The organism is Bradyrhizobium sp. CFUWI, from assembly GCF_056429085.1.
Window position 1 is genome coordinate 1 of sequence record NZ_JBWJZE010000004.1, and the last position, 57,501, is coordinate 57,501.

Here is a 57,501-nt window from a genome sequence, read left to right on the forward strand (position 1 = left end):
CCCACCCCCAGCTCGCCGTCAGTGCCGCGATTTTCCGCGACGGCAAGGTGCTGCTGACCCGCCGCGCCCGCTCGCCGGCGAAAGGGTTCTATTCGCTGCCAGGAGGCCGGGTCGAGTTCGGCGAATCGCTGCACCAGGCCCTGAGCCGCGAGGTCGACGAGGAAACTGGGCTCCGAATCGAGATCGTCGGCCTTGCCGGCTGGCGCGAGGTGCTGCCCGCCGCGCCCGGCGCCGGCCATTACCTCATCATGTCCTTTGCGGCCCGCTGGGTGGCCAGGGAGCCTGTCCTGAACGACGAGCTCGACGATCACCGCTGGATCGCCCCGGACGCCCTGGCGAGCCTGGGCGGCCTCAAGCTGACCGGGGGGCTGGACGAGGTGATCCAGTCCGCCGCGCGGCTGATCGGGGCCTGACCTAGCGGCGAGCTCGCTGCAACCTCTCCCGCTTGCGGGAGAGGTCGCGCCGGAGGCGCGGGTGAGGGCTTCCTCGTCTAGGGGAATTGTCCCGTTGTGGAGACAACCCTCTCCCCAACCCTCCCCCGCAGGCGGGGGAGGGAGCGCACTGCCGATGCAGCAGCTACCGTACCTTGCTTCTCCAGATGGGAGGGGGCATACACCCCGCCGATGTCCACGCGATTTCTGGCCATTTTTGTCCTGATTCTCGCCTGCGCCTGCGGCCCCACGCGGGCTCAGGACGTGGCGGCGCCGTTCGACGCCGATTTGCAGCGGCTCGCCGAGATCCTCGGCGGCCTGCACTATCTGCGCGGCATCTGCGGGTCCAACGAGGGCAACAAATGGCGCAACGAGATGCAGGCGCTGATCGATGCCGAAACCCCCTCCGGGGAGCGCCGCACCCGCATGATCGCCGGCTTCAACCGCGGCTATAACGGCTTTCAGCAGACCTATCGTAGCTGCACGCCGGCCGCGACGGTGGCGATCCGCCGCTATATCGAGGAAGGCTCGAAGATCTCGCGGGATCTGACGGCGCGCTACGCGAACTGATTCTCTCTCTCCGTCATTCCGGGGCGCGACGAAGTCGCGAGCCCGGAATCCATTCATCCATCATCTCTGTGGCGCGATGGATTCCGGGCTCGCGCTGCGCGCGCCCCGGAATGACGAGACAGGATCGGCGCGGCGGCGCGGCGGGAACGCTGTCATCGACTTTGTTCACAGCCGTTAACCGTTCTTAAAGATGTGGCCTAGCGGTCGTTAACGACCGTGCTAAACCTCTCGCACAGCGCATCGCCGTGGATCGCGCCCCAGCCCTGATCGAGTTTCATGAGCCAGCCGATTTCCTACGCCCCCGCCCGCGCACCGCTGCCCGATCACGAGCAGAAGCAGGCCGCACTGAGCTATCTCAACGAGGCCTGGGCCGAGGCGCGCCATGACGGCGTCGACGGCGACTGCCTGGCACAGGCGAGCTTGTTTGCAGCCTTTGCCGAGCTGGTCGGCACCTATGGCGAGGACGCGGTCGCCAAGTTCGTCGAGGGCTTTCCGGGCCGCATCCGCAACGGCGAGTTCTCGGTCGACATCTGCAGGCAGTAGGTCCTGCCGAAAATGACCCCGCCACGCGGGCGGGGCCAGTCAACGGATGAATGACTTGGCGAACAGCTTCGCGAAGTCTGCAGGCATTGTCGCACGGAAGCCGTTTCCCCCCGACAAGCATTAGTCTCGCAAGGGCCGGGAGATGTTCCTGCCGGAGTCGGGAAGGCGCTCCCTCCTTCGAAATCGCCGCTCCCGAGTTTTCTCGTCTCGGGAGAGTTAATCCGTCTCGATCGGCAGCGCCGGGTCCCGCGCCCATTCGCCCATCGAGGCGTCGTAGAGCGTCAGTCTGTCGTAGCCGAGCTGCGTCAGCAGAAACAGATCGATCGTCGCCGAGATGCCGCCGCCGCAATAGACAATCACGTTCTTGTCGGGCGTGACGCCCGCAGCAGTGAATTTGGCTTCGGCATCGGCAGGCGTCGTCAAGGTCTTGTCGGCATTGACGAGCGTCGCAGCGGATACGTTGACGCTGCCGGGAACACGGCCCGGCCGGCCGTAGCGGCTCGGCTCGAGGCCGCGATGAAACTGCGGCCCGAGCGCGTTGACGATCACCGTCGCGGGATCGCCGATCCGCGCCTTCACCACTTCCTTGTCGACGAAGAAGCCGGCACGCGGCGCGGCCTTGAAGGTCGTCGCGGGATAGCCTTTCGGTGCGCCCGTCTCGATCGGCCGTCCCTCTTCCTTCCATTTGTCGAAGCCGCCGTCGAGCACCAGCGCATCGACGCCGAGCGAGCGCAGCATCCACCAGAACCGCGTCGCCCACATCATGGTGCCGATGCTGTAGAGCACGACGGTCTTGTCCGCATCGAGGCCGTGGCGGCCGAAGGCGGCCTCCAGCTGGGCCACACCAGGCATCATGAAGAAGTGTTGCGACGAGGTGTCGGAGAACTCGCCCTGCAGGTCGAGGAAATCGGCACCCGGAATGTGCCCGGCCGCGAAGGTCTCGTCGCCGGGCACCGCGCGGTAAGGCACGTCGCTGCCGGCGGGCACAGGTTCGTTGTAGGTCGTGCAGTCGTAGAGGCGGAGATTGGGATCGCCGAGGATGGCGGCGAGCTGCTCGGTGGTGATGAGGGGTGATGGTTGGGACATCGGACTGCACTTCCGTTCGAGAGGAAATCTAGACCCATCCCCTTGTCATTGCGAGCGCAGCGAAGCAATCCAGGCTGCCGCCGCGGATGGATTCTGGATTGCTTCGCTGCGCTCGCAATGACGGGTGGGGAAGCAGTCTGCATCCCCCACATCAACCTACGGCTTCAGCGTCTCCAGAAACCGCACCGCTTCGCCCTGCGCGGGCGTCACCAGCTCGCCCTGCCACATCACGCGGCGGCCGCGGATGAAGGTGCCGACGGGCCAGCCGGTGACGCGCAGTCCGTCATAAGGCGTCCAGCCGGCCTTGGACGCGACCCATTGATTGGTGATGGTCTCGCTGCGCTTGAGGTCGACGATGGTGAAGTCGGCGTCGTAGCCGGCGGCGATGCGGCCCTTGCAGGCCATGTTGTAGAGGCGCGCGGGACCGGCGCTGGTGAGGTCGACGAAGCGCGCCAGCGAGAGCCGGCCCGCGTTGACGTGGTCGAGCATCAGCGGCACCAGCGTCTGCACGCCGGTCATGCCGGAGGGCGAGGCCGGATAGGTCTTCTGCTTCTCCTCCAGCGTATGCGGGGCATGGTCGGAGCCGAGCACGTCGATGATGCCCTGCTCGATGCCGCGCCAGATGCCGGCGCGGTGATCGGCGCCGCGCACCGGCGGGTTCATCTGCGCCAGCGTGCCGAGGCGCTCGTAGCATTCGGGAGCGGCCAGCGTCAGATGGTGCGGCGTCGCCTCGCAGGACGCGACGTCCTTGTGGTCGCGCAGGAACTCGATCTCTTCCTTGGTGGAGATGTGCAGCACATGAATGCGCCTGCCGGTCTCGTGCGCGAGCTTGACCAGGCGCTGCGTCGCCATCAGCGCCGCGGTTTCGTCACGCCACACCGGATGCGAGCGGGCATCGCCCTCGATGCGCAGCGATTTGCGGTCGTTGAGGCGGTACTCGTCCTCGGCATGGAAGGCGGCGCGGCGGCGGATCACCTGGAAGATGCGGCGCAGGCTTTCGTCGTCCTCCACCAGCAGCGCGCCGGTCGAGGAGCCGATGAACACCTTGACGCCGGCGCAGCCGGGCGCGCGCTCCAGCACCGGCAGGTCCTGCACGTTCTCGCGGGTGCCGCCGATGAAGAAGGCGAAATCGCAATGCATGCGGTGATAAGCGCGCTTCACCTTGTCGGTGAATTCGGTCTCTGTCACCGTCAGCGGCGCGGTGTTCGGCATCTCGAACACGGCGGTAACGCCGCCCATCACGGCGCTGCGCGAACCGGTCTCGAGGTCTTCCTTGTGCGTCAGGCCGGGCTCGCGGAAATGCACCTGCGTGTCCATCACGCCGGGCAGGATGTGCAGGCCCTTGCAGTCGATCACCTCGGCGGCACTGCCTTGCGACAAAGGACCCAGCTCGGCAATACGGCCACCGGTGATGCCGATGTCGCGAACACCCTCGCCGTCCTGGTTGACGACGGTGCCATTCTTGAGGATCACATCGAAGCGCTGGGTCATGGCTGAAGGCCTCTCTCGTCCCCAAGCGCAGGGCTCGAGGTCTTGTCGTTTATGCCTCGCGGGCTTACGTTCCGGAGCAACATGTCGCAAGAGATTTTCGCATGAAATCAGCGTTTCTTCCCGACCGGGGCGTGGTCAAGGTCGCGGGCGAGGATGCGCGCAACTTCCTCAACGGCCTGGTCACGACCGACGTCGACAGGCTGAAGCCGGGCCTGGGGCGATTCGGCGCGTTGCTGACGCCGCAGGGCAAGATCATCGTCGATTTCCTGATCACCGAGGTGCCCGCGGGCCATGGCGGCGGGTTCCTGATCGACTGCCCGAAAGCGCTGGCAGATAACCTCGCCACCAAGCTGAAATTCTACAAGCTGCGCGCCAAGGTCACGGTGGAAACTCTCGATCTCGGCGTGCTCGCGGCCTGGGACGGCCAGCCCGCGGCGCAGCCGGATCTTGCCTTCACTGATCCGCGCAACGATGCGCTCGGCTATCGCATCCTGGTCCCCGAGGATCTCAAGCAGAAGCTGTCCGACCTGATCGGGGCCGAACTGGTCGATGCCGCCGAATACGAGGCGCACCGCATCGCGCTCGGCGTGCCGCGCGGCGGGCTCGATTTCATGTACGGCGACGCCTTCCCGCACGAGACCAACATGGATCGTCTCGCCGGCGTCGATTTCGACAAGGGCTGCTATGTCGGCCAGGAGGTCGTCTCGCGCATGCAGCACCGCGGCACCGCGCGCACCCGCAGCGTGAAGGTGCTGCTCGACGGCGCCTCGCCCGAAGCCGGCGCGACCATCCTCGCCGGCGACAAGCCGGTCGGCACCATCGGCTCGACGTCCGGCGGCAAGGGCATTGCCCTGGTGCGCATCGACCGTGTCGCAGACGCGCTCGATGCCGGCCAGCCCCTCACCGCGGGCGGGCTCGCCTTGAAACTTGCCGACCCCGACGTCGTGCGCATTCCAACCAAGCCCTCCATCGCATGAGCCGCGCTCCCCGCCTGCATCCCGACGGCCTGACACGTTGCCCCTGGCCGGGCGATGATCCGCTCTATGTCGCCTATCACGACACCGAATGGGGCGTGCCGGAATATGACGACCGCGCGCTGTACGAGAAGCTGATGCTCGACGGTTTTCAGGCCGGCCTGTCCTGGATCACGATCCTGCGCAAGCGCGACAATTTCCGCAAAGCCTTCGACGATTTCCAGCCGGAGAAGATCGCGCGCTACACGCCCAAGAAGGTGCATGCGCTGATGAACGATGCCGGTATCGTTCGCAACAAGGCCAAGATCGACGGCGCGATCCTCAGCGCCAAGTCGTATCTCGACATCATGGAGAAGGGTCCGGGCTTCTCGAAGCTGCTGTGGGACTTCATGGACGGCAAACCCAAGGTCAACCATTTCAAGACCACGGGAAGCGTGCCCGCCTCGACGCCGCTGTCGGTGCAAATCTCGAAGGAGCTGTCCTCGCGCGGCTTCAAGTTCGTCGGCCCGACCATCGTCTATGCCTTCATGCAGGCGACAGGCATGGTCAACGACCATCTCGTCGACTGCCATTGCCACGCGACCTGCGGCAAGACGCAGCGCAAGCCGCGCCTCAGGGCCAAATGACCGCGAAGAAGACCGCGAGCGAAGCGCCGTCCCGCGCCTGGCAGCGCATGCTGTCGGGCCGGCGGCTCGATCTGCTCGATCCCTCCCCGCTCGACATCGAGATCGCCGACATCGCGCACGGGCTGGCGCGCGTCGCGCGCTGGAACGGGCAGACCACCGGCGCGCATATCTTCTCGGTCGCGCAGCATACGCTGCTGGTGGAGGCCGTGCTGCGGCACGAGATGCCGCGCGTCGATCAGCGCATGCGGCTCGCAGCCCTGCTGCACGATGCGCCGGAATATGTGATCGGCGACATGATCTCGCCGTTCAAGGCGGTGCTCGACGGCCACTATAAGGCCGTGGAAAAACGCCTGCTCGGCGCCATCCATATCCGCTTCGGGCTGCCACCGGTACTGCCGGAAGAGACCACGCAGGCCATCAAGGCCGCCGATCGCGGCGCGGCCTATCTGGAAGCGACCGAGCTTGCCGGCTTCAGCGAAAGCGAGGCAAGGCGGCTGTTCGGCAAGGATCCCGGCCTCACCGACAGCGTCCGGCGCGACTACCTGACGCCCTGGACCGCGGCGCGGGCCGAGAAGCAGTTTCTGGAGCGGTTCGGCGCGGTGTTTGCGTAGCTTCATCCCTTGGTAGGGTGGGCAAAGCGAAGCGTGCCCACGAGACCAGGCGGGATGCGCGCAATTGCGAGACGGTGGGCACGGCGCTTTGCGCCTTTGCCCACCCTACGAGCGCTTGTTATAGTCGCGGCAAAAAGGTCCGCCATGATCCACGTCTGCTCCCTCGCCGCGCTTCCCGAAACCGTCCGTCTCACCGGGGCCAGCCATGTGCTGACCGTGATGGCCAATGTCGAGCAGGTGGCGCGGCCGGTCTCCGTGCTGCCGGCCAATCATCTCAAGGTGTCGATGGACGACATCACCGAGGAGCTGGACGGATTCGTCGCACCGTCCGAGGCGCATATCGATCAGGTGCTGAGTTTCGTGCGCGGCTGGGACCGCAGCGCACCGCTGGTGGTGCATTGCTATGCCGGCATCAGCCGCTCCACCGCGAGCGCGTTTGCGGCGGTCTGTGCGCTCAATCCAAACCGCGACGAACTCGAGATCGCCAGGAAGATCCGCGCGGCCTCGCCGATCGCCTCGCCGAACCGGCGCATCGTCGGCCTTGCCGACCGAGCCCTCGGCCGCAACGGCCGCATGCTGCGCGCGCTCGACGAGATCGGCCCGGGCGCGATGATGGTCGAGGGCCGCCCCTTCGTGATCGAGCTCGAATGACAGCTGGGCGCTACATCGCAGGTGCGCTCGTGCCCGGATGTCTCCGCATCGTCATAGCCGGGCTCGTCCCGGCCATCCACGACCTTTGTCGCTGCACCAAGAACGTGGATGCCCGGGACGAGCCCGGGCATGACGGGTTTGTGGCAACATCTGCGATCATCGTCGCATGAGCGAGGCGCTCCTGACGCCGATCGAGATCGGCCTGACCGCGGCGATCGTCGCGATCGAGGGCCATGAGCCGCTGATCCTCACCGCGCTCGGCAGTGACGGGCTGGCCGGCCTGCCGTTCGGCCCGTTCGACGCACTCGCGCACCGCACCTTCGAGATCGGCCTGCGCGCCTGGGTCGAGGAACAGGCGGGCTTGCGGCTCGGCTATGTCGAGCAGCTCTACACCTTCGGCGATCGCGGCCGTCATGCCGAGGCCGGCGACACCGGGGCGCATATGGTGTCGATCGGCTATCTCGCGCTGACGCGTGCGGTGGATGGCGAGCTCGCAGCCAACGCGGCGAGCTTCGCGCCATGGTATCGCTTCTTCCCCTGGGAAGACTGGCGCGAGGAGCCGCCGGCGATCATCGCCCGCGACATCATCCCCGCGCTGACCGAGTGGGCCGCGGAGGAGACGCCGGAGACGATTCGCGCGCTGCCGCGCAAGGATCGCGTGCGGTTCTGCTTCGGCCTCGACGGGGCGGCCTGGGACGAAGAGCGCGTGCTCGACCGCTACGAGCTGATGTACGAGGCCGGGCTGGTCGAGGAGGCGCGGCGCGACGGCCGCCCTGCGGCATTAGCGCGCAAGACGCTGCCTCCGCTCGGGACCTCGATGCGGTTCGACCACCGCCGGATTCTCGCCACGGCGATCGCGCGGCTGCGTGCAAAACTGAAGTATCGTCCTGTCGTGTTTGAACTTTTGCCGCCCGAATTCACACTTACCGAACTGCAGCATACGGTGGAGGCGATCTCCGGCCGGCATCTGCACAAGCAGAATTTCCGCCGCCTGGTCGAAATGGAAGCCCTGGTCGAACCGACCGGGGTGATGTCGACACAGACGGGCGGACGGCCGGCGGCGCTCTACCGCTTCCGCCGCGACGTGCTCCAGGAGCGGCCCGCACCGGGCTTGCGCGTACGCTCCCGGCGCTAGATCCTGGGATTTGCGCGATCGGCCCCTGCCCGCCGGTCGCCTGGAGGCTTCATGTTCGACGGCCCGTTTGACGTCTTTGCGCTGATCATCGCGATCGTCGCCTTCCTGATCGCAATCAAGGCCTCCAGCCAGGCGGCCGAGCTGCGCCGGCGACTGAACGGGCTCGAAGAGAGATTCTACGCGCAACGGCCGGTCCAGCCGCCGCCGCTCATGCCGGTGCAGGAGCAGGCGCCCGCCTCCGCGACGATGGCCGCCGAGCCGCCGCCGCTTGCGCCTGAGTCCGAGCCGGCGCCGCCTCCGCCCGTCACCGAACAGGCGTCCCCTCCGCCGCTCGCAGCGAGCGTCTCCGCCGATGCACCGCCTCCCCTGCCTGCGGCCGCGCCTGATATTCGAGAACCCGGCTTCGAGGAGCAGCTCGGCACGCGCTGGGTGGTGTGGATCGGCGGCCTTGCGCTCGCGCTCGGCGGCTTCTTCATGGTGCGCTATTCGATCGAGGCCGGCCTGCTCGGCCCCGGCGTGCGCGTGTTCCTGGGCGGCCTGTTCGCAGCCGCGCTGCTGGGCGCCGGCGAATGGACCCGGCGCAAGGAGAGCATCTCCAACATCGCGGCGCTGCCGATCGCCAACATCCCCGCGATCCTCACCGCGGCCGGTACGGCGGTGGCGTTCGCCACCATCTATGCCGCCTACGCGCTCTACGGCTTCCTCGTGCCCGCCACCGCCTTCGTGCTGCTCGGCATCGTGGCGATGTGCACGCTCGCTGCCGCGCTGCTGCACGGCCCGGCGCTCGCCGGCCTCGGCTTGGTCGGCGCCTTCGTGACGCCGGTGCTCGTCTCCAGCGGCAAGCCGGACTATTGGGCGCTCTACGTCTATCTCGCCGTCGTCACCGCCGCGAGCTTCGGCCTCGCCCGCATCCGGCTGTGGCGCTGGCTTGCGGTCACCACGATCGCCTTCGCCGTGCTCTGGCTCTTCCCCGGCCTCGACGCCGAGCAGGTCCAGGTCGCGCCGCACGCCTTCCATGTCATCGCGGGCTTCGTGCTGGCCGCGCTGCTCGTCGTCTGCGGCTTCATGTTCGGACCTGCCATCGAGGACGGCGAGATCGAGCCGATCTCGTCGGGCTCGCTCGGTGCCTATCTGTTCGGCGCGATGCTGATCGTGCTGTCGAGCGCGCATGCCGACCTGGCGCTGATCGCCTTTGCGCTGCTGGTCGGCGGCACGCTGCTCGTCGCCTGGCGCGCGCCGGCGGCGACCGGCGCGCTCGGCGCGGCCGCAGCGGCGGTCTTCATCGTGTTCGCCGAATGGGCGGTGCGCGCCAATCCTGACATGCTGGTGCTGCCGGGCGGTGCGATGTCCGGCGTCGGGCCCAGCGCAACCGACAGCTCGGTGACGCTGCATCTGGTGACGGCCGCGATTTTCGCCGCCGGCTTCGGCATTGCCGGCTTCCTCGCGCAGGGCCGCTCGAATTCGGCGATCATCCCAGTGGTGTGGTCGGCTGCTGCGGTCGCAACACCGATCGCGATCCTCGTTGCGCTCTACGCGCGTATCGCCCATCTCGACCGCTCGATCCCGTTTGCGATCCTCGCGGTGCTGCTCGCCGCGGCCTTCGGCGCGGCGACCGAGGCGCTCACGCGCCGCGAGACCCGGCCGGGCAGCATGATCGCCACCGCCTTGTTCGCAACCGGCACGCTCGGCGCGCTGGCGCTGGCGCTGACCTTCGCGCTGGAGAAGGGCTGGCTGACGATCGCGCTGGCGCTGATGTCGCTCGGCACCGCCTGGATCTCGCTGCAGCGGCCGATCCCGTTCCTGCGCTGGCTCGCCGCCATTTTCGCCGGGCTCGTCACCGCGCGCATCGCCTACGACCCACGCATCGTCGGCGACGCCGTCGGCACCACGCCGATCTTCAATTGGCTGCTCTGGGGCTACGGCCTGCCGGCGGCCTCGTTCTGGGGCGCGAGCGTCTTCCTGCGCCGCCGCGCCGACGATCCGCCGCTGCGCATGGTCGAGGCGGCCGCGATCCTGTTCACCGCGCTGCTTGCCTTCATGGAGATCCGGCACTTTGCGACCAATGGCCGGATGACCTCGCCGCCGTCACTGCTCGAATTCGCGCTGCAGGTCTGCGTCACGCTCGCAATGGCGATCGGGCTGGAGCGTTTGCGACTGAGGAGCCACAGCATCGTGCACAATGTCGGGGCGGTCGTGCTCACGGCGATTGCCGGGTTCATCAGCGTGTTCGGTCTCTTGATCCTGGAGAACCCGATGCTGCTCTCCAGCGTCAATGTCGGCGGCCTCGTCTTCAACCTACTGCTGCTCGGCTACGCGCTGCCGGCGGTGCTGATGCTGCTGCTGTCCTATGCGGTGGCGGGCCATCGCTCCGTCGCCTACGCCAACACGATCGCTGGCGGCGCGCTGGTGTTCGCGCTGAGCTATGTGACGCTGGAGATCCGCCGCTTCTATCACGGCCCGGTGCTGCTCTACGGCGGCACCACGAGCGCCGAGCAATACACCTATTCGATCGGCTGGCTGGCGTTCGGCGTGGTCCTGCTCGGCGTGGGAGTCCTGGTCAATTCGGAGCGTGCGCGGCTGGCCTCTGCCGCCGTCATCGCGCTGACCATCCTCAAGGCCTTCGCCGTCGACGTATGGACGCTGACAGGCGTCTACCGCGCGCTGTCCTTCATGTGCCTCGGCGTCGTGCTGGTGGCGATCGGCTGGCTGTACCAGCGCATCCTGTTCCGGCGGCAGGTCGTTCCGCCGCCGGCTCCGCAGCCGAACGTGTAAAAATCAGGCCGCGCGGACCGATTGCAGGAACTGCGCGACCTCGACCTTCAGGCGGGTGCTGTCGGTCGCCAGCGACTTCGCTGCCGAAAGCACTTCACCCGAGGCCGAGCCGGTGTCGATCGCACCGCGCTGGACGTCGGTGATGTTGGACGAGACCTCCTGGGTGCCGAGGGCGGCCTGCTGGACGTTGCGCGAAATCTCCTGCGTCGCGGCGCCCTGCTCCTCGACAGCGGCGGCGATGGCCGAGGCCACCTCGGACAACCGCTCGATGGTACCGCCGATCTCCTGGATGGCGCCGACGGATTCCTGCGTCGCGGCCTGAATCCCCGCGACCTGCGCCCCGATCTCGCCGGTCGCCTTCGCGGTCTGCTCGGCCAGCGCCTTGACCTCGGATGCGACGACGGCAAATCCGCGGCCGGCTTCGCCGGCGCGCGCCGCCTCGATGGTCGCATTCAGCGCCAGGAGGTTGGTCTGGCCCGCGATGGTGTTGATCAGCTCGACGACGTCGCCGATGCGGGAGGCCGCCTGCGACAGCGCGTTGACGCGGTCGTTGGTCCGCGCCGCCTGCTCGACGGCTTCCGCGGCCATCCGCGCCGAATCCTGCACGCGGCGGCTGATCTCGGTGATGGACGACGACAGCTCCTCCGAGGCGGACGCCACGGCCTGGACGTTGGTGGAGGCTTCCTCGGACGCAGCCGCAACGACGGTTGCGAGCTGCTGGCCGCGCTGCGCCGTACCGCTCAGCGTAGCCGCGGAGGCCTCGAGCTCGGTCGAGGCCGACGACACCGTCTCGACGACCTCGCCGATCATGGCCTCGAAATTGCGCGTGATGGCATCGACGCGGCGGCCGCGTTCGATCTTGGCCTCGGCGTCGCGCGCGGCCGCCTCGTCGGCGGCCTTCTTGGCGATCAGCGCCTCCTTGAATATCTGCAGCGCATCCGCCATCGAGCCGATCTCGGTCTTCTCGCCGCGATGCGGCACCTCGGCGGAGAGGTCTCCCTCGCCGAGCGACTGCATCGGCTTGATGATCGAGGCAATGCCGCGAGAGACGTCACGCACGAGATAATAGGCGGCGCCGATCGCGATCACGACGGAGAGGACGATGATGCCGACCAGCACGCGGAAGATCAACGCGTAGCTGTCGGCCGCCTGCTTCGTCTCCAGCTCGGCGCCCCGATTATTGAGCTCGATGCCCTTCTGCAGCAGCGGATCGGCGGCCTGGGCCATCTTCGCGACCTTGGTCTGCAACATCTCGTTGGCATCGGTCGGGAAACGGCCGACGCTCTTGCGCGACAGTGCCATCGTCTCCTGTACGCCGTTCAGATACTCGGCCCACGCCTTGCTCCATTGCTCGTAGAGTGCGCGCTCTTCCGCGACCGTGATCAGCGGCTCGTAGACCTTGCGCGTCTTCTCGATGCGCTCGCGCAGCGGCGCCATGCGTTTCTCGGCGGCGTCCTTGCCTTCGATGCTCTCCTGCATCAGGTGAAGCCGCAGGACGACGCGCAGCTCGTTGATGTCGGCGCGCATGGAGCCGAGCGCACGCACGCTCGGCAGCCAGCTCTGCGCGATCTCGACCGTGTGGGCGTTGATGTTCTGCATGGTGCCGATCGCCATCACGCCGACACCGGCGAGCGAAAGAACGAGGACCGACAACACGGTCAAGAGCTTGAAGACGATCGACAGTTTCGACATCACACGAATCCTAACGATGCTGGCAACGCGCACGTCACCCTCGCCACAAGCGTCCCGATGGACGACCGAGCGGAGGTCAGTTCAACAATGCTGGCTGGTTCTCATCCCGTAAGATTGGACCCATAATTGCAAACAGGCGTTAACAGGAAGCTACGTTGAATTACGGAATTCGGCAGCGCCGCCATCATATGTTCGGCAACCATCTGTTGCAGGACGGCAGCGATCGCGCGGCGCCATTACCGCGGCACCGCCTTGGGTATCTCGAACAAGGATGGCTGGCGACTCAGGCCGCCCGCACCGCCTGAAGGACGCGCGCGACCTGCCGAGGGAATATCGCCGTCAGGCGGCACGCACGGTGTCGAGAAACTTGCCGACCTCGAGCTTGAGGCGGTTGCTGTCGCCGGACAGCATCTGGGCGGCGGACAGCACCTGCGAGGAGGCCGAACCGGTCTCGCTCGCGCCGCGCTGCACGTCCATGATGTTGGACGACACCTGGTGCGTGCCTGCCGCCGCCTGCTGCACGTTGCGGGAAATCTCCTGCGTCGCCGCGCCCTGCTCCTCGACGGCAGCCGCGATCGTCGAGGAGATCTCCGACAGCTTCTCGATGGTGTGACTGATGTCCTTGATCGCACCGACGGAATGCTCGGTGGCAGTCTGGATGCTCGCGATCTGCTGGCCGATCTCGCCGGTCGCCTTCGCGGTCTGTTCAGCCAGCGCCTTGACCTCGGAGGCGACGACGGCAAAGCCGCGGCCCGCCTCGCCGGCGCGCGCGGCCTCGATGGTTGCGTTGAGCGCCAGGAGATTGGTCTGACCGGCGATGGTGTTGATCAGCTCGACCACGTCGCCGATCCGCGCCGCAGCGGCGGAGAGCTCCCCGACGCGGTCGGTCGTGGTGCGGGCCTGGCTCACCGCCTCGCCCGCGACGCGGGCGGATTCCTGCACCTGGCGGCTGATCTCGGTGATCGACGACGACAGCTCTTCGGTCGCCGAGGCCACCGACTGCACATTGGTGGACGCTTCCTCGGAGGCGGAAGCAACCATGGTGGTGAGCTCCTGTCCGCGCGACGCGGTTGATGTGAGCGTCGACGCCGAGGCTTCCAGTTCGGTCGAGGCCGAGGACACGGTATCGACGATCTCACCGATCGCGGCCTCGAAGCTGTCCGCGAGCTTGTGCATCTCGGCCTTGCGCTGCGCAGCCGCGATCTGGTCCTGCCTGATCTTGGCCTCGGCCTCTTCGCGCGCCTTCTGTTCTGACACGATCTTGAATTTCTCGACGGCCGCAGCGACGCCGCCGACCTCGTCCTTGCGGCCGAGCCCGGGCAGCACCACGGAGAAATCGCCGCCGGCGAGCTTGTCCATGGCCACGGTGAGCGACCGGATGGGCCGGGCGATGGTCAGGAACGACATCAGCCAGGAGCCGACGAGGACGAGCATGGCGAATGCGCCGACCAGCATCGCAAGCTGCTCGCTCGATCTCATTTGGTCAGCGGCCGCGGCATTCTTCTCTTCGGACCTAAGGTTCGCGTAATCGGCGATCTGGCTGATCAGCCCGTCCAGTTGGGCTGCGATCGGCAGCGTGAGCTCGCGCGCCATGCGAATGGCATCTTCATTGAGCTTCGCGGCGCGCGGCGCGGCGTCTGCACCGCTCGCGTCCAAGGCTTCGCCACGGACAGCGGCGATCTGCTGCGCAGCCTTTCCGTAGTCCGCGGCCAATGATCTCAGTTTCTCCATCCGGGCGCGGTTCTCGGCCTCGTGAGAAAGTCTCAGCATGGCATCGACCAGCAAGCCCATCGAGGTCTGCTGATTGCCCAGAGCCTGGATGGCCTTCTGAAGATCTGCCGCGTTGTTGGCGAGACGAAGGTCCCGCACGGCGAGTTGCATGCCGCGAACCGCAACTTCGGCCCTGATTGCGTCGCGGGCGATTTCCCGCTGCGCAAGTGCGCTCTGGCTGGTCTCGCGGACGCTGGCATTGCCGAGCATCTGGCTTGCGATCATGGCTGCAACCAGGAACACCCCGAGCGCTGAAGCAATCGCCAGCTTGGTCCCGATCCTCAAATTCTGAGCAAGGCTCAACATGGGTCTCTTCCCCCGAAGGAAATGCGCGCAGCCGAGTCGTTGTCGGCTTCCCTTGGCGTTGATCGCGCCCTTGCCCAAAAATTGAGCGCCTCACATTCCGATTTGGTTAACGAGGTCCCTCGCAGAAATACTGATTTTTACCACAAACGATTGAACTCGAAGAGAATTTCTCTCGCCTTGGTTGTAAATTGCAGCTGGAGGTCGGGTTCAGGAAGCCTTGCATCCGGCGCTCTCGCCGACGAGGCTGATGCGAAAGACCGGCTTCTTGTTCTCGTCGAGCAGCTCCATGCACCACTCGGCGTTCGGCTTCAGGCTGCGCGCGATGCCGCCGAGCAAGTTGGCGCAGACCTCCGTCATCTCGTTCCAGGCGGCCGCGCGATCCTCGAACTCGTACGGCTGGTCGGCGGCGCCGGAATAGCGACCGGTACTGATGCGGAAGAAGTACAGCGACATCGTTGAACCCTTTTATCGGGCCGCGCCCCCCGGCCGTACGCAAACTGAAGCGCGAACAACTACCAACGCATGAAAGCCGCCGTCCGTATGACTACGGCGCGGCGGCTTCGTGTTCGATGGAGGTCTCTATCGACAAAGTGTTGCGGGCCGCCCCGCAGGGCCGTCTCACTGGGTCGAGCGGCGCAGCTCCAGCGGAGCCTCGTTCTTGGCGGGCTCGGACCTGACTTCGGCCTTCACCGGCTCGAGCCGGCTGCTCTCGACGCGCGGCGTCTCCACGCGCGCGGCGACCTCGGTGTTGGCCGGGCTGACCGACCCGGTGTGCTCCGGCCTGCGCAGCGAGCGCGGCCGCGCCGCAGCGCGCGCCATCAGCATCTGGTTGCCACCCTGATGATGGAAGTCGCAATAGGCGAAGCCCATGCCCGACACGGAGCCGCGGAAGCTGCGATCGTCGGTCTTTTCCAGGTTGAAACAGGGCTCGAACGGAATCCCCTTGATCGAGGCGCAGACGTTCTGGCCGCGGATCTGGAGCGTATTGCCGGGCAGGCGGAGATGCTTGACCGGGCCTGCGCCCGAGAACTGCACCGCACCGGCTGCGCCGAGATCGTCGAGGATGCGGCCTGCACCGCGGGTGCCGTCGAAACAGGTGAAGGCAAACACTTTGCCGGCGACGAAGCGACGGGCCTCGTCGGCGTTCATGCTTCCGGCAATGGCCGGCGCAAACGTTGCTGCCGCCGTGACAGCCCCCAACACAATACGCGCAAGCATGCTCAACTCCGAACCGACCCCCGCAGCGGGCGATGCCTTATCTCTTTACCCGCTGCTTACCATACCAACCATGGCGACATTGAAGCAGCTTGGTTGGTAAAGTCTGAACGCCGTTAGACAATTTTTACCACGATGCGGCCGCGCACCTCACCGGCCAGGATCTTCGCGCCCCAATCCGAAACCTCGGCCAGCGAAATTTCCTTAGTAATTTCAGCAAGTTTTGCCCGATCCAGATCGGATGCGAGGCGCTGCCAGGCGGCCCTTCTGGGCTCGATCGGACACATCACGGAATCGATGCCGAGAAGGCACACTCCGCGCAAAATAAACGGGGCCACGGAGGACGGCAGGTCCATGCCCGCCGCCAGGCCGCAAGCCGCGATCGCTCCGCCATATCGCGTCATCGAGAGCAGATTGGCGAGGGTGGTCGAGCCGACGCTGTCGACGCCACCGGCCCAGCGCTCCTTGGCGAGAGGTTTGGCCGGCGCCGACAGGTCGTTGCGGTCGATGATTTCGGCAGCTCCCAGGTGCTTCAGATAGTCGGCCTCCGAGGCCCGGCCGGTCGAGGCGATGACGTGATAGCCGAGCTTCGAGAGCACGGCGATCGCGACCGAGCCGACGCCGCCGGCGGCACCGGTCACCACCACCGGGCCGCTCTTCGGCGACAGGCCGTGCTTCTCCAGCGCCAGCACCGAGAGCATCGCCGTGAAGCCGGCGGTGCCGATCGCCATGGCATCGCGCGCCGAGAGCCCTTGCGGCAACGCGACCAGCCAGTCGCCCTTCACCCGCGCCTTCTCGGCATAGGCGCCGAGATGGGTCTCGCCCATGCCCCATCCGGTGCAGACCACCTTGTCGCCCGTCTTCCACTGCGGATGCGAGGAGGCTTCGACCGTGCCGGCGAAGTCGATGCCGGCGATCATCGGGAAGCGGCGCACCACCGGCGCCTTGCCGGTGAGCGCAAGGCCGTCCTTGTAGTTCAGCGTCGACCATTCCACGCGGACGGTGACGTCGCCGTCCATCAGCTCGGCTTCGTCGAACTGCGTGAGCGCGGCGGTGGTGCCCTTGTCCGCCTTGTCGATCCGGATCGCCTTGAATGTGGCCACGACTGAACTCCCTGACTTGTTTGTCGTGGATGTTTAGCCGATCAGGCCGGCTGCGCAACCGCCCGAGCCACCGGTTTCTCCACGATCGGAAGATTGATCAGCGCGGAGAGCACACCGAACAGGATCGAGAGCCACCAGATCGGCGTATAGGAACCGAATTTCTCGAACACGATGCCCCCTAGCCAGACACCGAGGAAACCGCCGACCTGATGGCTGACGAAGGCGAAGCCATAGAGCGTGGCAAGCCAGCGCGTGCCGAACATCAGCGCCACCAGCGCCGAGGTCGGCGGCACCGTCGAGAGCCAGGTCAGGCCGGAGATCGCACCGAACGCGATCGCCGAGAACGGCGTGATCGGGAACGAGATGAAGGCGAGCGTCGCCAGCGCGCGCGTGAAGTAGATGGTCGAGAGGATGTAGCGCTTGGGCACCGAGTTCTGGAGATAGCCGACGCTCAAGGAGCCAATGATGTTGAACAAGCCGATTGCCGCGATCACCCAGCCGCCGGTTTGCGCGGAGATGCCGCGATCGACCAGGAAGGCCGGCAGATGCACGGTGATGAAGGCAAGCTGAAATCCGCAGGTGAAGAAGCCGAGCACCAGCAGCACATAGGAGCGGTGGCCGAACGCTTCCGCAAGCGCCCTGGTGAAGCTCTGCTCATCCGCGGGCGCGGCGTTCGCCGAATGTGCCACCGGCGGCGTCGAGAGTGCCAGCGACAGCGGGATGATCAGCAGCATCAGGAAGCCGAACACGGAGAGCGCCTGCTGCCAGCCGAAATTGTCGATCAGCGCGACGCCGATCGGGGCGAACAGGAATTGGCCAAACGAGCCCGCGGCGGTGCCGGCACCGAGCGCAAGACCGCGCTTCTCGGCCGGCAGGAGCTTGCTGAATGCCGACAGCACCAGGTTGAAGGAGCAGCCGGCAAGACCGAAGCCCACCATGACGCCGGCACCAATGTTGAGCGAGAGCGGCGTCGACGAGTAACGCATCAGGATCAGGCCGCCGGCATAGAGCAGCGCGCCAACGCACATCACTCGGAACAGGCCGAAGCGATCGGCCACGGCTCCAGCGAAAGGCTGGCCCAAACCCCACAGCAGGTTCTGCACCGCGATCGCGAGCCCGAACACGTCGCGGCCCCAGGAGAATTCGTGGCTCATCGGCTGCACGAAGAAGCCGAGCGCCGAGCGCGGACCGAAGCCGAGCATGCCGATCGCACAACCGCACAGAATGATGACGGCCGGGGTGCGCCAGTTGGAGGAACGCTGGGCCGGAGCAAGTTCGCTCGCTGATGTCGACATGGTGCTCCTCGTCTGTCATTGGCGGAGTCGCAAAGCCGCCGCCGCGAGCGTGCCATTTAATGCACTTGCATGAAAATCCCAAGCTAAAAACGGTTGCATTCCACGAGGAGCTGTCGCCGGAGCATTGCATTTCGATGTGGCCTCGAGGCATCGGCCCGGCCTGACGGAAATGTGTGCGGCCGGATCTGGCGATCCCCGGCAGAGCATGCTATGTTGATTTGCTCAGACTGAGTATATTAAACCCGATCAAGTCCGCGCTGGCCACTCGGCCGGCATTTTCGGGCCTTATATATACTCAAACTGAGCATAATAAATCTACAAGGGAGGCTTCGATGCCGATCGCTGGAATTTACGGCCCCGACGACTTTGCCAACCGGCCCCAGGGCCAAGTCACCGCCTCCCCCCGTGCCGCACCGGCACGAACGGGAGCCGCGCTGCCGACGCCCTCACTGGCATGGACGCCGGAGGTCGCACGCGCCACCGCGCCGCTCTATGAGCGCGTGAAGCATGTGATCCCGCCGATCGAGTGGCCGCTGATGGCGCCGACGATCCTGGCGATCAACGAGCTGAAGCGCGCCCGCGGCGCGGTGATCCTCGCGCACAATTACCAATCCCCCGAGATCTTCCACTGCGTCGCAGATATCGGCGGCGACTCGCTCCAGCTCGCCGTCGAAGCCACCAAGGTGAAGGCCGGCATCATCGTCCAGTGCGGCGTGCATTTCATGGCGGAGACCTCGAAACTGCTCAATCCGGACAAGATGGTGCTGATCCCCGACGCACGCGCCGGCTGCTCGCTTGCCGCCAGCATCACCGGCGCCGACGTGCGGCTGCTCCGCGAGCGCTTCCCCGGCGTTCCTGTCGTCGCTTACGTCAACACCTCGGCCGAGGTGAAGGCCGAGGTCGACATCTGCTGCACCTCGTCGAACGCGGTGCAGGTGGTCGAGAGCCTTGGCGCTCGAAGCGTGATCTTCCTGCCCGATCGCTATCTCGCAACTTACGTGGCCTCGAAGACCGACGTGAGGATCATCGCCTGGAAGGGCGCCTGCGAAGTGCACGAGCGCTTCAAGGGCGAAGAGCTGCGTGCTTTCCGCGAGGCCGATCCCTCGGTGCAGATCATCGCGCATCCCGAATGTCCGCCGGACGTGCTGGCGGAAGCCGACTTCACCGGCTCGACCGCGCACATGATCAACTGGGTGCGTGAGCGGCGGCCGCGGCGGCTGGTGATGATCACGGAATGCTCGATGGCCGACAATGTGCGCGCCGAGCTGCCCGATGTCGAGATGCTGCGCCCCTGCAATCTCTGCCCGCATATGAAGCGCATCACGCTCGCCAACATCCTGGACAGCCTGCTGACGCTCCGTGAGGAGGTGACGATCGATCCCGCGCTCGCGGAGAGGGCAAGGCGATCGGTCGAGCGGATGATCAATCTGAAGAATTGAGTGCGAAGAGCAGCAGCACACACAGCTGTCGTCCCGGACAAGCGCAGCGCAGATCCGGGACGGCGGAGTGAACGGAGAGAATTATGACCAACAACATCCACAACCTGACCCGCACCGACGACGTCGTCATCGTCGGCGGCGGTCTTGCCGGATTGTTCTGCGCGCTGAAGCTTGCGCCGCGGCCGGTGACCTTGATCTCGGCCGCACCGCTCGGACAGGGCGCCTCATCCGCATGGGCGCAAGGCGGCATCGCGGCGGCGGTGGCCGAGGGCGACACGCCGGAGGCGCATGCTGCCGACACCGTCGCGGTTGGTGGCGGTCTCGTCGATGAAGCAGTTGCGCTTGGAATTGCACGCGAGGCCATACCTCGCATTCACGATCTCCTGTCCTATGGCGTGCCGTTCGATCGCGATCTCGAAGGAAAGCTCGCAGTCGGGCGGGAAGCTGCGCACTCGGCCCGGCGCATCGTGCATGTGCGCGGCGACGGGGCGGGCGCCGCGATCATCGCAACCTTGAGCGAAGCGGTGCGCCGGACGCCGTCGATCCGCGTCATCGAAGGATTAGTCGCCGAAGCCCTCTTGACCGGGGATGGCGCCGTCACCGGGCTTCAATTGCGCGACGCCGGCAATCCCGCGGCACGGCCGCTCCTGCTCGCCGCGCGCGCAGTGGTGCTTGCCACCGGCGGCATCGGACATCTCTATGCCGTCACCACCAACCCGATCGAGGCCAGCGGCTCGGGCCTTGCCATCGCGGCCCGCGCCGCCGCCGTGATCGCCGACCCCGAATTCGTCCAGTTCCACCCGACCGCCATCATGACCGGAGCCGATCCGGCGCCGCTCGCCACCGAAGCCCTGCGCGGCGAAGGCGCAACGCTGATCAACGGCAACGGCGAGCGCTTCATGGCGGCGCGCCATCCGCTCGCGGAGCTCGCGCCACGCGACATCGTGGCCCGCGGCGTGTTCGCCGAGATCGCGGCCGGGCGCGGCGTCTTCCTCGATGCACGGGCGGCGCTGGGCGCGCGCTTCGCCGACAGGTTCCCGACCGTGCATGCGAGCTGCATCGCCGCCGGCATCGATCCGGCGAGGCAAGCCATCCCGATCGCGCCCGCCGCGCACTACCATATGGGCGGCATCGCGGTAGACGTGCGCGGCCGCAGCTCGATCGACGGGCTCTGGGCCGGCGGCGAGGTGTCGTCGACCGGCGCGCACGGCGCCAACCGGCTGGCCTCGAATTCGCTGCTCGAGGCCGTGGTCTATGCCGCGCGTATCGCGGACGACATTGCCGGCCATGTGCTCCCCTCGCCTGCCCGCCTTCCCGATGCACCGATCGCCTCAGGCGGCGGCGCGCCGGATGCCGGGGCCGTGCGGCGGCTGCGGGCGATGATGAGCGCTCATGTCGGCGTGATCCGCGACGATCACGGTCTTATGGAAGCCGTGCGCCACTTCGCCACGCTCGAACGCGAGGCGACGAGCATTGCGCTGCGCAACATGGCGACGTCCGCCCTGCTTGTCGCAGCCTCGGCGTGGAGCCGGCGCGAAAGCCGCGGCGCGCATTTCCGCATCGACCACCCGACGGATGATCCCGCGCTGGCGCAGCGAACGATGACCACGCTCGCTGCGGCGCGTGAGGTCGCCGAAAGCCTGAGCGTGCGGCCATTGCCGCGCAGCGCCCAGCCCCTGATCGCCTGAAGGAAGCCCCGATGACCCCGACCTCACTGCTCTATCCCGACGCCTTCCTCTCGCCGCTCGCAATCGACGCGGCCGTGCAGCGCGCGCTCGACGAAGACCTCGGCCGCGCCGGCGACATCACCTCGCTTGCGACGATCCCGGAAGCGACCAGGGCCCAGGCGGTCCTGGTCGCGCGCCAGTCCGGCGTGATCGCCGGCTTGCCGCTCGCGCTCGCGACGCTGCAAAAGCTCTCGGCCGACATCGAGGTACGCGCCCATGTCCGTGACGCCGCACGCGTCGCACGCGGACAGCAGGTGCTGACGATCTCGGGCCCCGCGCGCGCCATTCTCACCGCGGAGCGGTGTGCGCTGAACTTCGTCGGCCGCCTGTCGGGCGTCGCAACGTTAACGGCGGATTATGTCGCGCGCACCGAAGGCACGAAGATGCGCATCTGCTGCACGCGCAAGACCACGCCGGGTCTCAGGGCGCTGGAAAAATACGCGGTGCGCTGCGGCGGCGGCTTCAACCACCGCTTCGGCCTCGACGATGCGATCCTGATCAAGGACAACCACATCGCGGTCGCCGGCGGCATTCGGCCGGTGCTTGAGCGCGCCCGCGCTCACGCCGGCCATCTCGTCAAGGTCGAGATCGAGGTCGACACGTTGTCGCAATTGCGCGAGGTGCTCGACACCGGGCTCGCCGACGCCGTGCTGCTGGACAACATGGACCTTGCGACGCTGCGGGAGGCCGTCAGGCTCAACGAGGGCCGCCTCAAGCTCGAGGCGTCCGGCGGGGTCACGCTCGATTCGATCGCCGCCATCGCCGCGACCGGCGTCGATTACGCGTCGGCCGGCGCCCTGACGCATTCAGCGCCGAATTTCGACTGCGCGCTGGATATCGAGGCGTGATTGGCACTCTAACGCCTCCACAACGTCATGGCCGGGCTTGTCCCGGCCATCCACGCCTTGCCACACTGCACGGAGAACGTGGATGCCCGGGCCTTCGCCGCGCCGAAGCGGCTACGGCCGCGCAGGCGGGACAAGCCCGGGCATGACGACCTCTTTTTGAACGGCTACCTCCGCTCGCTCGCACCCAACTCCGCGGAGCTCTTGGCTTGCTGGGCGAGCTCGGCGGAGAGCGCGGCGGTCTGGGCCGGCGTGCCCCAGCTCGGCTCTTCGCTGCCGTCGCCCCAGGCGCGCGGGCGGTAGAAGGTGTGCACGCCGGTCTTGTACATCTTCTTCATCTCGGCGACCCAGGACGGGCGCACCCAATAAGCGTGATAGTGCGTGGACTTGCCGACCTCGGGCAGCCAGATCTGACCGTCGAGCATGGCCTTGGCGATCTTCTTGGCGCGCTCCCACATCTCGGGCTCGCGGATCACGTCGGTATTGTTGTCGCAGGCAAAGGTGAACTGGCAGGCGAGATGACGATGCTTGTTCTGATAGACCGCGCCGCACACGGTGTCCGGATATTTGCCCGAGAACACGCGGTTCATCACGACTTGCGCGACGGCCATCTGGCCGCGGACGGCCTCGCCGCGGGACTCGAAATAGACGGCCTCGGCGAGGCACTTCTCGGACTTGGCGCGCGACTTGTCGTCGAGCGCGAGCCGTTCCGCCGGCGATCTCGTGCGCTGGTTGTCGGCATTGACCTCGCCCTTCGGCGCAACGCTCTCGCCGCTCTCGACGTCCTTGGCAATCTCCACTGTGGGCGGCGTCAGCGCGGCCGTCGCCTTCATGTCGGGATCGGGCATCACGATCAGCGGCTCGGCGCCGGGTTGCCAGCTCTCGATGCTCTCCAGATTGCCGCCGAGCGAGGAGCTGCCGAAGAACAGGTTCGAGGTCTTGACGCTGAAGGGATCGCGCGACGGCGCGGGCGCCGGTGCAGACCGCTTGAACGCCTCGAGCGGCGCGGTCGCGAGCGCGCGCGCGGCGTCGCTGGCCTGCGGCGCGTTGGTGTATTGCGGCAGCGGCGGCGCGCGCAGCGCTTCCTGAAGCTCGGGGTCGAGCGCAGCCGCTGATTCCGGCGACATCGGCCGTGGCAGGGCGGCGGTCTTGGCGCCGAACACCGAGCTGTTCGACGTCGCGGGATCTTCCTGCGCCGGTGCCGCAGCGGGCGCGGCCGTCTCCGGAGCCTCGCCCGGTGTAACAATTGCGAGGCGATCGCCCTTCATGGAGCGATCGACCTTGGGAAAATCGGACGCCTGATAGCGCGGCGCGGTCTGCAGCGCCGGATTGCGGCCGATCGCGCCGGTGACGTCGCGGCCATCGAGGCTCGCGAGGCGCACCATCGCGCTCTGCGGAACCGAGGTGCCGATGGGGCGCGAAAAACTGTAGGTCGCGAGCTGGATCGAGGACGCCGCGGAGAACACCTGCTTCTGCCAACGCTCGGCGACGCCGGGTTGACGCGCCAGCAAAGAAGCAATGTCCTGATAGCCGGTCTCTCTCGGCATCAATGCGAAGATGCAGAGACCGATGCCGAAGGACGCGAACCGCGCGCCCTTCGGATGGTTACGCAACACTGACATCAACACGCTCACGCTACGCTTACGCTCGTCTGATCGAACTCAGTACATCCGTGCAATTCGATCCTTATCGTAAGTATCTAATTTAGGTTGCCGGGGCGTTAATCCGCGTGGCGCATACGGCACACTCAAGCGAACACAGGGGTTTTCACGGGGCGATGTCGCGCATTGGTAAATGCGGCCTCATGTGAAGCGGTAAACGTCCGGTCAACGCGTATGGTGAAGGAACTCTTGCGCATGCGTATCGTTACGGGACGCGTGGTGAGTTCCCGGTGCTAGCATTTGCACACAGCGCTTCCACGCCACAGCTGTCATGCTCCGCGAAAGCGGGGCATACAGTACGCCGCGGCTTCTCGATTCAATCAGTGCTGCCTCGGCGTACTGGATCGCCCGGTCGAGCCGGGCGATGACAGCGAGTGTGTGGCGAGCGCGTCCCACGATCTCCGTCATTGCGAGCGCAGCGAAGCAATCCAGAGTCTTTCCGCAGAAGCAGTCTGGATTGCTTCGTCGCAAGGGCTCCTCGCAATGACGAGAGGAGAGACCGTCGCTCAAAATGAAAGAGGCGGGGTTTTGGCCCCGCCTCTTTTGCATTCACATCTGCGCTCGACTTACGCCTGGCTTGCGATCTCCTTGCCGAGCGCGGCTTGTGCGGCGGCAAGGCGGGCGATCGGCACGCGGTAGGGCGAGCAGGAGACGTAGTCGAGACCGATATGGTGGCAGAAGGCGACCGAGGCCGGATCGCCGCCGTGCTCGCCGCAGATGCCGACCTTGAGCTTCGGACGCGTCTTGCGGCCGCGCGCGACGCCGATCTTGACCAGCTCACCGACGCCCTCCTGGTCGAGCGCGATGAAGGGATCGACCGAGAGGATGCCTTTGGACACGTAGGTCCCGAGGAAGCTCGCCGCGTCGTCGCGGCTGATGCCGAAGGTGGTCTGCGTGAGGTCGTTGGTGCCGAACGAGAAGAACTCGGCCGACTGCGCGATCTCGCCCGCGAGCAGACAGGCGCGCGGCAGCTCGATCATGGTGCCGACCTGATAGGCCAGCTTGGTGTTGGTCTCGCGCATCACGGCCTGTGCGGTGGCATCGATCCGCGCCTTGACGAGATCGAGCTCGGCCTTGGTCGCGATCAGCGGCACCATCACCTCGAGGCCGACGGCCTTGCCGGTGCGCTTCTCGGCCTCGACCGCCGCCTCGAAGATCGCACGCGCCTGCATCTCGGCGATCTCCGGATAGGCGATCGCGATGCGGCAGCCGCGGAAGCCGAGCATCGGATTGAACTCTGAGAGCTCGCGCGCGCGGTCGGCGAGGCGCCGCGGGTCGGTGTTCATGGCGCGCGCCACTTCCTCGACCTCGGCGTGGGTGTGCGGCAGGAACTCGTGCAGCGGCGGGTCGAGCAGGCGGATCGTGACGGGCAGGCCCTTCATGATCTCGAACAGCTCGACGAAGTCGGCGCGCTGCATCGGCAGCAGCTTGGCGAGCGCGGCGCGGCGGGACTGCTCGTCCTCGGAGAGGATCATCTCGCGTACCGTGCGGATGCGGGTCTCTTCGAAGAACATGTGCTCGGTGCGGCAGAGGCCGATGCCTTCCGCGCCGAACTTGATCGCGGTGCGGGCGTCGTCCGGCGTGTCGCCGTTGACGCGGACGCCGATCTTGCGGACCTGATCGGCCCAGTTCATCAGCGTGCCGAACTCGCCGGACAGCTCCGGCTCGATCATCGGCATGCGGCCGGCGAGCACCTGGCCGAGCGAGCCGTCGATGGTGATGACGTCGCCGGTCTTGAAGGTGCGCGAGCCGATGCTCATGGTGCCGCGGCCGTAATCGACGCGGATGGTGCCGCAGCCGGAGACGCAGGGCTTGCCCATGCCGCGGGCGACGACCGCCGCGTGCGAGGTCATGCCGCCGCGCGTGGTCAAGATGCCTTCGGCGGCGTGCATGCCGTGGATGTCTTCCGGGCTGGTCTCGATGCGGACCAGGATCACCTTGCGCCCATCGGCCTGAAGCTTGGCCGCTTCATCCGAGGAGAACACGATCTCACCGGAGGCCGCGCCGGGCGAGGCCGGCAGGCCGGTCGCGATCACGTCGCGCTTGGCGTTGGGATCGATGGTCGGATGCAAGAGCTGATCGAGCGACGACGGATCGATCCGCGTCACCGCTTCCTTCTTCGAGATCAGGCCTTCATTGGCGAGCTCGACCGCAATGCGCAGCGCGGCTTTCGCGGTGCGCTTGCCGCCGCGGGTCTGCAGCATCCACAGCTTGCCCTGCTCGACCGTGAACTCCATGTCCTGCATGTCGCGGTAGTGCTTTTCGAGCAGCGTGTAGATCCGCGTCAGCTCCTTGAAGGCCTCCGGCATCGCCGATTCCATCGACGCCTTGTCGGAACCCGATTCCTTCCGCGCTTCCTCGGTGATGTCCTGCGGCGTGCGGATGCCCGCCACCACGTCCTCGCCCTGCGCGTTGATCAGGAACTCGCCGTAGAGCTTGCTCTCGCCGGTCGAGGGGTTGCGGGTGAAGGCAACACCGGTCGCCGAGGTCTCGCCCATGTTGCCGAACACCATGGCCTGTACGTTGACCGCGGTGCCCCAGGATTCCGGAATTTCGTGCAGTTTGCGGTAGGTTACCGCGCGCGCATTCATCCAGGATGAGAACACCGCACCGATCGCGCCCCAGAGCTGGTCGTGCGGATCCTGCGGGAAGTCCTTGCCGGTCTCGCGCGCGACCGCGTCCTTGTACTTGCCGACCAGATCGACCCAGTCGTCGGCGGACAGATCGGTGTCGAGCGTATAGCCCTGGCTGTCCTTGAAGGTGTCGAGGATCTCCTCGAAGTGATGATGCTCGAAGCCGAGCACCACGTCCGAGTACATGGTGATGAAGCGGCGATAGCTGTCATAGGCGAAGCGGCGGTCGCCCGACAATTCGGCCAGCGCTTCCACGGTCTGGTCGTTGAGGCCGAGGTTGAGCACGGTGTCCATCATGCCCGGCATCGAGGCGCGCGCGCCGGAGCGCACCGAGACGAGCAGCGGGTTCCTGGTGTCGCCGAAGATCTTGCCGGTCAGCTTGCCGACATGGTCGAGCGCCTTCTCAACCTGCGCCTGCAGCTCCTTCGGATAGGTCTTGCCGTGGGCGTAGAAGTAGGTGCAGACCGAGGTCGGGATGGTGAAGCCCGGAGGCACCGGCAGGCCGAGATTGGCCATCTCGGCGAGGTTGGCGCCCTTGCCGCCGAGCAGGTCGCGCATCTCCGTCCGGCCTTCGGCCTTGCCGTCGCCGAACGTGTAAACCCATTTGCCGGCCTTGGCCGCGGCTGGCGCCGCCTTCGCGGGCGCAGCCTTCTTCGGAGCGGGCCTGGCAGCGACCTTCGGCAGAGCCGCCTTGGTCACAGCCTTTGCCGCCGGCTTTGCTGCGGGCTTGGCAACAGCTTTGGCGACCGGCTTCGGCGCGCTCTTGGCCAGCGCCTTGCGGGCCGGCGGCGCGGCCTTCGCGGCGGCGGAGGACTTTGATTTCGCTGGCATTTTCGCTGGGATTTTCTTGGGCTTCGAGGCGGCTTTGGCCATAGCTTGCACACAACCTGCGAGAGGAATGGGAAATCGCGGGCCTTACACCACTTTGGGCGGGCCCGCGCAAGTCGGACAGTTCCGAAAAGTGAACGCCTAGAAGCGGAGCCACTTCAGGAGCCCAAGCCCGATCGCGCCGTTCACGATGAGGAAGATCGCGACGATCAGGTTCAGAAGCCGCGGCATGATCAGGATGAGCACACCCGCAATCAACGACAGGATCGGCGAAATGTGGGCGACGGTGATGTGCATGAACTATCTTTCTGTGGAGGGGGGCGAATCGCGGGCGGATCATATCCCTCCCGGTTCCGCGAGTAGAGACGCGCAACGGGTGATGCAGGTTCCGGCGCCCACGAAAACTGCCTGAAATTGCCGCGAATGCGGCAGGGCTTTTCCCGGAACATTGCCAACACGCATGCATTGGCAACCGGTCGCGCCACTTGCGCGTCCGAACCATCACCTCGAAGGAGTTGTCCATGCGGAACAGGATTCTTGCTCTTGCAGCGCTCGCGGCCGCGATCGGCTCGCCTCTGGCGGCGCAGGCGCAAACCAGTGTCACCGTCGGACGCGCGCCCGCCGTGGTCGACAGCGGCCCAACCATCGCAGTCGAGCAGCGGCCGGCTTTCCGCGATTACGTCGTCGAACAGCGTGTGCCGGCCTTCAGCATTCCCGATCGTGTCGTCGTCGGCACCACCTTACCCGAGGCGGGCGTCACCTATTATGACGTTCCGCAACGTTTCGGCGCCACCACCTATCGCTACACCGTCGTGAACGGCGAGACCGTGCTGGTCGAGCCGCGCTCGCGCCGCATCGTCGAGGTGCTGGACTGAGACCGACCAAGTGAGTTCGACTAGATGTCCGGCGCGTCACATCAGGCTGGCGCGAGCAATTCAATCGGACATCAGGCCCCGCCCGGTCTTCCCCCCGCCGGGCGGGGCACTTTTGTGCGCGGTTGTCATTCCGGGGCGCGCGAAGCGCGAGCTATGGTGCGCACTTGCGCACCTGAGAATCCATCGTGCCACACGTGTGAGGAAAAATGGATTCCGGGCTCGCGCCAAGTGGCGCGCCCCGGAATGACGGTTGTGCTTGTTGCGCTGCCGCGCCTCAATCCTGGATCTTCGAGAAATCCGCGACCGCGCGCGTGGCGCTGCGGATCTCGTTCAGCAGCTTCAGCCGGTTCTCGCGCACCTTGGAATCGTCGTCGTTGACGCGAACCTTGTCAAAGAACGCATCGACCGGCGGACGCAGTTTTGCCATCGCGCTCATCGCGGCGGCAAAGTCCTCCTTGGCGACGGCGGCGCCGGCTTCCGCCGTCACTTCGTCGATCGCCTTGGCCAGCGCTTTCTCCTCGGCGAGGCCGTAGAGCGCGGCATCGGGTGCGCCGTCGAACAAGCGCTTATCCTTCTTCTCCTCGATCGCAAGGATGTTGCTGGCGCGCTTGGTGCCGGCGAGCAGGTTCCTGCCGTCGTCAGTGTCGAGGAATTTGCCGAGTGCTTCGACGCGGCGGACGATCATCAGCAGGTCGTCCTGGCCGCCGAGCGCGAACACGGCATCGACGAGATCGTGCCGCGCCCCCTGCTCGCGAAGCTGAACCTTGAGGCGGTCGGCGAAGAAGGCGAGGAGATTGTCCAGCACAGCAGCAGTCTTACGGTCCGATCGACCGAAGTCATTTGACGATCTTGCTCTCTCGGCTTCCAACAATTCATCGACGCGAGAATCTCCTCCCAACGCATCATCGAGCGTCTGGGCTGCCTCGAATTCGCGATCCAATTCTGGATCTCTCAAGTGATCGCCAACCGTCTGCGCGGCGCAAGTCAGAAGGGGCTTCAGATTCAACCGCAGTCCATTCTCGATGATGAGCCGGATTACGCTGAGCGCTGCCCTGCGCAAAGCGTACGGGTCTTTACTTCCGGTTGGCTTTTCGTCAATCGCCCAAAAGCCAATCAATGTATCGAGCTTGTCTGCAAGAGCGACAGCCACACTCACTGGATCAGCCGGAACTCGGTCACTCGGTCCTTGCGGCTTGTAGTGCTCTTCGCAGGCGGCGGCGACCGATGGATCCTCTCCTGACGCAAGCGCGTAATACTTGCCCATCAGACCCTGCACTTCCGGAAACTCACCAACGACTTCGGTCAACAAGTCGGCCTTCGCCAATATTGCAGCGCGCTTGACCTTCTCAACGTTCGCCTCAATGAGCGGAGCAATCTCGGCTGCTAGCTCTGTAATGCGTTCGATCCTCTCCGCCTGGGTGCCGAGCTTCTCGTGGAACACGATCTGCTCGAATTTCGGCAGACGCTCCTCGAGCTTCGTCTTCAGGTCGGTCTCGTAGAAGAACTTCGCATCCGACAGCCGAGCGCGAATGACGCGCTCGTTGCCGGCGATGATGGTCGCACCACCATCGCTCGCCTCGATATTGGCGACCAGGATGAACTTGTTGGCGAGCTTGCCCGTTTTGGGATCGCTGACCACGAAGCATTTCTGGTTGTTGCGGATGGTGGCGCGGATCACTTCGCCCGGCGTCGCCAGGAATTCCGGCTCGAACGAGCCCATCAGCACCACCGGCCATTCGACCAGGCCGGCGACCTCGTCGAGCAGGTTCTGGTCTTCGACCAGCTCGAAGCCTTGCGCGAACGCGAGCTGCTTGGCGTCGGTGAGGATTGCGTCCTTGCGGCGCTCGGGGTCGAGCACGACCTTGGCGTTGAGCAATTTTGCTTCGTAGTCCTCGAAGCGGCGCACCTGAATCGGCGCCGGCGCGAGGAAGCGATGGCCGTACGTGGTCTGGCCGGTCTCGATGCCGTCGACCGAGAACTTCACGACGTCAGGCTCTTCGGTCTCGAGCCCGAACGTCGCGGTGATCGCGTGCAGCGGACGCACCCAGTTGAGCGAGCCGGGCTTGCCCGAGCGCGCGCCCCAGCGCATCGATTTCGGCCAGGGGAAGGTGCGGATGATGACGGGCAGGATTTCGGCGAGCACGTCGATCGCATCGCGGCCGGGCTTCTCGATCAAGCCGATGTAGAAATCGCCCTTGGGATCGCGCTGGATTTTTGCCTCGTCCAACGACTTCAATCCCGTCGCCTTCAGAAAGCCCTGCACGGCCGCATCGGGCGCGCCGAGTTTCGGGCCGCGTCGCTCGGTCTTCAGATCGGGCTGGCGCGCCGGGATGCCGTGCACGGTGAGCGCGAGGCGGCGCGGCGTCGCGAACGCCTTCGCGCCCTCGTAAACGAGGCCTTCGGCGACGAGCTTGTCGGTGACCAGGCGGCGCAGATCGTCCGCCGCCTTGGCTTGCATGCGCGCGGGAATCTCTTCGGAGAACAGTTCAAGCAAAAGATCGGGCATCAGGCCGCTCCGCCCGCTTCAGTATGGATCCAGGCCTCGCCGCAGGCTTTTGCCAGCTCGCGCACGCGAAGAATGTAGCTCTGCCGCTCGGTCACCGAGATCACGCCGCGCGCGTCGAGCAGGTTGAAGACGTGGCTCGCCTTGATGCACTGGTCGTAGGCCGGCAGCGCCATCAGGTGCTGCTTCCGGTTGCCGCCTTCGCGCCAGCCGGCGTCGAGATATTTCTTGCAGGCCGCTTCCGCCATCTTGAACTGCTCGAACAGCATCGCGGTGTCGGCATACTCAAAATTATGCCGCGAATATTCCTGCTCGGCCTGCAGGAAGACGTCGCCATACGTGACCTTCTGATCGCCATCGCGGCCGTTGAAATTGAGGTCGTAGACGCGGTCGACGCCCTGCACATACATCGCGAGGCGCTCGAGCCCGTAGGTGAGCTCGCCCGCGACCGGCGCGCATTCGAAGCCGGCGACCTGCTGGAAATAGGTGAACTGGCTCACCTCCATACCGTCGCACCAGCACTCCCAACCAAGGCCCCAGGCGCCCAGCGTCGGGCTCTCCCAATCGTCCTCGACGAAGCGGATGTCGTGCACGGCGCTATCGATGCCGATCGCGGCGAGCGACTTCAGGTACAGCTCCTGAAGGTTCGGCGGCGACGGCTTCATGATCACCTGGAACTGGTAGTAATGCTGCATCCGGTTCGGATTCTCGCCGTAGCGGCCGTCCTTGGGCCGGCGCGAGGGCTGCACATAGGCGGCGTTCCAGGGCTTCGGCCCGAGCGCGCGCAGCGTGGTCGCCGGATGGAAGGTGCCCGCGCCCATCTCCATGTCGTAGGGCTGCAGGATCACGCAGCCCTGCTCGGCCCAGAACCGCTGGAGCGCGAGGATGAAGCCCTGGAACGAGCGTTCCGGGCGCATATGGGCGGGCAAGGAGGCGTCCATCGTCAGATCAGGCTCTCGCGGGGGTTTTGAATCGCGCGGGACCGTATCGACGGCGGGGGTGGGAATCAAGGCAAAGGGGGCGGATTCGGCCGTCATTCCGGGGTGCCCGCAGGGCGAGCCCGGAATCCATTGCGCCGCTCGCTCCGTGGTTCGATGGATTCCGGGTTCTCGCTTCGCGAGCCCCGGAATGACGATTGAGCGGAGTGCCCCTAACCCGGCCGATACGCTCCGGTCACGGGGTCACGTTTCAGCGTCTGGATATCCCCCGCGTGGGCGGTCTCGGCGACGCGCGACAGGCGCATCTCCTCCAGCTCCTGGTTGATTTTGACGGCGGTCTTGTAGGCCCAGCGGACCACGGCAAGCCCACCCAGCACGCCCGCGAAAGCGACGAACGGCGGCATCGGTCGATCCTTGTCTAGTGCTCAGCCCCCGTGAGCATTCTCGCGCAGTCCGGGCCGCGCCGCAATTGGCATGGCGAGGGGCGAAATGGCGCGGGACGGCGCCGGCTAGAACCCGAATTTCGCCCAGATCGCCCGCGTCTCGACCGCCGAGATCAGATCGTCCGGCAGCCCGGCCATCGTTTCCAGCGCCGAAAGCTGCCCGGCGCCGGGCGATTTCCGTCCCAGGAGACCGGACAGCAGCCCGGTCGGCTGCGCGATCACGGGGGTGAGAACCTTCTCGCCATAGCGGGCACGAAGAGTTGAGCGCAGATCGCCGATGCTGTCGGCAAGTCCCAGCGCGACCGAACTGTCGCCGGCCCAGTATTCGCCCGTGAACAGCGTATCGTCAGAGCCGTTGAGGCGCGCACCCCGGCTCTCCTTCACCAGCGAAATGAAGATCTGGTGGATCTCGCGCTGGATCGCCTTCAGCTTGGCGACGTCGTCCGGATTTTCGGGCAGGAACGGGTCGAGCATCGCTTTGTGCTCGCCTGATGTGTAGAGGCGCCGCTCGATGCCGAGCCGCTTGATCGCCTCCTGGAAGCCGAAGCTGCCGCCGACCACGCCGATCGAGCCGAGGATCGATGAGGGATCGCAGATGATCTCGTCGCCGGCGCAGGCGATCATGTAGCCGCCGGAGGCCGCAACGTCCTCGACGAACACCAGCACCGGCAGCTTCTTCTCCGCCGCGAGCTGCTTGATGCGCAGATAGATCTGGCGCGACTGCACCGGCGAGCCGCCGGGCGAATTGATCACCAGCGCCACCGCCTTGGCGTGACGATACGAGAACGCGCGCTCCAGCACCCTGGCGATTCCCGCAAGCGTCAGACCCGGGCGCAGCGGCGTCACCGCGCCGATCACACCGGAGAGCCGCACCACCGGCACCACCGTGGTGCCGGGGCGGAAGCGCGCCGGCAGATATTGCATGAGCTTGTCGGCCAGGCCGGAACTCTCACGATCGCTCAATTGTTCGGCCATGCCATTACCTCTGATTAACCATTTCTTATCACGCGAGTGTCATTGAAAGTGCCTGGAACGTGTTTTGCAGAATACCCGTTGGGAAGCTGCAATAGACGGCGGAGGAAACGCCATGAAGATCTATCTGCTGTTGCTGCTGATCGGTGCGCTTTTCACGGCGATTCGCTTCACATCTGCGCCAGAGCAGCAGACGGAATCGCTGCCGCAGTAAGCCATCACGGTTCCAGCGGCAACGCCGCCCGTCCCTCCAGAATAGCTTTCACCTCATTCCTTGGCACATTTGATTCGTCGTTGAGCATGAGGCCCGGCAGCAATCGCGTCGGGGCCCGGCCACCTTTGACCGCACGCACCAGCACGCGGATCGCGGGCCGCCCCGCTTCGCCGTGAACCGGCAGGATCGAGAGGCTGCCGAAGCCGCGCGACAATGCCGCCAGGACATCGGCGATGCCATCCGCACGCCAGATCAATGTCAGCACGCCGTTCGATCGGAGGATGCGGCGCGCTGCATGCACCCACGCATGCAGAGTCTCCTCCGTCGCCACATGCGCGATGTGACGCGCCTGATCGGGCGAGCCGCGATGCCGGGCCGGATCGTTGAAGGGCGGATTCATCAGCACCACGTCGACGCTGTCGGGCGACAGTTCATTCGACGCAAAGGCCTCGGCACCGGCCGTGACGTCGAGCACGATCGTCTCGGCGGCAATCGCATTTGCCGCCGCGTTGCCGCGCGCGAGCTCGGCCAGCTCCGGATCGATCTCGACCAGGCTGAGGGCGACACCGGGGACGCGGCGGGCCAGCGCCAGCCCGGCCGTACCGACGCCGGCTCCGAAATCGACCACACGGTCTCCGGGGCGGGCCTCGGTTGCCGCCGCGAGCAGGATGGCATCATGCCCGGCGCGATGGCCGGACCGCTTCTGCTTGAGGCGCAACTGCCCGCCGAGAAAGGCGTCCTCGGTAATATCTGCCGCCTCACTCATCGCCGCGCAGTTCGTGGCTGAGGCCGGCTTGGGTGAGGAGTTCCCTCGCCTCCTGGGCATCGTCCTCATGGACGAGGATCCGCCGCGGCAAGATACCGAGCGAGCCCTCGATGATGCTCATGTTCTGGTCGAGCACCAGATGATGGATATTGGCGCCATCGAGCAGCGCGCCGATCGCCGACACCAGCACCATGTCGTTGGTCCGCACCAGTTCACGCAAATCGCAGGTCTCCTGCCTGAAAACGCGGCAGCGGCAAATGTCAATGGTTCCGCAGCACTTGCCGCATCCGCCGCCAGTTTCTATTGTCTTTCCGTCAGAATAGCCCTTCCGGGGCAAATATTGGAGACCGGCGTGGCCGTCATCGTACCTTTCGAAACTCCCGGCGCGTCGATCGAACAGCTCGTTGCCCTTGTCGCCCCTGACATGGAGCGCGTCAACGCCACGATCCTGTCGCGGACCGGTTCCGACGTGACCATGATCCCGGAAGTCGCCAACCATCTGATCTCCTCCGGGGGCAAGCGGCTGCGGCCGATGCTGACGCTCGCCATGGCCAACCTCGCCGGCTACACCGGCGACGGCCACATCAAGCTCGCTGCCTCCGTCGAGTTCATGCATACCGCCACGCTCCTGCACGACGACGTCGTGGACGAGAGCGAGATGCGCCGCGGCAAGCTGTCGGCGCGCATGCTCTGGGGCAACGAGGCGAGCGTCTTGGTCGGCGACTTCCTGCTCGGCCAGGCCTTCCGCATGATGGTCGAGGTCGGCTCGCTCCGCGCGCTCGACATCCTCTCCGCGGCGGCAGCCACCATCGCCGAGGGCGAGGTGATGCAGCTTGCCGCCGCCAAGAACACCGCGACCACCGAGGACGAATATCTCGCCGTGATCCGCGGCAAGACCGCCGAGCTGTTCGCCGCCGCCTGCGAGGTCGGCCCCGTCATCGCCAACCGCCCGAAGGCCGAGCAGACCGCCTGCCGCTCGGTCGGCATGAATCTCGGCATCGCCTTCCAGCTCGTCGACGACGTGCTCGACTATGGCGGCAAGAGCGCCAAGCTCGGCAAGAACACCGGCGACGATTTCCGCGAGGGCAAGATCACGCTGCCCGTCGTGCTCGCCTTCCGCCGCGGCAACGACACCGAGCGCGCCTTCTGGATCCGGGCGCTGGAGCGCGGCGAGATCGGCGACAGCGATCTCGATCACGCCCTCGGATTGATGAACAAGCACCGCGCGCTGGAGGATACGTTGAGCCGCGCCCAGCACTACGGCGCCATGGCCGTCGACGCGCTGGCGCTGTTCCCCTCCTCGCCGATGAAGAGCGCGCTGGAGCAGGTGGTGGCGTTCTGTCTGGCGCGCTCGCACTGAGCGCGGCGCTTCGGCCGCATGCGCAATCCGCTCTTGCTCTGTAATTAGCCCCGTCATCCTGAGGCGCGACGCCTGTGACGCAACGCGTCCGAGGCGGAGCCTCGACGGATGCACGACCGAGGCTGCAGCCAGGTCGTCGCCCTTCGCGGGCCGCTGAAGCAGCGGCCGCCTCAGGGTGACGGTGATCGACTGGAGCGCGCGGCGACGCTTCGGCGGGATGAATGCCAGCGTGATCTTCCGCCGCATGGATTAAACGAGGGGGCCTTCGAACCTGAAGACTTGCAATCGCGGTCCGCTGCGCTACGAAAACAGGATGATCGAAACCAATATATGGCTGTTCCTGGCCGCAGCCTGTCTCATCGCCGCCGTTCCCGGCCCCGGCATCTTCTACGTCGCGGCACGAACCTTGTCCGAGGGCCGCGCCAGCGGCTTTGCCTCGACCGCGGGCACGGCACTGGGCGGGCTGGTTCATGTGGTGGCGGGCAGCCTCGGCATCTCCGCAATCATCCTCGCCAGCGCCGAGCTGTTCGCCGCCGTCAAATTCGTCGGCGCGCTCTATCTGGTCTGGCTCGGCATCAAGACGTTTCGGAGCGCGGGCCAAGCGCTGTCGCTCGAGAGTGAGCCTGTCGGCGACGAGCGCGCGTTCCGCGACGGCGTGCTGGTCGAGGCGCTGAACCCGAAGACCGCTGCGTTCTTCCTCGCCTTCATTCCGCAATTTCTCGATCCCGCGGGATCGAGCCCCACGCTGCAATTCATCATGTTGGGTGCGATCTCGGTGGCGTTGAACACGCTCGCCGATGTCGTCGTGGTGCTGATGGCCTCCGCAACCCGCACGCAGCTGATCGGACGGCCGCATCTGATGCGGCGGCTCGCCCAGGGCTCCGGCGTCTTCATCACGGGCCTCGGCCTGTCGCTTGCATTGGCGCGGCGGCCGGCCAATGGCTAGCACCCCGCAGAGCCGCTTCTATGAATCGCACGGCCTGCGGCTGCATTACGCCGATTGGGGCAATGAGAGCGCGCCGCCCCTCATCCTGGTTCACGGCGGCCGCGATCATTGCCGGAGCTGGGACGTCATCGCTCGGTCGTTGCAGCGGCATTTCCACGTGATCGCACCGGACCTGCGCGGCCACGGCGATTCGGACTGGACCAAAGGCGGCAGCTACGCCCTGACCGAATATGTCTACGATCTCACCCAGCTCCTCCGCGTCATCGCAGCGCCTCAGGTCACCCTGATCGGCCATTCGATGGGCGGCATGGTGAGTCTGATCTTTTCAGGATCATTCCCTGAACAGGTCTCGAAGCTGGTGGTGCTCGACGGCGTGACCATGCTGCCGGACACGCCGAAGCCGCCGGCGCATGAGCGCATCGGCAAATGGGTCGGCCAGCTCGACAGGCTGCACGACCGCACGCCCCGCCGCTACGCGACCCTCGAAGACGCTGCGGCGCAGATGGTGCTTCACAACAAGCGGCTCGCCCGCGACCTCGCCCTGCATCTCGCCACCCACGGCGCACGACAGAATGAGGACGGCAGCTACAGCTGGAAGTTCGATCCGTACCAGCGCGCATCGGCGCCGCACCGGCTCTGGCCGGACGATCACGTCGCGCTGTGGTCACGCATCGCCTGCCCGACCTTGCTGCTCAATGCCGGCGAAAGCTTTCTCGCCGGCGCCAGGGCCGCAGGCCTGGAGCGTTATTTCCGAGAGGCGCGCGTCGAGACCATCGCCGGTGCGGGCCATTGGCTGCAGCACGACAAGCCGCGGGAGGTGCTGGGCGAGATCAGGCGGTTTCTGGGACTGGCTGAGGACAACGGCTAGCTCAACTGCCGTAGGGTTGGCAAAGCGAAGCGTGCCCACCACTCTCATCGCGCATCTTGGATGGACGTGGGCACGGCGCTGTGCGCCTTTGCCCACCCTACGGCACTACGCAGCGTCGCTACTAGCTCAACGTTCCCGCATGCACCCACCAGCCGGGGTGATCGCGACGAATCCTTTCCGCGGCGGCATGCGCTTCGTTTGCTCCGCCATAGATCGCAAAGCAGGTCGCGCCCGAGCCGGACATGCGGGCGAGCTTGACGCCGGCGGAGTCGCGCAAGGCCTCCAGCACCTCGCCGATCACGGGCTGGATGCGCAGCGCAGGCGCTTCGAGATCGTTGGGAACGCGTTCGAGCACTGCGACCCAATCGGCGATCGATCCGCCCTCTTCCGGCCAGGCTGGAGCGCGGATGACGTCGGTGACGCCGACCAGCAATTCACCGTTGCGCAGCCCCAGTGCCTGGAACACGTCCTTGGTCGCGACCGGCACGCGCGGATTGACCATGACGCAGGCCATGCTGGGCAGCGCGAGCGGCAACAACTGCTCGCCGACGCCGGTCATGTCGCAGGCGCGCGAAACGAGGCACACCGGCACGTCGGCGCCGGTCGCGAGCGCGACCTTCTGAACCCGGGGATCGTCGAGCGAGAGATCGTTGAGACGCGCCAGGAGCCGCAGCGCCGCCGCAGCGTCGGCCGAGCCGCCGCCGATGCCGGCGGCCACCGGCAGCACCTTGTCGAGCGCGAACGCGCCGAGCTTCAGGCCAGGCACCGCCTCGGCGAGCAGCCTGGCGGCCTTGACCACGAGATTGTCGGACGTCTCGCCGCAGGCCGCGGCCAGCGGCCCGGTGGTGGTGAGCTTCAGTTCGCCGCCCGGCTCCAGCGACAGCCGGTCGGCGCAGTCGGCAAACGCGACCACGCTTTCGAGATCATGATAGCCGTCGGCACGACGGCCGACCACGCGAAGGCTCAAGTTGACCTTGGCCCGCCCTTCTTCGATCAACGCCGGCATCGGCGACACGCCCCCAACTTCGCTCAGACTAGCCGCCCCTGCCGTCGTCCTTCTTCTTGTCCGCCTGCGCGGCCGAAGAGTTCGAATTGTCGTCGGCGAGACCATTGGCGATCTTGGCCTCGATCTTCGGCAGCTCTTCCGGCTCGGGCTTGAGATCGCGGGCGTGCGACCACTGGAATTTGGCTTCGAGCGTGCGGCCGACGCGCCAATAGGCGTCGCCGAGATGGTCGTTGATGGTCGGATCCTCGGGCTTGAGGTCGATCGCGCGCTCGAGATTCTTCACCGCCTCGTCGTAATTGCCGATGCGGTAATAGGCCCAGCCGAGGGAATCGACGATGTAGCCGTCGTCGGGACGCTGCTCGACGGCGCGCTTGATCATCTTCATGCCTTCGTCGAGGTTCACGCCCTGGTCGATCCAGGAATAGCCGAGATAGTTGAGGACGTGCGGCTGGTCGGGCTGCAGCTCGAGCGCCTTCTTCATGTCGACCTCGGCCTTGGCCCACTGCTTGGAGCGCTCCTCGCAGATGCCGCGGTAATAGTACCAGACGCTGTTGGCCTTGTCGTTGCCGGCCGGCAGCACGTCGATGCCCCGCGAATAGGTCGCGCCGCAGTCGCCGAACTTCTTGCGACCGCGCTCGATGTTGCCGAGCGCCATGATGGCTTCGAGATCCTTGGCATCCTCCGCGGTGACGCCCTTGAGGATCTTGATCGCCTCTTCCGTGCGGTCGGCGGAATCGAGATCGATGGCGAGCTGGATTTGCGCGTTGCGCTTGAGCGGCGAGGTCGCGGGCACACGCTCATAGACCTTGATCGCCATCTGCGGCCGCTTCACCGATTCATAGAGATCGGCGAGCGAGAGCAGCGCCAGCGGATGGGTCGGCTGCAGGTAGAGCGAGAGCTGGAGATAGACCAGCGCCAGATCCTCGCCGCCGCGGCGGGTCAGCGTGGCGCCGATGCCGTAGAGCGCTTCGGCGGCGCCGGCTTGCGCGGAATCGACCAGCGGCGGCATCTTCTTGCCGGCCCTGGTTTCGCGCAGGCCTTCCTGGATCAGCGGATGGCGCGCGAGCTTCTTGTCGAAGGCCTGATAGACATTGGTCGCGGCAGCCGAGTCCTTGTTGCGCGACAGCCAGCGGCCATAGGCCTCGGTCACGCGCAGCATGGAATCGTCGAGCTTGTAGGCGCGCTCGAAGCGCGTGCCGGCGTCCTTCTCCTTGCCGGAGAGTTCGAGGATCATGCCGGCGTGAAGATCCTTGAACAGCGGATACCATTCCGGACCTGCCAGCTTGTCGATGGTGGCGACACCGCCCTTGGCATCGCCCGCACCATAGGCGGCCCATCCCGACAGCAGCGTGGCGACGAGATCGGTGATCGGACCGCGGATCGACTGGTTGATGTTGGTCTGCGCGGCCGCGTACTTCTTCACCTTGAGATCGTGGACGCCGACGACGAGACGCGCGACGCGGTTGGTCTTGTCGATGGTGAGGATGCGCTCGGCGAGCTTGACCGCTTCGTCGATGTCACCGTCGGCGACCGACGAGATGAAGGCGCGGTCGAGCAGCTCATTGTTCTTCGGATCGGTGCGCAGGGCCGAACGGTAGAATGCGGCAGCGGAAGCCGCGTCGCGCTCGACGCTGGCGTGACGGGCGGCGAGATAGCTGCCGGCACCGGTCAGCGACTTCAGATCGTTTCGGGTCGGAAACTGCGCCGCCGAGTCGGACGGATGGTCCGGCGTCTGCGCCAGCACCCTGCCGGGGACGGTCGCGATCGCTGTGCCCATGAGGGCAATGGCGGCAACAGTCCAGCGGTTGAAACGATTTGAAAACATCAGGGCTCGCCTTGAGTTGGTAGTGCCTGGGTTGCAGCAAAGGGCCGTATCGCATGCGAAGGCGGCCGGAGGCATCCGGACCCGGAACCGTTGGGCCGACAATGCCGCTTTTGGCGCTTCGCCGCAAGGATTCGGACCTGACGCCCGCCTCCGAAAGGCCCAAATCGGCCAAGTCACCGGTCAGGAGCAGCCCCAAGACGCCGCTACTATGGCCTTATCGTGGCCGCGACCCGTCGTCGCGCCCCCGTGCTCACGCGAACGTGCGTCGGATCACTCCGTGATCAGACCCGCTTGCTTCGTCGCCCTTACATCGCCTCGTAGTTCGGGCCGCCGCCGCCCTCCGGGGGAACCCAGGTGATGTTACCGTTGGGATCCTTCACGTCGCAGGTTTTGCAGTGGACGCAGTTCTGAGCGTTGATCTGGAAACGCGGACCCGATCCCTCCTCGATCCACTCATAGACGCCGGCGGGGCAATAGCGATTCGAAGGACCGGCGAAGACGTCGTGCTCGGAAGCCTTCTGCAGGTTCATGTCCGTGACCTTCAGATGGACCGGCTGGTCCTCCTCATGGTTGGTGTTGGACAGGAACACGGAGGACAGCTTGTCGAAGGAGATCTTGCCATCCGGCTTCGGGTAGTTCTTCGGGGCGTAGCTCTTCGCCGGCTCGAGCGTGGCGCGGTCTTGCTTGGCATGTGACTGGGTGCCGAACAGCGAGGCGCCGAACAGCGTGTTGCACCACATGTCGAAGATGCCGAGGCCGGCGCCGATGAAGGTGCCGAACTTCGACAAGAGCGGCTTGGCGTTGCGTACCGGGTAAAGGTCCTTGCCGACGACGGAGTCACGCCACGCGTTCTCGTATTCGACGAGCTCGTCGTTGGCGCGGCCCGCAGCAAGTGCGGCATTGACATGCTCGGCGGCGAGCATGCCGGTGCCCATCGCATTGTGCACGCCCTTGATACGCGGCACGTTGACGAAGCCGGCGGCGCAGCCGATCAGCGCGCCACCGGGGAAGCTAAGCCGCGGCACCGACTGGTAGCCACCTTCGGTGATGGCGCGGGCGCCATAGGCCAGCCGCTTGCCGCCTTCGAGCGTGGCCCGCACCGCGGGATGGTTCTTGACGCGCTGGAATTCGTCGAACGGCGACAGATAGGGATCGTTGTAGTTGAGATGGACGACAAAGCCGATCGACACCAGGTTCTCGTCGTAATGGTAGAAGAACAGGCCGCCACCGGTATCGTTCTTCAGCGGCCAGCCGACCGCATGCTGGACCAGACCCTTCTGGTGCTTGGCCGGATCGATCTGCCAGACCTCCTTGAGGCCGATGCCGAATTTCGGCGGCTCGCTCTTGGCGTCGAGCGCGTATTTCGCGATGAGCTGCTTGGACAGGCTGCCGCGGGCGCCTTCCGCGAACAGCGTGTACTTGCCGAGCAATTCCATGCCGCGGGTGAAGGAGTCCTTCGGCTTGCCGTCACGGCCGATACCCATGTCGCCGGTGGCGATACCCCTGACGTTGCCCGCCTCGTCATAGAGCACCTCGGCTGCGGCAAAGCCCGGATAGATCTCGACGCCAAGCGCCTCGGCCTTCCGCGCCAGCCAGCGGCAGACATTGCCGAGCGAGCCGATATAGCAGTGATGGTTGTTCATCAGCGGCGGCATGATGAAGTTCGGCAGCTTGATCGCGCTGGTCTCGGTGAACCAGAAGAAGCGGTCGTCCTTGACCTCAGTCTTGAGCGAGCAATCGGGATCCTCGCGCCAGTCCGGGACCAGCTTGTCGAGCCCGGCCGGATCGATCACCGCACCGGAGAGAATATGCGCGCCGACCTCGGAGCCCTTCTCCACCACGACGACGTTGAGATCGGCGTTGAGCTGCTTCAGCCGGATCGCGGCCGACAGACCCGAGGGGCCGGCGCCGACGATGACGACGTCGAATTCCATGGATTCGCGCGGGGGAAGTTCTTCGGTGCTCATCTGATCTCAGCCCTTGAGACGGTCCTCGGTCGTTTGCGCCCCCTTGTTTCCGATTTTTCCGGGCAGGACAACAGCGGAAATGCATTTCGCTGGGATGCAAGGCGCCCCAAACTGATATAAAAGTCTGACTTTCCAGATGATCCCCGAACCCGCACCCACCGTCCGAGAGCTTCTTGCCTTCTATCTGGAGGCCGGTGTCGACTGCGCGCTCGCCGAGGAACCGATCGACCGCCTGGCGGAATTGGATGCTCCGCCCGCGGCCCCGCGCGCGGCAGCTGCGATCGAGGTGCCGCGGCCGCTCGCCGCGCCGGCGGTGATGCGCGGCGAAGCCGCGCCTGCACCGGACGTCGCCATCGCCTCGGCACGCGAGGCCGCGCGCACAGCGCCGACGCTGGAGGCACTGCGCGAGCTGATGCAGGGCTTCGAGGGCTGCGCGCTGAAGCACACCGCAACGCGGCTGGTGTTCGCCGACGGCAATCCGCAGGCGCGCATCATGTTCGTCGGCGAGGCGCCGGGCCGCGACGAGGACATCGAGGGCCTGCCCTTCGTCGGGCGCAGCGGCAAGCTGCTCGATCTCATGATCGGCGCCATCGGCCTCAACCGCAGCACCGCCTACATCGCCAACGTGATTCCGTGGCGGCCGCCCGGCAACCGCACGCCGACGCCGCAGGAGACGCAGATCTGCCTGCCATTCATCCAGCGCCATATCGAGCTGGTGAATCCGGATGTGCTGGTGACGCTCGGTAACCCCTCGACGCAGACGTTGCTGGGAACGCGCGAGGGCATCATGCGCACCCGCGGACGCTGGTTCGACTACGAGACAGGGGCGCGCACCATCCGGGCGCTGCCGACGTTCCATCCCGCCTATCTGCTCCGCTCGCCGTCCTACAAACGGCTGGCGTGGCAGGATCTGCGTGCGATCGCCAAGGTGCTGGCGGAAGGCGCGGTGTAACTACACCCACGCCGTCATTCCGGGGCTCGCGAAGCGAGAGCTATGGTGCGCAATTGCGCACCTGAGAATCCATCGAGCGGCAGAGTTAGTGGATGAATGGATTCCGGGCTCGCGGCTTCGCCGCGCCCCGGAATGACACTACCCCTACGTCCCCTTCGGCCGCACGATGGCCCAGCCGATGCGCAGCAGCTGCTGGCGTCCGGTCACCAGCCATTCGAACGCACGCGGCACTTCCGGCACGATGCCGGGAAAGCGCTTGAGAATGTCCGGCGGCGGCGTGCCGGCGGTGTCGGAGGCGCGCCAGACCACGACGCCGCCGGTCTCGTTGAATTTGGCCTGATTCATCCACGGCGTGCGCGCAGGGTCGGCGTCGATGAAAAGATGCGGACGACCGGAATGCAGCGTGATCAGGCTCGCAAGCTGCGTCTCGCCCGCAACGGCGCGCAGGCGATGGTTGGTGCGGCGGGCAAAGCTGTCGTCGAAGAAGTCGGAGATCGCGCGTGCCGGCATCGAGGTCGCGATCTCGCCCGTGCCGGTCCAGGGCAGGAGCAGGACGCCCAGGACGACGCCGATGGCCGGGGCCACGACGGCCGCGGCCCACACCATGCGCAGCATCCGCGCGCGGCGCATCGCAATGAGATCGCCGGCCGCGACCACCACCGCCAGCCCGGACGTGACGAGGACGACACCGGCGCCGCCGACGACGGATTCGAGCCCGAGCAGGCCGGAGATCAGCACCCCGCCCAGCACCGGGGCGAGTGCGAAGAAATAGACGAAGTTGCGCGCCAGCGGCTCGACCGGCGGCCGGTAGATGATCGGCGGCTCCTCGCCCTTGCCGGCAAACAGTCCGGTGTTGAGGAAGGTCAGCGCCGGGATCGCGGCAGCCCCGAGCACGAGGCCGCCGAGCAGCCAGGCCGCATGCAGGGCGCGGGCACTCAGCTCCGCAACTTGCGGCAGGGCCGGCATCGCAAGCGTCTCCGCCCGCATCAGCCAGACCGCATAGGGCAGCGCCAGCACCGCGACGACGATCAGCGCGAACAGCGGATCGAGCGCGCGCAGCGTCCGGCGGCCGCCGCCGGTCGAGACCGCGAACACGACGAGCAGCAGCAGCAGGAAGATCGCCGCGGGCGTCGTCAGCAGCAACAGGCCGGCCTCGATCGACCAGGCGAACCAGGCATTGCCGCGGCGCTGGCCGATGATCTGCCAGGAGTGCAGCAGCAGCAGCGCCCAGAGCGGCCGGGCCAGCACGAGGGGTCCGAAGTCGAGCGCCGAGGAGGAGAAGGCGAGCACCGTCATGGTCAGCAACACGCTGAGCACCGCCTGCTGCGAGCCGACCACGGCGCGGGACAGATGATAGAGCGCGATGAAGGTCGCGATCTCGCAGAGCTCGGCCAGCACATAGACGCCGAACATGTGGCCACCGGCGGCGCGATAGGCGATGTCGGCGAGCCAGACCGGCAAGGGCGGCCCTAGGTCGGTGCCGACCTGGTATTCGCGTCCGAAAGCCAGCAGCGTCGCCAGCGTGCCGGGCGGGCTGCGGTAGAACACCAGCGCCACGAACAGCCACATCAAAGCCTGCAGCAGCACGGCGATCCAGACGATCAGCCGCGGCCGGGCGCGAATGAGCTCGATGACCAGGGAGGTAAACCGCATGCAACGCCCGAAAGATGCAGCCAACCCGTGCAGCCGGCCCTATTCGCTCACGACTACTTTGATAAGGGGCGCTGCGGTTTGTGGCAACTTCGGTGTGCTCGCTCTCCCCGTTCTTACGCGGAGAAGGTGGGGTGAGGGGCTGCATCCGCAAAGACAGTACGAGTTGAACTCGCGGAGAGTCCCCCTCACCCGGATTGCATCTTCGATGCAATCCGGCCTCTCCCCGCAAGCGGGGAGAGGCGCCGCCGCGAGAGAGGAATGCTAAAGGCCTGCCGCGGCGTCGATCTCAACGCTCGCGTCCACCTGCACCTCGACCTCGGTCACCGAGAACAGGTCTCGCACCGGCTCGACGGTCCAGGGCATATGCTTGGCGCGCGCGGCCGCGACCGGGGCAAAGAAGCTGCGGTGGTGGATGGTGGGGCCGAGGCGGTCGAGCGCGTCGAGGTGCTCGGGGACGGCATAGCCCTTGTGCTGCTCGAAGCCGTAGCCGGGACAGTCCTGCGCCAGCGCGCACATCAGGCGGTCACGCGTCACCTTGGCGATGATGGAGGCCGCGGCGATCGACAGCACGATGCCGTCGCCGCCGATCACGGCCTCACAGTCGCATTCCGTGTCGAGCCGGTCGCGGCCGTCGACGAAGACATGCCTGGGCGCCTCCGGCAGCGCCACCACGGCGCGCTTCAGCGCCCACAGCGAGGCGCGCAGGATGTTGTCACGATCGATTCGCGAGGGCGAGGCAACGGCAACCGAGACCTGCGCGGTGGCGCAGATCTTGTCGAACAGCTTTTCGCGCTCCTCGGCCGTCAGGCGCTTGGAATCGTCGATGCCGCGCGGGATGCGGTCGGGGTCGAGAATCACGGCAGCCGCCACCACGGGGCCTGCCAGCGGTCCGCGACCGGCCTCGTCGCAGCCGGCGACCGGCCAGACCCCGCGCTTGATCAGCGCGCGCTCGCGGCGAAAGCTCGGGGGGGCGACGGCAATGATACCTTTCTTGCCGGCGGGAGCGGCCATTGCTTGGGGCGCAGCCGTTTTCGCCTTGGCAGGCGCTGCCTTGTTCGCAGCAGCCTTCTTAGGCGCAGCTTTGGCCGGCTTGGTCGCGGACTTGTCCCGAATCATGGCCGGGATCGTGCGCAAGGGGCCCGGCCTGCGCAACCGGGAACCTCGCACAATTCCCGCTATTCAGGCCCCTACTCCGCCAGATGCACCCGCCGGTCGTCGCCGACATCGATGCCGGGCGCGACCACGACCTCCCAGGGATGGCCGTCAGGGTCGGCGAAATAACCGCAATAGCCGCCGTAATCGGTCTCGTGCGCGGCCTTCACCAGCTTCGCCCCCTTGCCGAGCGCGAAGGCCATCACCGCATCGACCTCCTCACGGGTCCGACAGTTCCAGGCGAGCGTCATGCCGCGGAAGGCCTGCGGTCTCGGCTGGTCCGGCAGCCCCGCGTCGGCCGCAAGCTGATCCCAGCGATACAAGGCGAGCACGGGACCACCGGTATCGTAGAACGCAACCGCCTCGCCGGTCGCCTTCAGCCGCCGCGAGAAACCGAGCGCGTCGTAAAAAGCGATGCTGGCGCGGATGTCGCTGACGCCGAGTGTGATGACTGTGAGCCGCGGCACCGGCGCGTTGAGTTCCTTGAGCATGCGACGCCTCTTCCGTTCCCGATCAGAACAGGCTGAGCTGATCGCCGTTCCGCTTCGGCCGCGCAAAGTGATCCGTCGTCAGCTTGGAGCGGCGCTTGTTCAGCCCGAGCCGTTCGCAGGCGATCTCGAAGCGGCGGCCGATGGTCCAGGCCATCGGTCCGGTGCCCTTCATCCGCTCGCCCCATTTCGCATCGTAGTCGCGCCCGCCGCGCATGTCGCGGATCAGGGTGAAGACGTGGCGGTAGCGGTCCGGATAGTTCGCCATCAGCCATTCGCGGAAGAGATCGCGCACCTCCAGCGGCAGCCGCAGCAGCACATAGGAGGCTTCCTTGACGCCGGCATGGGCGGCGGCATCGAGAACGCGCTCGATCTCGCAATCGTTCAGCGCAGGGATCACCGGCGCCACCATCACGGTGGTCGGAATGCCGGCATCTGAGAGCTGCTTCAGCGCCTCCAGCCGCTTCGGCGGCGTCGCGGCGCGCGGCTCCATGGTGCGGGCCAGTTTCGGATCGAGCGAGGTCACGGAGATCGCGACCTTGGCGAGGTTGCGCTTGGCCATCCGCGCGAGAATGTCGATATCGCGCAGCACCAGCGCCGATTTGGTCACGATGCCGACGGGATGGCCGGCACGTTCCAGCACCTCGAGGATGCCGCGCATGATCTTGTGCTCGCGCTCGATCGGCTGATAGGGATCGGTGTTGGTGCCGATCGCGATCATGCGCGGCTCGTAGCCGGCCGCGGCGAGCTCCTTCTCGAGCAGCGAAGGCGCCTCGGGTTTCGCAAACAGCTTCGATTCGAAATCGAGGCCCGGCGACAGGCCGAGATAGGCGTGGGTCGGCCGGGCGAAGCAGTAGACACAGCCGTGCTCGCAGCCGCGATAGGGGTTGATCGAGCGGTCGAAGCCGATGTCGGGTGAGTCGTTACGGGTGATCACCTTGCGCGACGTGTCGACTGCGACCGTGGTCTTGAACGGCGGCAGCTCTTCCAGGCTCTGCCAGCCGTCGTCGAAGGCGACGCGCGCCTCGGCCTCGTAGCGGCCGCTGGCGTTGGACTGCGCCCCTCGCCCTCGCCGGCGGGCGCGGTCGATGGCGACGCCGAGTTCCGGAAAATCAGAGTCCGCACCCGCCGGCTCGGAGGGCGCCTTGACCGGCGGGTGCTTGAGAGCATGAGAGGATGCTGCTGGACTCATGAACCCAAGATAGCACGCCAAAGGAACAAATCAAGAACACAGATGAAAAATGGAAAACAACCCCATGCAAAGCTGCCCCCCAAATTTCGGGCGCTTTCTCTTGACCTCACGCAACAAGCCTGTCGCAACGATCCCGTTTGATGCCGGACAGGGATCGATCGCGCCGGAACAATGTTGGTGACGATCGCGGGGCGTAGCTCGGCAACAATCGGCAAGAACATGACAAATCAACAACAATCAGCTGCCGCGAGCAGCAATCTCGATCTCCTTGATCGCTATTGGCGCGCCGCCAACTATCTCTCCGTCGGGCAAATCTATCTGCTCGACAATCCACTGCTGCGCGAGCCGTTGCGGGCCGAGCACATCAAGCCGCGCCTGCTCGGCCATTGGGGCACGACGCCCGGCCTGAACTTCATCTATGCCCATCTCAACCGCGTGATCCGCGCGCTTGATCTCGACGTGATCTATGTCTGCGGCCCCGGCCATGGCGGGCCGGGCATGGTCGCCAACACCTATCTGGAAGGCAGCTACAGCGAGCTCTATCCCGAGATCGCCCGCGATGCGGACGGTATGCGCAAGCTGTTCAGGCAGTTCTCCTTTCCCGGCGGCATCCCGAGCCATGCGGCGCCGGAGACGCCGGGCTCGATCCACGAGGGCGGCGAACTCGGCTACGCGCTGGTGCACGCCTACGGCGCGGCCTTCGACAACCCTGATTTGATCGTCGCCTGCGTCATCGGCGACGGCGAGGCCGAGACCGGCCCGCTGGCTGCGTCCTGGCACTCCAACAAGTTCCTGAACCCGGCCCATGACGGCGCGGTGCTGCCGATCCTGCATCTCAACGGCTACAAGATCGCCAATCCGACCGTGCTGGGCCGGATGCGAGATGCGGAAATCCGCGATCTCTTTCGCGGTTTCGGCCACGAGCCGCTGTTCGTCGAGGGTGACGATCCCAAATTGATGCACCAGGCCATGGCGGACGCGCTCGACGTCGCGCTCGCCAGCATCCGTTCGATCCAGCAGCACGCACGCGACGGGCGCAGCAGCGTCGAGCGGCCGCGCTGGCCGATGATCGTGCTGCGCAGCCCGAAGGGCTGGACCGGTCCGAAGGAGGTCGACGGCAAGAAGGTCGAGGGCTTTTGGCGCGCGCATCAGGTCCCCGTCGCCGGCTGCCGCGAGAACCCGGCGCACTTGAAAGTGCTCGAAGACTGGATGCGCAGCTACGAGCCCGAAAAGCTGTTCGACGCCAGCGGCGCCCTCGTTCCCGAGCTTCAGGCGCTCGCGCCTCGCGGCGACCGCCGCATGGGCGCCAACCCGCACGCCAATGGCGGCCTGCTGAAGAAAGAACTGAAGCTGCCGGACTTCCACCGCTTCGCGATCGAGGTGCCGCAGCCCGGCGGCGTCGTGGCCGAAGCGACGCGCGAGCTCGGCAAATTCCTGCGCGACGTCATCCGCCTCAACGCGACGGAGCGCAACTTCCGCATCATGGGCCCGGACGAGACCGCGTCAAACCGGTTGGACGCGGTGTTCGAGGCGACCGAGCGCGTCTGGATGGAGCCGATCGAATCTTACGACGTGCATCTGGCGCAGGATGGCCGCGTCATGGAGGTGCTGAGCGAGCATCTCTGCCAGGGCTGGCTCGAGGGCTATCTGCTCACCGGCAGGCACGGCTTCTTCTCGTGCTACGAGGCCTTCATCCATATCGTCGATTCCATGTTCAACCAGCACGCCAAATGGCTGAAGGTCACGCGCGAGTTGCCGTGGCGGCGCCCGATCGCCTCGCTGAATTACCTCCTGACCTCGCATGTCTGGCGTCAGGACCATAACGGCTTCAGCCATCAGGACCCCGGCTTCGTCGATCTCGTCGCCAACAAGAAGGCCGACATCGTCCGCATCTACTTCCCGCCCGACGCCAACACGCTGCTGTGGATCGCCGATCACTGCCTGCGCACCTACAACCGCGTCAACGTCATCGTCGCCGGCAAGCAGCCGGCCCCGCAATGGCTCTCGATGCGGGACGCAGCCACGCATTGCGATGCCGGCATCGGCATCTGGAGCTGGGCGGGGACGGAACAGGCAACGGGCGAGCCCGACGTGGTGATGGCCTGCGCCGGCGATGTTCCGACGCTGGAGACGCTCGCCGCCGTCGACCTGTTGCGAAAGGCACTGCCGGATCTGAAGATCCGCGTCATCAACGTCGTCGACCTCATGACGCTGCAGCCGAAGGATCAGCATCCGCACGGCCTGTCCGACCGCGACTTCGACAGCCTGTTCACGCGCGACAAGCCTGTCATCTTCGCCTATCACGGCTATCCCTACCTGATCCACCGGCTGACCTATAACCGCACCAACCATGCCGGCATGCATGTGCGCGGCTTTGCCGAGGAAGGCACCACGACGACGCCGTTCGACATGGTCGTGCTCAACGAGCTCGACCGCTACCACCTCGCGATCGAGGCGATCGAACGCGTGCCCGGACTCGCGGCCAAGGCCGCGCAGGCCAAGCAGCAATTCCGCGACAAGCTGATCGAGCATTCCCGCTATGTGCGCGAGCACGGCGAGGACATGCCGGAGATCCGCGACTGGGTCTGGCCCAACAGCTCCGGCGGCAACACGCCTGCCGAAGCCGGCGACTAGCCATGTCGGACACGGTCCTCGTCCTCAACTCGGGATCGTCGAGCATCAAGTTCGGCCTGTTCGAGATCTCGGCAGCTGAGCCCGTCCTGCTCTGCAAGGGCCTGCTCGACGAGCACGAGGCAAGACCGCGCCTCGCGGTGAAGAGCCCGGCGGGCGACGACCTGTTCGCGACACGGAGGGAAGCGCCGGATGCCGGCGGCGGCCATTTGTTCGCCGACGTGCTCGCCTTCATCGAGGAGAGGTTCGGCGCCCACAGCCTGCGCGCGGTCGGCCACCGTATCGTCCACGGCGGGCCGGATTATTCGGGCCCGGTGGTGCTGACGGACGACGTCACCGCGACGCTGGCCGCATTGACGCCGCTGGCGCCGCTGCACCAGCCGCGTTGCCTCGCGCCGGTTCGCGCGCTTGCGGCGATCCGGCCTGCGCTGACGCAGATCGCCTGCTTCGACACCGCCTTCCACCACGGCCTCGCGCCGCCCGCGCGCCGTTTCGCGATTCCGCGGCGCTATGAGCAGCGTAGCGTCCGACGCTACGGCTTTCACGGCCTCTCCTTCGAATATGTCGCGAGCCGCCTCGCCGCGATCGCGCCGGAGCTCATCGCCAAGCGCAGCGTCGTCGCGCATCTCGGCAACGGCGCCAGCCTGTGCGCGTTGCACCACGGCCGCAGCATCGACACTACGATGGGACTGACGCCGCTCGACGGCCTCGTGATGGGCACCCGCTGCGGCAGCATCGACCCCGGCGTGCTGCTTTATCTGCAACAGCACGAGAAGATGTCGGCCGAGGAGATCCAGCACCTGCTCTATCACGAGTCCGGCCTGCTCGGCGTCTCCGGCATCTCCGCGGACATGCGAACGCTGCTGGCGAGCGGCGAGGTCATGGCGCGCGAGGCGGTCGAGCTCTTCACTCTTCGCGCGGCGCAGCAGATCGCGATGATGGCCACAACACTCGGCGGCCTCGACTGCCTGGTCTTCACCGGCGGCATCGGCGAGCACGCCAAGGAGATACGCAGCGCGATCTGCGAGCGGCTCGGCTGGCTCGGCGTGCGCATCGATGCTGCGGCGAATGACGACGCGCGCGAGCGGATCGGCGCCGGCGGAAGTGCTGTCGATGTGTTCGTTATCCCGACCGATGAAGAGATGATTATTGCGCGCCATTGCGCAGCGCTGATCCGAAGCCGCGGCGCCACGTGACATTTTTATGAATGATCTGCCGCAATGAGGCCGTCGCGGTTTCGCGGCATAAGGCTCGGAGCAATCCTCGAGCGGACAGATCATGAAGACCCATATCATCGAAGAGCTCGGACAAGGCGGCATCCTGTTGCCCGCGCTGGTGGCGGAAGGGCTCGCCGCCAACGACCGCATCAAGGTGCGGATGAGCGCACTGCAGGCGGCTGCCCAGCATGCGCAGGAGCCGGGTCGACCCGCGAGCGACCTTGGCGTGGAGAGTCAGACTGCGGGCATCGCGCCCGCGGCGATCGCGGCGCTGATCGGCGGCGCCCGTCTGATCGGGCCGGGCCGGCTCGCGGCTCCCGATCTCGCGACGCTGATGCAGGAGATTGCGGAAGATGCAGCGACCATGATCCGCGCCGTAGGCGCCGGGGCGGCCAGCGAAGGCGAGAGAGCGCAGGCGCGTCTCGACACGATCCGCGGAGCCGGCCTGCTCGACCCCGCCGACGAGATCGCGATGTCGCACATCGTGCGACTGACCGGCGTGGCCGACGCAGGCGGCGACAGCCTGCATCGCCTCGTGATGGATCTGCACAAGCAGCTCAACAGACTGGCAACGAGCTGCTCGGAAGAAACCCTCGACGGCGCCCATGTCTTCGGTCTGCACGGCGACGACCGGCCGGCGGTTGCTGCCTTCATGAAGGGCCTGAACGCGACGCGCGGCCTCAAGTTCAATCATCCGGGCCTCGACACCATGGCGACACGCGCCGACAGTCGGCTGCTGATCCAGAACGACATCGGCACCACGGACGCCCATGTCGTCGTCATCGCAGTGAAGAAGAACGCGGTCACGGTCACCTACACCGACGTGCATCTGGCACGCGCGAAGTTCTTCATCTCGCTGTTCGAGAACTTCGAGGCGACCTGGAGCGGGCTCGATCGTCACACCGCCGCAGGCCTCGGCGAGGACAATTCCTTCTATCTGGTGACCGGGCAGTATCAGTCCGGACACGCCGCCGATCGCAACGAATTCCTCTCCGCACTCGGTGCCGCGCTGGTCTTCCTGATCGACTGGAACAAGGCGCGCAAACTGCTCAGGACCTGGGTTGCCAAGGAGGACGCGGCACGCATCCTGGAATGGGCCGCGCGTCAGCGGATCGGCCACCGCGGCTTCCTCGAGCTCGGCGGCAACGAACTGTTGGGCTCGGCGGTCCGGAACGCCGCCCCCACGCGGATCGGCTTCGGTGAGCGGCTCGACCAGGCGCTCGGCCGCAACGCGGCAATCGATTTTCTGAAGGCGTCTCTGCGCGCCTCCACCGAGGCACTGCTCGCCGGCCGCTCGGTCAGGACGGTGCGCGACCAGATCGAAGCCGATCTGATGCGGCACCTGGATCGCGTCGATGGGGCATTGCTGGCGGCGGTCCTGCGTCAGATCGGCCTCGCCCACGATCTCGTCGCGGCGATCTCGCGCCATATCGCCGCGTTGCGAGCCGGTCAGCCTGCCGACGGCACCCTGCTGACGCAGCGCTGCGGCGTGATCGAGCAAAAGGCCGACAGAATCGCGTTCGAGAGCCGCAACGAGGTCGACCGCCTCAATGCGCGTCCGCTGATCGGCCAGTTGATCGATCGCGCCGAGGAAGCCGTCGACGAATTGGAGCAGGCCGCTTTCATCGCCTCGCTGATGCCGGAAAGGACCGATCCATCCCTGCTGACATCGCTGGCCGAGCTTTGCACGGTGGCAGAGACTGCGACCGAAATCGCCGCGAGCGGCGTCGCCGCTGCGATCGACGTGCCGGAGGGACGACGCGCCGATTCGGAGGACGCGCTCTCCGCCGTGACCCGCCTGATCGACGCCGAACACGCCGCCGACAGCCGCGAACGCGCCACGACCGCACTCGTCTTCCGTGGCGGCTTCGACGTCGCGACCTCGCTGTCGGTGATCGAGCTCGCCCGCGCCGTCGAGCGCGCCACCGATCGCTTCGCCGCGTTCGGTCATCTGCTCCGCCGCCACATCATGATCGATCTTGCAGCTTGAGGGAACCACCATGCATATCGTGCGTATCGGCGGTGAAGCCTCCGAATTGCGGCCTGCCGAAGAGATCGGCGCCAAGGCCGCCAACCTCGCCCGCATGGCGGCACTGGGCCTGCCGGTGCCGCCTGCCTTCGTGCTCCCGGTCAAGCTCTGCGCCGCCATCATTGCCGGCCACGCGCACGCCACGCGACACCTGCGCGACGGCCTGGAGGAGGGAATCTCGTTCCTGGAGAGCGCGACCGGAAGGCGCTTTGGCGACCGCCGGCAGCCGCTGCTGGTGTCGGTGCGCTCGGGTGCGGCGCGATCGATGCCGGGCATGCTCGACACCGTTCTCAATGTCGGCTGCACGTCCGATGCCGTGCATGGCCTGATCCGTGCGACCGGCCGGCCGCGGCTCGCCTGGGATTGCCGGCGCCGTTTCCTGGAGAGCTTTGGCGAGACCGTGCTCGGGCTCGACCAGGCTGGGTTTGCCGCGCGCATCTCCGAGCTCGTCGCAGCCGAATGCGCCGGCAGCGACCGCGAGCTCGACAGCGAAGCGCTCGAGCGGCTCGCCGGCCGCGAGCAGGCGCAGATCGAGGACCACGCCGACGGCTCGCTGGAGGATGCCTTCGCGCAGTTAGAGGCGGCAGCCCAAGCTGTTTATCGCTCCTGGACGAGCGAGCGCGCGCAGACTTATCGGAGCCTCCAGCACCTCGAAACGCTCGAGGGTACCGCCGTGACCGTGCAGGCGATGGTGTTCGGCAATGGCGGTCTTGCCTCCGGCGCGGGCGTGGCATTCTCGCGCGATCCGTCGACGGGCGCGCGGCGTCCGATGATCGACCTCGTGCTCGATGCGCAGGGGGAAGACGTCGTTTCCGGAAGGCGCGCACCCGATACGACCGAGGCCATCGCCCGCGAGTTGCCGAAACTGGAATCGGAGCTTGGCGATATCCTGAGGCAACTCGAGCGCGCGTTCGCCGACGCGCAGGATGTCGAGTTCACGGTCGAGAACGGCAAGCTCTGGATCCTCCAGACCCGGACGGCCAAGCGCACGCCGCGGGCCGCCGTCAGGATCGCGATCGACTTCGTTCATGAAGAGCTGATCTCGAAGGACGAGGCATTGGGACGGATCGCGGAGATCGACCTCGCCTCGCTCACCGAAACCCGCTTGGTTTCCTCAGGCAAACCCGCAACGAGTGGCATCGGCGCGTCCGGCGGCATCGGGATTGGACGGGCGGCGTTCTCGTCCGAAAGCGCTCAGCGCCTGTCAGCCGCGGGCGAGCCGGTCATCCTGCTGCGTCCCGATACCAGCACCGCCGATGTCGCGGGATTCGCCCTGGCCGCCGGCATCGTCACGGCTGTCGGTGCGCGCACCTCGCATGCAGCCCTGGTGGCGCGGCAGATGGGCAAGCCCTGCGTGGTCGGCTGCCGTGAGCTGAAGATCGATCCCGTCGCGCGGCAGGCCCAGCTCGGCCAAGTCAGCTTTGCCGAAGGCGAGTGGATGACGATCGAGGGCGACGCCGGAGAGCTCTATCTCGGACGCTGCGAGACGATTCGGACACGGCCCGAAGCCGAGCTCGCCGAGATCGCCGCCTGGAGGGCGCAATCCGGCCGACATGACCAGCTCGCCGCCGCGCCTCAGTGAGTGCCGGTCAGGAGTTGGAAACTCCCCATCGCGACCTCGATCAGGATCAGCACCACGACAGCAATCTCCAGGCGGAGCGAGCGCTGGGTGTCGATGATGTCGGTGAGCGCGTTGGCGGTCTCCGACACCGCGGTGAGCTTGCGCTCGAGCGTGTCGAGGCGCTCCTTCAGCTCGTACTCGTCCTCGAGCCGGGAATAGAGCCGGTCGAGCTCGGGCTTCTCCCAGAGCACGTCGGGCTTCTCGGCGATCGCGACGCGGCCGGCGACGCGCTGCTGCACCAGCAATGCGTTGCCGATCAATTGCAGGATGCCCTTGCGCCGTTGCGGCGTGCGGCCGCGTTCGGCGAGCTCCCGCGCAAAGGGCTCGATCACATCGAAGACCGCGGCGACGCGGCGCTCGTCGCGCGCCAGCGACGTGCTCTTGGCGAGCGCATCGGCAACCAGCAACAGCCGGTCGTCGGAGAATTTGGCAAGGCAGATCGGCCCGCCCGGCTGGATCGCCTCGGCGGCCTCATCGCTACAGAGCTGGGCCTGCGCGATCTCTTCTTCGTAGGGGCTGAGCTCTCCGGTCACGCGTGACTTCAGGTTGTCGATGAGAGCCTTCTCTTCCGACGGCAGCAGGCCGATCAGCACCACGACGCCGTAGCGGAAGATCACGGCCAGACCGGCATGGACCCGGAAGGCCGCCGGCGTGGAAGAGACCAGCGTCCCGATCTCCAGGCCGGAAGCATTGATGCGGTCCCCCAGCATCAGCGCCCGGATCCGCAAGCTCGGCGCAGCCTCCTGCTTCGGCGATGCTGGCGCCATGCCAGCGGCGAGTTGATCGGCGTTCATGTGAGGCCTCTCCCGGCACCAGGATCGCACATTTTCCGTTCGACCTCATCTGGCGAGCTTCGTCCTTGTCTGCGAGAGGCCGACTGCCCGCACGCAGCGAAGTGTTGCCATGAAACTTCGGGTTAATAACGTCGGGATGAACTTGTGCCGAAACATTCGGCAATATCACCTGCCCGCGCGTGACCCATTTGGCCACGATGACTGGCTGCGGTTTACCATCGCACGCCGAAGCGCCGCCCGAAAGTTGCACTCGGCAACGCGACCGGTTTATGACAGCATCATAACGAGCTACGCTTCTCCCGAAGTGCGGACATTGAAGCCTCAATCATGCTGAGCGTCATCATTCCGACCGAAGGCGTCGAGCAGACGGCGGTGGCGACATTGGCCGCGCTGGTGCCCGGCGCCGCCGCCGGTGTCGTCCGGGAAGTGCTCCTGGTCGACGGCACGCGCAACGGCGTGATCGAGCGCGTTGCCGACGTCGCAGGCTGCCGTTTCGTCGGCTTCGAGGGGACCTCGCGGGGCGCCGCGCTCGCCGCCGGCGCGCTCCAGGCGCGTTCGCCCTGGTTGATGTTCCTGCCCGCCGGCGCCGTGCTGGAAACCGGCTGGATCGATGAGACCACCCAGTTCATCCAGGCCGTTGCGACCAGCGGACGGGATCGGGCCGCAGTGTTCCGCTATGCGCGCTCGCCTTATGCAGATACCGGATTGCGCGATATCCTCCGGGCCGCGGCACGCGGGCTGATTGGCCCGCTCGGCGACCAGGGACTTCTGATTGCCCGTGCTCATTACGACCGGATCGGCGGCTACCCGCCGCAGGCCCGACGTTCCCAGGCACAGCTGCTCCGGCGGCTCGGCCGCTCGTCCCGCACCATGCTGCGCAGCCGCATCGTCATGATCGGCTGAGATGAGCTAATACTTGCCAAAGTCAAATAACTATTTGACAATGGCAAGTATTGAGGTGATCCATGCCGATCGACGGTACCGACGACCACATTGCAGCGGTCCGCGCGTTCAACCGCTTCTATACCCGCAAGCTTGGCGTGCTCGACCAGCATCTTGGAAAGAGCCCGTTTTCCCTCAGCGAGGCCCGGGTGCTGTATGAGCTCGCGCAGCGCGACGACCTGGCGGCCAAGGAGATCGGCAACGAGCTCGGTCTCGACCCCGGCTATCTCAGCCGTATCGTCCAGAGCTTCGATGAAAAGGGGCTGATCACGCGCAGGCCCCTGCCCGCGGATCGCAGGCAATATCAGCTCAGCCTCACCGCCAAGGGCCGCCAGGCGTTCACCAGGCTGAACCTGAGTTCGCAAAATGAGGTCGCCGCAATGCTGGCCCAGCTTTCGGCCAGCGATGCATCGCGGCTCACGCAGGCCATGGCGACCATCGAGTCCGTGCTGGAGCAACGGCGAACCCAGCCCGCGGCTTTCATGCTGCGCAGCCATCGCGTCGGCGACATGGGCTGGGTGATCTCCCGACAGGGCGCCGCCTATGCCGCGGACTACAGCTGGGACATCAGCTACGAGGCACTGGTCGCCGAGATCTGCGCACAGTTCATTCGGAACTACGACGCCGCGCGCGAGCACTGCTGGATCGCGGAAGTCGGCGGCGAGCCGGTCGGCTCGGTCTTCCTGGTCAAGGCCACGGACGAGATCGCCAAGCTGCGCCTGTTGCAGGTGGAGAAGAAGGCA

The 57,501-nt window shown here is 66.2% G+C and carries 49 protein-coding genes (1 of these 49 only partly in view); 24 read left to right on the forward strand and 25 right to left on the reverse strand.

Annotated features, from left to right (window positions below; genetic code table 11):
• The 3 genes from AC066S_RS10485 to AC066S_RS10495 all read left to right on the forward strand — a co-directional run.
• Positions 1-413 (forward strand): NUDIX hydrolase (locus tag AC066S_RS10485; RefSeq protein ID WP_478269603.1); only part of this gene is annotated, 413 nt, incomplete at its 5' end.
• A 210-nt stretch (positions 414-623) separates the two neighbouring features.
• Positions 624-1,001 (forward strand): TIGR02301 family protein, encoded by a 378-nt coding sequence (locus AC066S_RS10490; protein ID WP_135167049.1) that lies wholly within the window; start codon positions 624-626, stop codon positions 999-1,001.
• A gap of 276 nt (positions 1,002-1,277) precedes the next feature.
• Positions 1,278-1,544: a hypothetical protein gene (locus AC066S_RS10495; RefSeq protein ID WP_028134933.1), complete on the forward strand. Its 267-nt coding sequence runs from the start codon at positions 1,278-1,280 to the stop codon at positions 1,542-1,544.
• Between the two features lie 216 nt (positions 1,545-1,760).
• Here AC066S_RS10495 and AC066S_RS10500 read toward each other — a convergent pair whose 3' ends face one another.
• Positions 1,761-2,630, reverse strand: a complete 870-nt coding sequence (locus AC066S_RS10500) for a sulfurtransferase (RefSeq protein ID WP_478269604.1) — start codon at positions 2,628-2,630, stop codon at positions 1,761-1,763.
• 156 nt (positions 2,631-2,786) lie between these two features.
• Positions 2,787-4,121, reverse strand: a complete 1,335-nt coding sequence (locus AC066S_RS10505) for a dihydroorotase (RefSeq protein ID WP_478269605.1) — start codon at positions 4,119-4,121, stop codon at positions 2,787-2,789.
• A gap of 101 nt (positions 4,122-4,222) precedes the next feature.
• Here AC066S_RS10505 and ygfZ point away from each other — a divergent pair, with 101 nt between their 5' ends.
• The 6 genes from ygfZ to AC066S_RS10535 all read left to right on the forward strand — a co-directional run bounded on the left by ygfZ (position 4,223) and on the right by AC066S_RS10535 (position 10,890).
• Positions 4,223-5,098 carry a CAF17-like 4Fe-4S cluster assembly/insertion protein YgfZ gene (gene ygfZ / locus AC066S_RS10510; RefSeq protein WP_478269606.1) on the forward strand — a complete coding sequence of 292 codons (876 nt, stop codon included), beginning with the start codon at positions 4,223-4,225 and terminating at the stop codon, positions 5,096-5,098.
• Positions 5,095-5,721, forward strand: coding sequence for a DNA-3-methyladenine glycosylase I (locus AC066S_RS10515; protein ID WP_126260404.1), 627 nt, complete (start codon positions 5,095-5,097; stop codon positions 5,719-5,721). Before ygfZ ends, AC066S_RS10515 begins: the two co-directional genes overlap by 4 nt.
• Positions 5,718-6,332, forward strand: coding sequence for a YfbR-like 5'-deoxynucleotidase (locus AC066S_RS10520; RefSeq protein WP_126260405.1), 615 nt, complete (start codon positions 5,718-5,720; stop codon positions 6,330-6,332). The genes AC066S_RS10515 and AC066S_RS10520 overlap by 4 nt, the downstream gene beginning before the upstream one ends.
• A 144-nt stretch (positions 6,333-6,476) precedes the next feature.
• Entirely contained in the window at positions 6,477-6,983 is a 507-nt protein-coding gene (locus AC066S_RS10525) for a tyrosine phosphatase family protein (protein WP_478269607.1), read from the forward strand.
• 166 nt (positions 6,984-7,149) lie between these two features.
• Positions 7,150-8,118, forward strand: coding sequence for an NUDIX hydrolase (locus AC066S_RS10530; RefSeq protein ID WP_478269608.1), 969 nt, complete (start codon positions 7,150-7,152; stop codon positions 8,116-8,118).
• Positions 8,119-8,169: 51 nt separating this feature from the next.
• Positions 8,170-10,890, forward strand: coding sequence for a DUF2339 domain-containing protein (locus AC066S_RS10535; protein ID WP_478269609.1), 2,721 nt, complete (start codon positions 8,170-8,172; stop codon positions 10,888-10,890).
• A 3-nt stretch (positions 10,891-10,893) separates the two neighbouring features.
• Here AC066S_RS10535 and AC066S_RS10540 read toward each other — a convergent pair whose 3' ends face one another.
• Positions 10,894-12,582, reverse strand: coding sequence for a methyl-accepting chemotaxis protein (locus AC066S_RS10540; RefSeq protein ID WP_164718930.1), 1,689 nt, complete (start codon positions 12,580-12,582; stop codon positions 10,894-10,896).
• Between the two features lie 155 nt (positions 12,583-12,737).
• Between AC066S_RS10540 and AC066S_RS10545 the strand changes: the two genes are divergently transcribed.
• Positions 12,738-12,887: a hypothetical protein gene (locus tag AC066S_RS10545; protein WP_478269610.1), complete on the forward strand. Its 150-nt coding sequence runs from the start codon at positions 12,738-12,740 to the stop codon at positions 12,885-12,887.
• Between the two features lie 34 nt (positions 12,888-12,921).
• On the opposite strand, the gene AC066S_RS10550 is transcribed toward AC066S_RS10545, so the two are convergent.
• The 5 genes from AC066S_RS10550 to AC066S_RS10570 form a co-directional block, all read right to left on the reverse strand.
• Positions 12,922-14,658 carry a methyl-accepting chemotaxis protein gene (locus AC066S_RS10550; protein ID WP_478269611.1) on the reverse strand — a complete coding sequence of 579 codons (1,737 nt, stop codon included), beginning with the start codon at positions 14,656-14,658 and terminating at the stop codon, positions 12,922-12,924.
• A 207-nt stretch (positions 14,659-14,865) separates the two neighbouring features.
• Positions 14,866-15,111, reverse strand: a complete 246-nt coding sequence (locus AC066S_RS10555; RefSeq protein WP_126260411.1) for a DUF6894 family protein — start codon at positions 15,109-15,111, stop codon at positions 14,866-14,868.
• 165 nt (positions 15,112-15,276) lie between these two features.
• Positions 15,277-15,876, reverse strand: coding sequence for a hypothetical protein (locus AC066S_RS10560; RefSeq protein ID WP_126260412.1), 600 nt, complete (start codon positions 15,874-15,876; stop codon positions 15,277-15,279).
• 113 nt (positions 15,877-15,989) lie between these two features.
• A complete protein-coding gene (gene acuI, locus AC066S_RS10565) occupies positions 15,990-16,976 on the reverse strand; it encodes an acrylyl-CoA reductase (NADPH) (protein ID WP_126260413.1) in 987 nt (328 codons plus the stop codon).
• Between the two features lie 41 nt (positions 16,977-17,017).
• Entirely contained in the window at positions 17,018-18,271 is a 1,254-nt protein-coding gene (locus AC066S_RS10570; RefSeq protein ID WP_126260414.1) for an MFS transporter, read from the reverse strand.
• Positions 18,272-18,603: 332 nt separating this feature from the next.
• Here AC066S_RS10570 and nadA point away from each other — a divergent pair, with 332 nt between their 5' ends.
• The 3 genes from nadA (at position 18,604) to nadC (ending at position 22,285) form a co-directional block, all read left to right on the forward strand.
• Positions 18,604-19,710: a quinolinate synthase NadA gene (nadA, locus tag AC066S_RS10575; protein WP_126260415.1), complete on the forward strand. Its 1,107-nt coding sequence runs from the start codon at positions 18,604-18,606 to the stop codon at positions 19,708-19,710.
• Between the two features lie 83 nt (positions 19,711-19,793).
• Positions 19,794-21,398: an L-aspartate oxidase gene (locus AC066S_RS10580; protein WP_478269612.1), complete on the forward strand. Its 1,605-nt coding sequence runs from the start codon at positions 19,794-19,796 to the stop codon at positions 21,396-21,398.
• 11 nt (positions 21,399-21,409) lie between these two features.
• A complete protein-coding gene (gene nadC, locus AC066S_RS10585; protein ID WP_478269613.1) occupies positions 21,410-22,285 on the forward strand; it encodes a carboxylating nicotinate-nucleotide diphosphorylase in 876 nt (291 codons plus the stop codon).
• A gap of 164 nt (positions 22,286-22,449) precedes the next feature.
• On the opposite strand, the gene AC066S_RS10590 is transcribed toward nadC, so the two are convergent.
• The 3 genes from AC066S_RS10590 to AC066S_RS10600 form a co-directional block, all read right to left on the reverse strand.
• Complete coding sequence (locus tag AC066S_RS10590) at positions 22,450-23,904, reverse strand: cell wall hydrolase (protein ID WP_478269614.1); 1,455 nt, start codon at positions 23,902-23,904, stop codon at positions 22,450-22,452.
• A 605-nt stretch (positions 23,905-24,509) separates the two neighbouring features.
• A complete protein-coding gene (ppdK, locus tag AC066S_RS10595) occupies positions 24,510-27,449 on the reverse strand; it encodes a pyruvate, phosphate dikinase (protein ID WP_478269615.1) in 2,940 nt (979 codons plus the stop codon).
• 96 nt (positions 27,450-27,545) lie between these two features.
• Complete coding sequence (locus AC066S_RS10600; protein WP_008562090.1) at positions 27,546-27,701, reverse strand: DUF3096 domain-containing protein; 156 nt, start codon at positions 27,699-27,701, stop codon at positions 27,546-27,548.
• 224 nt (positions 27,702-27,925) lie between these two features.
• Here AC066S_RS10600 and AC066S_RS10605 point away from each other — a divergent pair, with 224 nt between their 5' ends.
• Positions 27,926-28,279 (forward strand): DUF1236 domain-containing protein, encoded by a 354-nt coding sequence (locus AC066S_RS10605; protein WP_028134910.1) that lies wholly within the window; start codon positions 27,926-27,928, stop codon positions 28,277-28,279.
• A gap of 274 nt (positions 28,280-28,553) precedes the next feature.
• Here AC066S_RS10605 and glyS read toward each other — a convergent pair whose 3' ends face one another.
• The 6 genes from glyS to AC066S_RS10635 form a co-directional block, all read right to left on the reverse strand.
• A complete protein-coding gene (glyS, locus tag AC066S_RS10610; RefSeq protein WP_478269616.1) occupies positions 28,554-30,785 on the reverse strand; it encodes a glycine--tRNA ligase subunit beta in 2,232 nt (743 codons plus the stop codon).
• The gene (locus AC066S_RS10615) at positions 30,785-31,723 is read right to left on the reverse strand and encodes a glycine--tRNA ligase subunit alpha (protein WP_126260420.1); all 939 of its coding nucleotides are present in this window, start codon (positions 31,721-31,723) and stop codon (positions 30,785-30,787) included. The genes glyS and AC066S_RS10615 overlap by 1 nt, the downstream gene beginning before the upstream one ends.
• A 209-nt stretch (positions 31,724-31,932) precedes the next feature.
• The gene (locus AC066S_RS10620; RefSeq protein WP_135167789.1) at positions 31,933-32,124 is read right to left on the reverse strand and encodes a hypothetical protein; all 192 of its coding nucleotides are present in this window, start codon (positions 32,122-32,124) and stop codon (positions 31,933-31,935) included.
• A 105-nt stretch (positions 32,125-32,229) separates the two neighbouring features.
• Positions 32,230-33,138 (reverse strand): S49 family peptidase, encoded by a 909-nt coding sequence (locus AC066S_RS10625; protein WP_478269617.1) that lies wholly within the window; start codon positions 33,136-33,138, stop codon positions 32,230-32,232.
• A 215-nt stretch (positions 33,139-33,353) separates the two neighbouring features.
• Positions 33,354-34,115: a tRNA1(Val) (adenine(37)-N6)-methyltransferase gene (locus AC066S_RS10630; protein ID WP_478269825.1), complete on the reverse strand. Its 762-nt coding sequence runs from the start codon at positions 34,113-34,115 to the stop codon at positions 33,354-33,356.
• Positions 34,108-34,335, reverse strand: a complete 228-nt coding sequence (locus tag AC066S_RS10635) for a putative signal transducing protein (RefSeq protein ID WP_126260423.1) — start codon at positions 34,333-34,335, stop codon at positions 34,108-34,110. Before AC066S_RS10635 ends, AC066S_RS10630 begins: the two co-directional genes overlap by 8 nt.
• 132 nt (positions 34,336-34,467) lie before the next feature.
• On the opposite strand from AC066S_RS10635, the gene AC066S_RS10640 reads away from it, so the two are divergent.
• The 3 genes from AC066S_RS10640 to AC066S_RS10650 all read left to right on the forward strand — a co-directional run bounded on the left by AC066S_RS10640 (position 34,468) and on the right by AC066S_RS10650 (position 37,289).
• Positions 34,468-35,475: a polyprenyl synthetase family protein gene (locus tag AC066S_RS10640; protein ID WP_126260424.1), complete on the forward strand. Its 1,008-nt coding sequence runs from the start codon at positions 34,468-34,470 to the stop codon at positions 35,473-35,475.
• 313 nt (positions 35,476-35,788) lie between these two features.
• The gene (locus tag AC066S_RS10645) at positions 35,789-36,421 is read left to right on the forward strand and encodes a LysE family translocator (protein WP_478269618.1); all 633 of its coding nucleotides are present in this window, start codon (positions 35,789-35,791) and stop codon (positions 36,419-36,421) included.
• Positions 36,414-37,289, forward strand: a complete 876-nt coding sequence (locus tag AC066S_RS10650; protein ID WP_478269619.1) for an alpha/beta fold hydrolase — start codon at positions 36,414-36,416, stop codon at positions 37,287-37,289. Before AC066S_RS10645 ends, AC066S_RS10650 begins: the two co-directional genes overlap by 8 nt.
• 121 nt (positions 37,290-37,410) lie before the next feature.
• Here AC066S_RS10650 and AC066S_RS10655 read toward each other — a convergent pair whose 3' ends face one another.
• From AC066S_RS10655 to AC066S_RS10665, 3 genes are all read right to left on the reverse strand, one after another.
• Positions 37,411-38,295, reverse strand: a complete 885-nt coding sequence (locus AC066S_RS10655; RefSeq protein WP_167767301.1) for a 4-(cytidine 5'-diphospho)-2-C-methyl-D-erythritol kinase — start codon at positions 38,293-38,295, stop codon at positions 37,411-37,413.
• A 28-nt stretch (positions 38,296-38,323) separates the two neighbouring features.
• Positions 38,324-40,120, reverse strand: coding sequence for a tetratricopeptide repeat protein (locus tag AC066S_RS10660; RefSeq protein ID WP_135167784.1), 1,797 nt, complete (start codon positions 40,118-40,120; stop codon positions 38,324-38,326).
• A 305-nt stretch (positions 40,121-40,425) separates the two neighbouring features.
• A complete protein-coding gene (locus AC066S_RS10665; RefSeq protein WP_478269620.1) occupies positions 40,426-42,087 on the reverse strand; it encodes an electron transfer flavoprotein-ubiquinone oxidoreductase in 1,662 nt (553 codons plus the stop codon).
• 136 nt (positions 42,088-42,223) lie between these two features.
• Here AC066S_RS10665 and AC066S_RS10670 point away from each other — a divergent pair, with 136 nt between their 5' ends.
• Complete coding sequence (locus AC066S_RS10670) at positions 42,224-43,039, forward strand: uracil-DNA glycosylase (protein WP_135167782.1); 816 nt, start codon at positions 42,224-42,226, stop codon at positions 43,037-43,039.
• A 144-nt stretch (positions 43,040-43,183) separates the two neighbouring features.
• On the opposite strand, the gene AC066S_RS10675 is transcribed toward AC066S_RS10670, so the two are convergent.
• The 4 genes from AC066S_RS10675 to AC066S_RS10690 all read right to left on the reverse strand — a co-directional run bounded on the left by AC066S_RS10675 (position 43,184) and on the right by AC066S_RS10690 (position 47,524).
• Positions 43,184-44,692: a glycosyltransferase family 39 protein gene (locus AC066S_RS10675; RefSeq protein WP_478269621.1), complete on the reverse strand. Its 1,509-nt coding sequence runs from the start codon at positions 44,690-44,692 to the stop codon at positions 43,184-43,186.
• A 261-nt stretch (positions 44,693-44,953) separates the two neighbouring features.
• Positions 44,954-45,808 carry a ribonuclease HII gene (locus AC066S_RS10680; RefSeq protein WP_478269622.1) on the reverse strand — a complete coding sequence of 285 codons (855 nt, stop codon included), beginning with the start codon at positions 45,806-45,808 and terminating at the stop codon, positions 44,954-44,956.
• Positions 45,809-45,879: 71 nt separating this feature from the next.
• On the reverse strand, positions 45,880-46,335 hold the full coding sequence (locus AC066S_RS10685; RefSeq protein ID WP_126260433.1) for a VOC family protein: 456 nt from the start codon (positions 46,333-46,335) through the stop codon (positions 45,880-45,882).
• 22 nt (positions 46,336-46,357) lie between these two features.
• A complete protein-coding gene (locus AC066S_RS10690) occupies positions 46,358-47,524 on the reverse strand; it encodes a PA0069 family radical SAM protein (protein ID WP_126260434.1) in 1,167 nt (388 codons plus the stop codon).
• 219 nt (positions 47,525-47,743) lie between these two features.
• Here AC066S_RS10690 and AC066S_RS10695 point away from each other — a divergent pair, with 219 nt between their 5' ends.
• The 4 genes from AC066S_RS10695 to AC066S_RS10710 all read left to right on the forward strand — a co-directional run bounded on the left by AC066S_RS10695 (position 47,744) and on the right by AC066S_RS10710 (position 54,983).
• The gene (locus AC066S_RS10695; protein ID WP_478269623.1) at positions 47,744-50,158 is read left to right on the forward strand and encodes a phosphoketolase family protein; all 2,415 of its coding nucleotides are present in this window, start codon (positions 47,744-47,746) and stop codon (positions 50,156-50,158) included.
• Between the two features lie 2 nt (positions 50,159-50,160).
• Positions 50,161-51,351: an acetate/propionate family kinase gene (locus tag AC066S_RS10700; protein ID WP_478269624.1), complete on the forward strand. Its 1,191-nt coding sequence runs from the start codon at positions 50,161-50,163 to the stop codon at positions 51,349-51,351.
• An 82-nt stretch (positions 51,352-51,433) separates the two neighbouring features.
• The gene (locus tag AC066S_RS10705) at positions 51,434-53,362 is read left to right on the forward strand and encodes a hypothetical protein (RefSeq protein WP_478269625.1); all 1,929 of its coding nucleotides are present in this window, start codon (positions 51,434-51,436) and stop codon (positions 53,360-53,362) included.
• A gap of 10 nt (positions 53,363-53,372) precedes the next feature.
• On the forward strand, positions 53,373-54,983 hold the full coding sequence (locus AC066S_RS10710) for a PEP/pyruvate-binding domain-containing protein (protein ID WP_478269626.1): 1,611 nt from the start codon (positions 53,373-53,375) through the stop codon (positions 54,981-54,983).
• Here the strand turns inward: AC066S_RS10710 and AC066S_RS10715 are convergent.
• Positions 54,977-55,816: an RMD1 family protein gene (locus AC066S_RS10715; RefSeq protein ID WP_135167774.1), complete on the reverse strand. Its 840-nt coding sequence runs from the start codon at positions 55,814-55,816 to the stop codon at positions 54,977-54,979. The genes AC066S_RS10710 and AC066S_RS10715 overlap by 7 nt on opposite strands.
• Before the next feature lie 327 nt (positions 55,817-56,143).
• Here AC066S_RS10715 and AC066S_RS10720 point away from each other — a divergent pair, with 327 nt between their 5' ends.
• On the forward strand, positions 56,144-56,719 hold the full coding sequence (locus AC066S_RS10720) for a glycosyltransferase family protein (protein WP_126260439.1): 576 nt from the start codon (positions 56,144-56,146) through the stop codon (positions 56,717-56,719).
• Between the two features lie 62 nt (positions 56,720-56,781).
• Positions 56,782-57,501, forward strand: partial view of a bifunctional helix-turn-helix transcriptional regulator/GNAT family N-acetyltransferase gene (locus tag AC066S_RS10725; RefSeq protein WP_478269627.1) — the 5' portion only. Its footprint extends 210 nt past the window's final position; only the first 720 of its 930 coding nucleotides appear in the window; the start codon lies at positions 56,782-56,784; the stop codon falls past the right edge of the window.

Coding starts and splice junctions, on each gene's coding strand:
- AC066S_RS10490 (WP_135167049.1), top strand. CDS start 624: ATGTCCACGCGATTTCTGGCCATTTTTGTCCTGATTCTCGCCTGCGCC.
- AC066S_RS10495 (WP_028134933.1), top strand. CDS start 1,278: ATGAGCCAGCCGATTTCCTACGCCCCCGCCCGCGCACCGCTGCCCGAT.
- AC066S_RS10500 (WP_478269604.1), bottom strand. CDS start 2,630: ATGTCCCAACCATCACCCCTCATCACCACCGAGCAGCTCGCCGCCATC.
- AC066S_RS10505 (WP_478269605.1), bottom strand. CDS start 4,121: ATGACCCAGCGCTTCGATGTGATCCTCAAGAATGGCACCGTCGTCAAC.
- ygfZ (WP_478269606.1), top strand. CDS start 4,223: ATGAAATCAGCGTTTCTTCCCGACCGGGGCGTGGTCAAGGTCGCGGGC.
- AC066S_RS10515 (WP_126260404.1), top strand. CDS start 5,095: ATGAGCCGCGCTCCCCGCCTGCATCCCGACGGCCTGACACGTTGCCCC.
- AC066S_RS10520 (WP_126260405.1), top strand. CDS start 5,718: ATGACCGCGAAGAAGACCGCGAGCGAAGCGCCGTCCCGCGCCTGGCAG.
- AC066S_RS10525 (WP_478269607.1), top strand. CDS start 6,477: ATGATCCACGTCTGCTCCCTCGCCGCGCTTCCCGAAACCGTCCGTCTC.
- AC066S_RS10530 (WP_478269608.1), top strand. CDS start 7,150: ATGAGCGAGGCGCTCCTGACGCCGATCGAGATCGGCCTGACCGCGGCG.
- AC066S_RS10535 (WP_478269609.1), top strand. CDS start 8,170: ATGTTCGACGGCCCGTTTGACGTCTTTGCGCTGATCATCGCGATCGTC.
- AC066S_RS10540 (WP_164718930.1), bottom strand. CDS start 12,582: ATGTCGAAACTGTCGATCGTCTTCAAGCTCTTGACCGTGTTGTCGGTC.
- AC066S_RS10550 (WP_478269611.1), bottom strand. CDS start 14,658: ATGTTGAGCCTTGCTCAGAATTTGAGGATCGGGACCAAGCTGGCGATT.
- AC066S_RS10555 (WP_126260411.1), bottom strand. CDS start 15,111: ATGTCGCTGTACTTCTTCCGCATCAGTACCGGTCGCTATTCCGGCGCC.
- AC066S_RS10560 (WP_126260412.1), bottom strand. CDS start 15,876: ATGCTTGCGCGTATTGTGTTGGGGGCTGTCACGGCGGCAGCAACGTTT.
- AC066S_RS10570 (WP_126260414.1), bottom strand. CDS start 18,271: ATGTCGACATCAGCGAGCGAACTTGCTCCGGCCCAGCGTTCCTCCAAC.
- nadA (WP_126260415.1), top strand. CDS start 18,604: ATGCCGATCGCTGGAATTTACGGCCCCGACGACTTTGCCAACCGGCCC.
- AC066S_RS10580 (WP_478269612.1), top strand. CDS start 19,794: ATGACCAACAACATCCACAACCTGACCCGCACCGACGACGTCGTCATC.
- nadC (WP_478269613.1), top strand. CDS start 21,410: ATGACCCCGACCTCACTGCTCTATCCCGACGCCTTCCTCTCGCCGCTC.
- AC066S_RS10590 (WP_478269614.1), bottom strand. CDS start 23,904: ATGTCAGTGTTGCGTAACCATCCGAAGGGCGCGCGGTTCGCGTCCTTC.
- ppdK (WP_478269615.1), bottom strand. CDS start 27,449: ATGGCCAAAGCCGCCTCGAAGCCCAAGAAAATCCCAGCGAAAATGCCA.
- AC066S_RS10600 (WP_008562090.1), bottom strand. CDS start 27,701: ATGCACATCACCGTCGCCCACATTTCGCCGATCCTGTCGTTGATTGCG.
- AC066S_RS10605 (WP_028134910.1), top strand. CDS start 27,926: ATGCGGAACAGGATTCTTGCTCTTGCAGCGCTCGCGGCCGCGATCGGC.
- glyS (WP_478269616.1), bottom strand. CDS start 30,785: ATGCCCGATCTTTTGCTTGAACTGTTCTCCGAAGAGATTCCCGCGCGC.
- AC066S_RS10615 (WP_126260420.1), bottom strand. CDS start 31,723: ATGGACGCCTCCTTGCCCGCCCATATGCGCCCGGAACGCTCGTTCCAG.
- AC066S_RS10620 (WP_135167789.1), bottom strand. CDS start 32,124: ATGCCGCCGTTCGTCGCTTTCGCGGGCGTGCTGGGTGGGCTTGCCGTG.
- AC066S_RS10625 (WP_478269617.1), bottom strand. CDS start 33,138: ATGGCCGAACAATTGAGCGATCGTGAGAGTTCCGGCCTGGCCGACAAG.
- AC066S_RS10630 (WP_478269825.1), bottom strand. CDS start 34,115: ATGAGTGAGGCGGCAGATATTACCGAGGACGCCTTTCTCGGCGGGCAG.
- AC066S_RS10645 (WP_478269618.1), top strand. CDS start 35,789: ATGATCGAAACCAATATATGGCTGTTCCTGGCCGCAGCCTGTCTCATC.
- AC066S_RS10650 (WP_478269619.1), top strand. CDS start 36,414: ATGGCTAGCACCCCGCAGAGCCGCTTCTATGAATCGCACGGCCTGCGG.
- AC066S_RS10655 (WP_167767301.1), bottom strand. CDS start 38,295: ATGCCGGCGTTGATCGAAGAAGGGCGGGCCAAGGTCAACTTGAGCCTT.
- AC066S_RS10660 (WP_135167784.1), bottom strand. CDS start 40,120: ATGTTTTCAAATCGTTTCAACCGCTGGACTGTTGCCGCCATTGCCCTC.
- AC066S_RS10665 (WP_478269620.1), bottom strand. CDS start 42,087: ATGAGCACCGAAGAACTTCCCCCGCGCGAATCCATGGAATTCGACGTC.
- AC066S_RS10670 (WP_135167782.1), top strand. CDS start 42,224: ATGATCCCCGAACCCGCACCCACCGTCCGAGAGCTTCTTGCCTTCTAT.
- AC066S_RS10675 (WP_478269621.1), bottom strand. CDS start 44,692: ATGCGGTTTACCTCCCTGGTCATCGAGCTCATTCGCGCCCGGCCGCGG.
- AC066S_RS10680 (WP_478269622.1), bottom strand. CDS start 45,808: ATGATTCGGGACAAGTCCGCGACCAAGCCGGCCAAAGCTGCGCCTAAG.
- AC066S_RS10685 (WP_126260433.1), bottom strand. CDS start 46,335: ATGCTCAAGGAACTCAACGCGCCGGTGCCGCGGCTCACAGTCATCACA.
- AC066S_RS10690 (WP_126260434.1), bottom strand. CDS start 47,524: ATGAGTCCAGCAGCATCCTCTCATGCTCTCAAGCACCCGCCGGTCAAG.
- AC066S_RS10695 (WP_478269623.1), top strand. CDS start 47,744: ATGACAAATCAACAACAATCAGCTGCCGCGAGCAGCAATCTCGATCTC.
- AC066S_RS10700 (WP_478269624.1), top strand. CDS start 50,161: ATGTCGGACACGGTCCTCGTCCTCAACTCGGGATCGTCGAGCATCAAG.
- AC066S_RS10705 (WP_478269625.1), top strand. CDS start 51,434: ATGAAGACCCATATCATCGAAGAGCTCGGACAAGGCGGCATCCTGTTG.
- AC066S_RS10710 (WP_478269626.1), top strand. CDS start 53,373: ATGCATATCGTGCGTATCGGCGGTGAAGCCTCCGAATTGCGGCCTGCC.
- AC066S_RS10715 (WP_135167774.1), bottom strand. CDS start 55,816: ATGAACGCCGATCAACTCGCCGCTGGCATGGCGCCAGCATCGCCGAAG.
- AC066S_RS10720 (WP_126260439.1), top strand. CDS start 56,144: ATGCTGAGCGTCATCATTCCGACCGAAGGCGTCGAGCAGACGGCGGTG.